General features: G+C 34.1%; 50 protein-coding genes, 2 tRNA genes and 6 pseudogenes (2 of these 58 running past the window's edge). 31 read left to right on the top strand and 27 right to left on the bottom strand.

The features are described from left to right. Positions 1 to 811 carry the 3' portion of a CCA tRNA nucleotidyltransferase gene (locus tag ABLO99_RS03420; RefSeq protein ID WP_349968282.1) on the top strand. The gene continues 350 nt to the left of window position 1, outside the view, so only the last 811 of its 1,161 coding nucleotides appear in the window; the start codon falls outside the window, past its left edge; its stop codon occupies positions 809 to 811. Here the strand turns inward: ABLO99_RS03420 and ABLO99_RS03415 are convergent. The 6 genes from ABLO99_RS03415 to ABLO99_RS03390 form a co-directional block, all read right to left on the bottom strand. Then, positions 804 to 1,400: a hypothetical protein gene (locus tag ABLO99_RS03415; RefSeq protein WP_349968280.1), complete on the bottom strand. Its 597-nt coding sequence runs from the start codon at positions 1,398 to 1,400 to the stop codon at positions 804 to 806. The genes ABLO99_RS03420 and ABLO99_RS03415 overlap by 8 nt on opposite strands. Continuing rightward, positions 1,397 to 2,229, bottom strand: a protein-coding gene (locus tag ABLO99_RS03410) for an IS5 family transposase (RefSeq protein ID WP_349968279.1) whose coding sequence is annotated in 2 segments (ribosomal slippage) — positions 1,397 to 1,863 and positions 1,863 to 2,229 — 834 coding nt in all. Because the reading frame shifts where the segments join, the coding sequence is not laid out codon by codon here. Before ABLO99_RS03410 ends, ABLO99_RS03415 begins: the two co-directional genes overlap by 4 nt. Before the next feature lie 33 nt (positions 2,230 to 2,262). After that, positions 2,263 to 3,834: a hypothetical protein gene (locus tag ABLO99_RS03405; RefSeq protein WP_349968277.1), complete on the bottom strand. Its 1,572-nt coding sequence runs from the start codon at positions 3,832 to 3,834 to the stop codon at positions 2,263 to 2,265. Positions 3,835 to 3,951: 117 nt separating this feature from the next. Continuing rightward, complete coding sequence (locus ABLO99_RS03400; RefSeq protein WP_047758710.1) at positions 3,952 to 4,485, bottom strand: HK97 family phage prohead protease; 534 nt, start codon at positions 4,483 to 4,485, stop codon at positions 3,952 to 3,954. 446 nt (positions 4,486 to 4,931) lie between these two features. Continuing rightward, positions 4,932 to 5,780 (bottom strand): hypothetical protein, encoded by an 849-nt coding sequence (locus ABLO99_RS03395; RefSeq protein ID WP_349968275.1) that lies wholly within the window; start codon positions 5,778 to 5,780, stop codon positions 4,932 to 4,934. Positions 5,781 to 6,029: 249 nt separating this feature from the next. Then, a complete protein-coding gene (locus ABLO99_RS03390) occupies positions 6,030 to 6,389 on the bottom strand; it encodes a hypothetical protein (RefSeq protein ID WP_047758708.1) in 360 nt (119 codons plus the stop codon). 159 nt (positions 6,390 to 6,548) lie between these two features. On the opposite strand from ABLO99_RS03390, the gene gap reads away from it, so the two are divergent. Together gap and tatC are read left to right on the top strand one after the other, a co-directional pair. Then, on the top strand, positions 6,549 to 7,520 hold the full coding sequence (gap, locus tag ABLO99_RS03385; protein WP_047758707.1) for a type I glyceraldehyde-3-phosphate dehydrogenase: 972 nt from the start codon (positions 6,549 to 6,551) through the stop codon (positions 7,518 to 7,520). A gap of 3 nt (positions 7,521 to 7,523) precedes the next feature. Beyond that, positions 7,524 to 8,273: a twin-arginine translocase subunit TatC gene (tatC, locus tag ABLO99_RS03380; RefSeq protein WP_349968273.1), complete on the top strand. Its 750-nt coding sequence runs from the start codon at positions 7,524 to 7,526 to the stop codon at positions 8,271 to 8,273. Between the two features lie 408 nt (positions 8,274 to 8,681). Here the strand turns inward: tatC and ABLO99_RS03375 are convergent, their stop codons facing one another. Next, complete coding sequence (locus ABLO99_RS03375; protein WP_349968270.1) at positions 8,682 to 8,903, bottom strand: hypothetical protein; 222 nt, start codon at positions 8,901 to 8,903, stop codon at positions 8,682 to 8,684. A gap of 125 nt (positions 8,904 to 9,028) precedes the next feature. On the opposite strand from ABLO99_RS03375, the gene ABLO99_RS03370 reads away from it, so the two are divergent. Then, on the top strand, positions 9,029 to 9,280 hold the full coding sequence (locus ABLO99_RS03370; RefSeq protein WP_047758704.1) for a hypothetical protein: 252 nt from the start codon (positions 9,029 to 9,031) through the stop codon (positions 9,278 to 9,280). After that, positions 9,277 to 9,549, top strand: coding sequence for a type II toxin-antitoxin system RelE/ParE family toxin (locus tag ABLO99_RS03365; protein ID WP_349968446.1), 273 nt, complete (start codon positions 9,277 to 9,279; stop codon positions 9,547 to 9,549). Before ABLO99_RS03370 ends, ABLO99_RS03365 begins: the two co-directional genes overlap by 4 nt. Positions 9,550 to 9,654: 105 nt before the next feature. On the opposite strand, the gene ABLO99_RS03360 is transcribed toward ABLO99_RS03365, so the two are convergent. After that, positions 9,655 to 10,452 carry a YgfZ/GcvT domain-containing protein gene (locus tag ABLO99_RS03360; RefSeq protein ID WP_047758702.1) on the bottom strand — a complete coding sequence of 266 codons (798 nt, stop codon included), beginning with the start codon at positions 10,450 to 10,452 and terminating at the stop codon, positions 9,655 to 9,657. A 120-nt stretch (positions 10,453 to 10,572) separates the two neighbouring features. On the opposite strand from ABLO99_RS03360, the gene ABLO99_RS03355 reads away from it, so the two are divergent. The 4 genes and pseudogenes from ABLO99_RS03355 to ABLO99_RS03340 all read left to right on the top strand — a co-directional run bounded on the left by ABLO99_RS03355 (position 10,573) and on the right by ABLO99_RS03340 (position 14,143). Further along, entirely contained in the window at positions 10,573 to 10,863 is a 291-nt protein-coding gene (locus ABLO99_RS03355) for a co-chaperone GroES (protein ID WP_349968267.1), read from the top strand. Between the two features lie 90 nt (positions 10,864 to 10,953). Beyond that, a complete protein-coding gene (gene groL / locus ABLO99_RS03350) occupies positions 10,954 to 12,612 on the top strand; it encodes a chaperonin GroEL (RefSeq protein ID WP_349968265.1) in 1,659 nt (552 codons plus the stop codon). Between the two features lie 262 nt (positions 12,613 to 12,874). After that, the gene (locus ABLO99_RS03345) at positions 12,875 to 13,276 is read left to right on the top strand and encodes a protein-disulfide reductase DsbD domain-containing protein (protein WP_349968263.1); all 402 of its coding nucleotides are present in this window, start codon (positions 12,875 to 12,877) and stop codon (positions 13,274 to 13,276) included. Positions 13,277 to 13,305: 29 nt separating this feature from the next. Next, positions 13,306 to 14,143 (top strand): annotated as a pseudogene (locus ABLO99_RS03340) (IS630 family transposase). 448 nt (positions 14,144 to 14,591) lie between these two features. Here the strand turns inward: ABLO99_RS03340 and ABLO99_RS03335 are convergent. Together ABLO99_RS03335 and mtaB are read right to left on the bottom strand one after the other, a co-directional pair. Then, positions 14,592 to 15,506, bottom strand: a complete 915-nt coding sequence (locus tag ABLO99_RS03335) for a P44/Msp2 family outer membrane protein (protein WP_349968445.1) — start codon at positions 15,504 to 15,506, stop codon at positions 14,592 to 14,594. A 60-nt stretch (positions 15,507 to 15,566) separates the two neighbouring features. Further along, positions 15,567 to 16,793, bottom strand: a complete 1,227-nt coding sequence (mtaB, locus tag ABLO99_RS03330; RefSeq protein WP_047758698.1) for a tRNA (N(6)-L-threonylcarbamoyladenosine(37)-C(2))-methylthiotransferase MtaB — start codon at positions 16,791 to 16,793, stop codon at positions 15,567 to 15,569. A gap of 236 nt (positions 16,794 to 17,029) precedes the next feature. On the opposite strand from mtaB, the gene ABLO99_RS03325 reads away from it, so the two are divergent. Further along, positions 17,030 to 17,281: a hypothetical protein gene (locus tag ABLO99_RS03325; protein ID WP_349968262.1), complete on the top strand. Its 252-nt coding sequence runs from the start codon at positions 17,030 to 17,032 to the stop codon at positions 17,279 to 17,281. A gap of 94 nt (positions 17,282 to 17,375) precedes the next feature. On the opposite strand, the pseudogene ABLO99_RS08665 reads toward ABLO99_RS03325, so the two are convergent. The 3 genes and pseudogenes from ABLO99_RS08665 to ABLO99_RS03315 form a co-directional block, all read right to left on the bottom strand. Continuing rightward, positions 17,376 to 17,562: pseudogene (locus ABLO99_RS08665) on the bottom strand (hypothetical protein); the annotation flags it as partial. A 542-nt stretch (positions 17,563 to 18,104) separates the two neighbouring features. Next, entirely contained in the window at positions 18,105 to 19,490 is a 1,386-nt protein-coding gene (gene fumC, locus ABLO99_RS03320) for a class II fumarate hydratase (protein ID WP_349968261.1), read from the bottom strand. 145 nt (positions 19,491 to 19,635) lie between these two features. Beyond that, on the bottom strand, positions 19,636 to 22,095 hold the full coding sequence (locus ABLO99_RS03315; RefSeq protein ID WP_349968259.1) for a hypothetical protein: 2,460 nt from the start codon (positions 22,093 to 22,095) through the stop codon (positions 19,636 to 19,638). Between the two features lie 402 nt (positions 22,096 to 22,497). On the opposite strand from ABLO99_RS03315, the gene ABLO99_RS08660 reads away from it, so the two are divergent. Further along, positions 22,498 to 22,668: a ribose-phosphate pyrophosphokinase-like domain-containing protein gene (locus ABLO99_RS08660; RefSeq protein ID WP_238580331.1), complete on the top strand. Its 171-nt coding sequence runs from the start codon at positions 22,498 to 22,500 to the stop codon at positions 22,666 to 22,668. Beyond that, entirely contained in the window at positions 22,669 to 22,857 is a 189-nt protein-coding gene (locus ABLO99_RS08655; protein WP_410543403.1) for a ribose-phosphate pyrophosphokinase-like domain-containing protein, read from the top strand. On the opposite strand, the gene ABLO99_RS03305 is transcribed toward ABLO99_RS08655, so the two are convergent. Further along, positions 22,814 to 25,405: a PD-(D/E)XK nuclease family protein gene (locus tag ABLO99_RS03305; protein WP_349968257.1), complete on the bottom strand. Its 2,592-nt coding sequence runs from the start codon at positions 25,403 to 25,405 to the stop codon at positions 22,814 to 22,816. The two genes, ABLO99_RS08655 and ABLO99_RS03305, sit on opposite strands and share 44 nt — an antisense overlap. A gap of 107 nt (positions 25,406 to 25,512) precedes the next feature. Between ABLO99_RS03305 and ABLO99_RS03300 the strand changes: the two genes are divergently transcribed. From ABLO99_RS03300 to ABLO99_RS03275, 6 genes are all read left to right on the top strand, one after another. Continuing rightward, entirely contained in the window at positions 25,513 to 28,494 is a 2,982-nt protein-coding gene (locus tag ABLO99_RS03300; RefSeq protein ID WP_349968256.1) for an AIR synthase-related protein, read from the top strand. 87 nt (positions 28,495 to 28,581) lie between these two features. Next, positions 28,582 to 29,094, top strand: coding sequence for a membrane protein (locus tag ABLO99_RS03295; protein ID WP_047758692.1), 513 nt, complete (start codon positions 28,582 to 28,584; stop codon positions 29,092 to 29,094). 166 nt (positions 29,095 to 29,260) lie between these two features. Continuing rightward, a tRNA-Arg gene (locus tag ABLO99_RS03290) sits at positions 29,261 to 29,338 on the top strand. 82 nt (positions 29,339 to 29,420) lie between these two features. Beyond that, positions 29,421 to 30,533, top strand: a complete 1,113-nt coding sequence (dnaJ, locus tag ABLO99_RS03285; RefSeq protein WP_047758691.1) for a molecular chaperone DnaJ — start codon at positions 29,421 to 29,423, stop codon at positions 30,531 to 30,533. Between the two features lie 169 nt (positions 30,534 to 30,702). Continuing rightward, entirely contained in the window at positions 30,703 to 32,337 is a 1,635-nt protein-coding gene (locus ABLO99_RS03280; RefSeq protein WP_047758690.1) for a ribonuclease J, read from the top strand. 467 nt (positions 32,338 to 32,804) lie between these two features. Then, positions 32,805 to 34,055: a protein TolB gene (locus ABLO99_RS03275; RefSeq protein ID WP_349968443.1), complete on the top strand. Its 1,251-nt coding sequence runs from the start codon at positions 32,805 to 32,807 to the stop codon at positions 34,053 to 34,055. 41 nt (positions 34,056 to 34,096) lie between these two features. On the opposite strand, the gene gatC is transcribed toward ABLO99_RS03275, so the two are convergent. Both gatC and ABLO99_RS03265 read right to left on the bottom strand, forming a co-directional pair. Further along, complete coding sequence (gatC, locus tag ABLO99_RS03270; protein WP_047758689.1) at positions 34,097 to 34,450, bottom strand: Asp-tRNA(Asn)/Glu-tRNA(Gln) amidotransferase subunit GatC; 354 nt, start codon at positions 34,448 to 34,450, stop codon at positions 34,097 to 34,099. Then, positions 34,440 to 35,360, bottom strand: a complete 921-nt coding sequence (locus ABLO99_RS03265) for a ribose-phosphate diphosphokinase (RefSeq protein WP_047758688.1) — start codon at positions 35,358 to 35,360, stop codon at positions 34,440 to 34,442. Before ABLO99_RS03265 ends, gatC begins: the two co-directional genes overlap by 11 nt. A 285-nt stretch (positions 35,361 to 35,645) precedes the next feature. On the opposite strand from ABLO99_RS03265, the pseudogene ABLO99_RS08650 reads away from it, so the two are divergent. Then, a pseudogene (locus ABLO99_RS08650) lies at positions 35,646 to 37,640 on the top strand (AAA family ATPase). Between the two features lie 395 nt (positions 37,641 to 38,035). Here the strand turns inward: ABLO99_RS08650 and tkt are convergent. Further along, positions 38,036 to 39,964, bottom strand: coding sequence for a transketolase (tkt, locus tag ABLO99_RS03250; RefSeq protein WP_349968253.1), 1,929 nt, complete (start codon positions 39,962 to 39,964; stop codon positions 38,036 to 38,038). 105 nt (positions 39,965 to 40,069) lie between these two features. Between tkt and rpsD the strand changes: the two genes are divergently transcribed. The 8 genes and pseudogenes from rpsD to dnaQ form a co-directional block, all read left to right on the top strand. After that, entirely contained in the window at positions 40,070 to 40,684 is a 615-nt protein-coding gene (rpsD, locus tag ABLO99_RS03245; RefSeq protein ID WP_349968439.1) for a 30S ribosomal protein S4, read from the top strand. 9 nt (positions 40,685 to 40,693) lie between these two features. Beyond that, positions 40,694 to 40,780, top strand: a tRNA-Leu gene (locus tag ABLO99_RS03240). Between the two features lie 20 nt (positions 40,781 to 40,800). After that, a complete protein-coding gene (gene iscX / locus ABLO99_RS03235) occupies positions 40,801 to 40,995 on the top strand; it encodes a Fe-S cluster assembly protein IscX (protein WP_349968250.1) in 195 nt (64 codons plus the stop codon). Between the two features lie 223 nt (positions 40,996 to 41,218). Then, complete coding sequence (locus tag ABLO99_RS03230; RefSeq protein WP_006012687.1) at positions 41,219 to 41,542, top strand: DUF721 domain-containing protein; 324 nt, start codon at positions 41,219 to 41,221, stop codon at positions 41,540 to 41,542. A gap of 54 nt (positions 41,543 to 41,596) precedes the next feature. Next, positions 41,597 to 41,911: a 50S ribosomal protein L28 gene (gene rpmB, locus ABLO99_RS03225; protein ID WP_047758683.1), complete on the top strand. Its 315-nt coding sequence runs from the start codon at positions 41,597 to 41,599 to the stop codon at positions 41,909 to 41,911. Beyond that, positions 41,904 to 42,767 carry a lipoyl synthase gene (gene lipA / locus ABLO99_RS03220; protein ID WP_047758682.1) on the top strand — a complete coding sequence of 288 codons (864 nt, stop codon included), beginning with the start codon at positions 41,904 to 41,906 and terminating at the stop codon, positions 42,765 to 42,767. The genes rpmB and lipA overlap by 8 nt, the downstream gene beginning before the upstream one ends. A 98-nt stretch (positions 42,768 to 42,865) precedes the next feature. Further along, positions 42,866 to 43,309 (top strand): hypothetical protein, encoded by a 444-nt coding sequence (locus ABLO99_RS03215; RefSeq protein WP_349968246.1) that lies wholly within the window; start codon positions 42,866 to 42,868, stop codon positions 43,307 to 43,309. An 809-nt stretch (positions 43,310 to 44,118) separates the two neighbouring features. Further along, positions 44,119 to 44,708 (top strand): annotated as a pseudogene (dnaQ, locus tag ABLO99_RS03210) (DNA polymerase III subunit epsilon); the annotation flags it as partial. A gap of 376 nt (positions 44,709 to 45,084) precedes the next feature. Here dnaQ and ABLO99_RS03205 read toward each other — a convergent pair. Together ABLO99_RS03205 and ABLO99_RS03200 are read right to left on the bottom strand one after the other, a co-directional pair. After that, the gene (locus tag ABLO99_RS03205) at positions 45,085 to 45,912 is read right to left on the bottom strand and encodes a hypothetical protein (protein WP_349968245.1); all 828 of its coding nucleotides are present in this window, start codon (positions 45,910 to 45,912) and stop codon (positions 45,085 to 45,087) included. A 50-nt stretch (positions 45,913 to 45,962) separates the two neighbouring features. Beyond that, positions 45,963 to 47,198, bottom strand: coding sequence for an ankyrin repeat domain-containing protein (locus tag ABLO99_RS03200; RefSeq protein WP_349968242.1), 1,236 nt, complete (start codon positions 47,196 to 47,198; stop codon positions 45,963 to 45,965). Between the two features lie 257 nt (positions 47,199 to 47,455). Between ABLO99_RS03200 and ABLO99_RS03195 the strand changes: the two genes are divergently transcribed. After that, positions 47,456 to 48,403 (top strand): transposase, encoded by a 948-nt coding sequence (locus tag ABLO99_RS03195; RefSeq protein WP_349968240.1) that lies wholly within the window; start codon positions 47,456 to 47,458, stop codon positions 48,401 to 48,403. 162 nt (positions 48,404 to 48,565) lie between these two features. On the opposite strand, the gene ABLO99_RS03190 is transcribed toward ABLO99_RS03195, so the two are convergent. The 3 genes and pseudogenes from ABLO99_RS03190 to ABLO99_RS03180 form a co-directional block, all read right to left on the bottom strand. Beyond that, a complete protein-coding gene (locus tag ABLO99_RS03190; RefSeq protein WP_349968239.1) occupies positions 48,566 to 48,793 on the bottom strand; it encodes a hypothetical protein in 228 nt (75 codons plus the stop codon). A gap of 413 nt (positions 48,794 to 49,206) precedes the next feature. Then, positions 49,207 to 49,404, bottom strand: coding sequence for a hypothetical protein (locus tag ABLO99_RS03185; protein ID WP_349968237.1), 198 nt, complete (start codon positions 49,402 to 49,404; stop codon positions 49,207 to 49,209). 79 nt (positions 49,405 to 49,483) lie between these two features. Beyond that, positions 49,484 to 49,738: pseudogene (locus ABLO99_RS03180) on the bottom strand (transposase); the annotation flags it as partial. A gap of 234 nt (positions 49,739 to 49,972) precedes the next feature. On the opposite strand from ABLO99_RS03180, the pseudogene ABLO99_RS03175 reads away from it, so the two are divergent. Continuing rightward, positions 49,973 to 50,403 (top strand): annotated as a pseudogene (locus ABLO99_RS03175) (integrase core domain-containing protein); the annotation flags it as partial. Positions 50,404 to 50,427: 24 nt separating this feature from the next. On the opposite strand, the gene ABLO99_RS03170 reads toward ABLO99_RS03175, so the two are convergent. Next, a complete protein-coding gene (locus ABLO99_RS03170; protein WP_047758677.1) occupies positions 50,428 to 51,138 on the bottom strand; it encodes a class II aldolase/adducin family protein in 711 nt (236 codons plus the stop codon). A gap of 243 nt (positions 51,139 to 51,381) precedes the next feature. Between ABLO99_RS03170 and ABLO99_RS03165 the strand changes: the two genes are divergently transcribed. After that, complete coding sequence (locus tag ABLO99_RS03165) at positions 51,382 to 52,011, top strand: AAA family ATPase (RefSeq protein WP_349968235.1); 630 nt, start codon at positions 51,382 to 51,384, stop codon at positions 52,009 to 52,011. Here ABLO99_RS03165 and tsaB read toward each other — a convergent pair. From tsaB to ubiG, 3 genes are all read right to left on the bottom strand, one after another. Continuing rightward, positions 51,981 to 52,586, bottom strand: a complete 606-nt coding sequence (tsaB, locus tag ABLO99_RS03160; RefSeq protein ID WP_349968233.1) for a tRNA (adenosine(37)-N6)-threonylcarbamoyltransferase complex dimerization subunit type 1 TsaB — start codon at positions 52,584 to 52,586, stop codon at positions 51,981 to 51,983. The two genes, ABLO99_RS03165 and tsaB, sit on opposite strands and share 31 nt — an antisense overlap. Further along, on the bottom strand, positions 52,586 to 53,716 hold the full coding sequence (locus ABLO99_RS03155; protein WP_349968231.1) for a cation:dicarboxylate symporter family transporter: 1,131 nt from the start codon (positions 53,714 to 53,716) through the stop codon (positions 52,586 to 52,588). Before ABLO99_RS03155 ends, tsaB begins: the two co-directional genes overlap by 1 nt. A 125-nt stretch (positions 53,717 to 53,841) precedes the next feature. Then, positions 53,842 to 55,008 (bottom strand): bifunctional 2-polyprenyl-6-hydroxyphenol methylase/3-demethylubiquinol 3-O-methyltransferase UbiG, encoded by a 1,167-nt coding sequence (gene ubiG, locus ABLO99_RS03150; RefSeq protein WP_349968229.1) that lies wholly within the window; start codon positions 55,006 to 55,008, stop codon positions 53,842 to 53,844. 170 nt (positions 55,009 to 55,178) lie between these two features. Between ubiG and dnaG the strand changes: the two genes are divergently transcribed. Continuing rightward, on the top strand, positions 55,179 to 56,930 hold the full coding sequence (gene dnaG, locus ABLO99_RS03145; protein WP_349968227.1) for a DNA primase: 1,752 nt from the start codon (positions 55,179 to 55,181) through the stop codon (positions 56,928 to 56,930). A gap of 319 nt (positions 56,931 to 57,249) precedes the next feature. Here the strand turns inward: dnaG and ABLO99_RS03140 are convergent, their stop codons facing one another. Further along, positions 57,250 to 57,671, bottom strand: partial view of a hypothetical protein gene (locus tag ABLO99_RS03140; RefSeq protein ID WP_349968226.1) — the final stretch only. 448 nt of this gene lie beyond the right edge of the window; only the last 422 of its 870 coding nucleotides appear in the window; the start codon falls outside the window, past its right edge; its stop codon occupies positions 57,250 to 57,252.

Raw genomic sequence — 57,671 nt, 5'->3', positions numbered from 1 at the left:
TGCTCTTTATGCAGACAAGCATGGCCATATATACGATTACTTTGGTGGCACTCAGGACTTGAAGGCGCGAAGGTTAAACTTTATAGGCAACGCTGAAGATAGAATTAAAGAAGACTATCTACGTATTTTAAGAGCATTTCGTTTTCACGCTAAAATATGCATAGGAGATTTAAGTGATGAAATATTAGATGTATGCAAAAAATATTCACACATGATCCAAAATCTTTCTGGAGAGAGAATAAGAGAAGAAGTATTTAAATTGCTGGAGTGCAATGATCCTGTTCCAACACTTAAGAGCATGCAAAAATCTGATGTTCTACAAAAAATTATTCCAAAAGAAGTAAAATGTGAAATTTTATTCTCAAAACTTCTTCTCGGCGCTGATGCATTAGTAAAATTAGCGTTGCTTCTTAGGACTGCCGGAAGTCTTGGAGAAGACGTGAGCAAGTTTTTACGTCTTTCAAATAAGCAAAAGAAAAAGCTATTATTTTTACTATCGAGCAATATCAAAACAGAGCTTTCAGAGAAAGAGCAAAAAAAATACATATCTTTATTTGGTATAGAATTATATTGTGATTTAATGAAGATTTGTGGTATTGAGTCTGAAACAAATGTTGATGAATATATTTCATTTGCTAATACATTCAATATTCCAAAATTTCCTTTATCTGGCAATGATTTAATAAGTATAGGTCACCAGCCAGGAAAAAGTTTGGGTAGGAGTTTAGAATTGCTAAGACAACACTGGGAAAACAGCTCCTACACTTTAACAAAAGAGGAGCTGATACTTTATGCTAAAAGTTTTATTTAGACGTTGCTGCTTGCTTCATACTTAACAGAGTACTATTAGTGTGACTCATGGAAGAACTAGGCTTTTTAGCTTTTTCTGTTAATTGGTATTCATTTTTTTCTCCTGGAATTTTACTGCACATTTTCTGGTCTGGAGATAAAAATTTATCTCTAATACTTAATGCCAGTTGTAATCCTTGAATCTTATTTGAAAAACAATTCATTCTACCTTGCGTTAGCTCCTTCACAGTAACTTCTCTGACTAAATCATTACTGCTATTATTTCTGCCGCGAAAATCTTGCAAGACAGAATCTGTGATTGCAGCAGCACCTTTTTCATCCCACCTTAATTTTTTCATGCATTCATTAATAGAAGGTAATAACTTATCTTTTAACATTCCATCTAGTAGTTCTTTACCTATATTTTTTCCAATTTTACAATGTTCGTTGACAACTTTTTTAACCTGAGTTTCTATGATCTCCCTTGCGGATTGTTTCAAATTGCTTTCTAATAATTCAAGCAGCTTACTGCTTTCAAATTTACCATCATCTTGATTTGATAGAGACTTGATAATTTCATTAAGAGGTTGTCCACAAACCATTAAATTCAAGCATATTCCCTACTTAACATAACTTTACTCATAGCCAGATATATGAAACTTTCAGTAGATGTTGTAAGTAAATCGTACTCCTTTGATAGCCTTCTATTTCTATTGATCCAAGCAAAAGTCCTCTCTACCACCCACCTTCTCGGTTGTACTGCAAATCCAGGATCCCGTTGTGGCAATAGTTCTGGTGGTGTATCTTTATGCACCCAAAACCTACATGGAGGTCTTTTCACAATTTCAATATCTATCCCATGTTCTTCCTCTATATGGGTTTTTAAATCTTTTCCTTGGTACCCCATATCAGCCCACATTTTCTTAATATTGCTGTATTTTTCTTTCATATTGTCCAATACCATCTTCACCCCATCTCTGTCATTTTCGCTTGCAGCTCCTACATAGCAACCAAGCACAAATCCTTGAGTATCTGTGATTATATGTCTTTTTCTCCCATTTACTTTTTTTGCACCATCATAACCTTTGACCCCCCTTTTTCCGTGATTTTTACCGATTGACTATCCACTATGCATGCGCTTGGCTCCTCACTTCTTCCCATTTTTGACCTACTATATTTAGTGATATCATAGTTCACTTTCTCAAAAATCCTCTGCTTTTTCCATCTTCTAAACTGTTCATGCACAGCCTTCCACAACGGAAAATCGTGTGGTAAATTGCGCCATTGACATCTTGTGCGCAGTACATAAAGAATTGCATTCAGTATCTCACACTTACTGTATTTTGGCGGCCTTCCTCCTTTCTTATACGATACCCTGAAGTGTTTTTCTATTCGGGACCATTCCCTTTTACTTAAATCTGTTGGATATTTTTTCCTCATCTCTTACCTCAATATTCTGCCTTTATATACTACTTATTTCTTGATTTGTGGACAACCTCTAAGCACGTTATGGCAAAAGTGTTTCTTTTCAAATTCAGGAAAACTTTTTTTCAACTCTTTATTTTGATCAGATAAAAAGGCATCGAGGTTCTCATTCTTCAAAAGCTTGTTAGACAATTTTGAAAGAGTTGATTTGGTAGTTGACTTTGCAATAGATACTCTACTCATTGTATCTAGCTCTTTAGCTTTTGTTTGCTCTTGTGTATCTTCTGTTAACTTTCCATTTTGTTGTTCACCTCCAGCTGTTGAATTTTCAATTTTCTGTATTTTTAACTCGTAATTTTCTCCAAGTGTTTCTGAATGTGCTTGAATCGATGATAGTGCAACACTGTGCGAAGATTCTAATTTTTTCCTCAATTTATCTATTTTAACCAATAGACCTTCTTTTTCTTCCTGTAGTTTTTTAATATCAATTTTCGATTGATCTTCTGCTTGCTTCCGTTCCTTTTGTAACTGCTCAATTTGCTTCTCTTGCTTTGCAAGTTCTTCTTTTAACATTTCTGTTAGATCAAAAGAAGTTTCCTTTAAGCTATCATCTATTCCAGCTGATTCCCACTCTTTACTTTCTTCTAATGTCCGTACTTGTTCTTGTAACTTGGTAACTTCATTTTCTAACCTCTTGTTCTCTTTTTCAGCAGCACTTAACTTACTACTTGAATCTTTTAATTTATCTTCTAAATCAATTTTCTCTCTCTCCAATTGTTGTTGAGCGCTTTGTAATTGAACAGTCAATATATTTACATTTGATTGTAGAGTTTCTTTTTCTCGACTTAAGTTACTAATTTTGCTTTTTAACTTACTCTTAAGTTCTATTACTTCTGTTTGTAGGGTTTTATTTTTATCATTCATTGCTTTTTTATCTTGTTCTAAAGCTTTATTTAATTGCGTTAAGCTGCTTATTTTTTCGTCTTTTTTTTCCATCTCTACTAAATTTTCCTTTATTTGTTCTTCATGTAATTTTTCTATTTGATTTGTAACGCTTTTTAGTTCTACATAATCACTTTCAAGTTGTGATCTTAATTGCTCAGTTTCTTCTGACACTGAATCATTTATGGATATTGTTTGTGGTCCATTATCCCAAAGGAGTTCGTTTTGATTATCTACCTCTTCTTCATCCACCTCAATATCAGAGCAGTCTTCATCAGTGGATTCACCACTTACTTTGAAATAAACTCCTTCATCTTCACTCTCTTCTTTTGTAACTTCAGGAACTTGAACACTTTCATCTACTGTTATAAGACCGTCTGTTTGCGTTGCCATATATTGAAATGTAGTTTCATCTTCACTCATTATCTCACTCTGAATCTCTTGTGCTACAACTTCAGGAACTTGAATACTTTGATCTACTGCTTTAAGAGCATCAGTCTGATCTGCAATAACTTTATTGTAATATAGGATATTCTCTGCCCATTTACTCCATCTCTTTGGCAGTATTCGTCCAATTGTTTTTAGATATAGCCAAGCAAGCACAGTAGATAAGCTGTATTTTTTTTCCTTTTGTTTAATATTAATTTTGTAGTTAACTATATTGTTAGTATTCAGCATAAAATTACCTCATTTTCTTACTTTGAAATTTTTAATGGTAATAAAATTATATATATTTGTATTAATATTAAATAAATATTAATACAAATGTAAAACTATGGTAAAGTTTTACACACTTCAAGCAGAAATACACGTGTTCGTAAGCACAGAATTTGCTTTTTCTATTGCTCTTGCTAACATTTCTTGTTCATTGTGCTGATTTTTCACATTAATTACCTGAGCTGCCAAGTTTGCAGGAAAAGTGACCAAACTAACTTCCCATAATTCCACTTGCTTTAACACTCGAGCTCCGCTTTCACGATCAACATCATACTCTATAGGTATATAACCAATCGAAAGCCCGTTAATAGTCTCAGTTTTGAGCATTAAATATATTTCCTCTGCTTTTTGGATACCCAAAAGCAAATGTGCAGTTATATATAGGCCAACATCATTTTCGCAAATATCTATAATATTACCTATAGGTTCGCTTGGATTGTGCTGCCAAAGAAGTTTTATCTTGTTTTTATTTAAATTTTCCTTAAATGCTCCAGGCAATATCAGATCATTTTGCTTATCAACTATGTTAAAAACGCTCGCATAGCCAGAAAATACACCATTTTCTCCTATGCTTTTTATTGACAATGGTGAATAGAAAAATTTCTTATTCATAAAGCCTCCTGTAGTATTGGGAATTTTGTTTTGCAATACACTGCGATATAATTCTATTATATGCAGCGCTCTGAAAATGGGGAAGTACTTTTTTTAGTTATAAAATTTGTCGTTTTATATACAGAAGGGTAGGGGAGCTAGTCAACAAACTTTCCTGTGAATTTTCTAATTCTTGTGTGTCCATCACTACCCCACTATTAAAGCTTAAGTGTAAATGATAAGGTAAATACTAGTATATTAAGGAAATATTTATTATATTAATATAATTACTTAAACTAACAATTAATCACTAAAAGAAAATAAATTGAGCTTTTCTAGACTGCAAAATCCAGCTGTATGATTTGCAATTAGTAGGTTAAGTTACAACTATATGAACATTATAGATAATTTGCGTAGTAGATCCCAGTGTCACCTGGGATCATAATAAAGGAGAAAGTAGGAAAGAGCTATATGTTCTGTCCTTGCATATTTTGTTGTTCAGTGGTAGCGTTTTCCAAATTTGTAGAGATAGTAGCAAACATCCTTCTCGCTAAAGCCGTTGACAATGCAGCACCAATTCCAGCTCCAGTTGCAGCTATAAAACCAGGGCCTAATAATTCCATATTTGTTTCAGCGCTGCTGCTAGTTATATTGTTAATTAACATCATCGCGCCTGCTCCTAAAGCTGCTACTAACCCAATCCTCGATGGTTTACTTGTTGCATCAAGAGAATATTGTACTACTTCTCTAAGCCCTGAATTCCTGTTTTTTAACGCTACTGCTATTGATGCTGGTAACATGACCATTATTGGCATGGATAATAGTCCTCCAAGTGTTGTACCAATAATTTCACTCACTTTTGATTTTCCAAGATTCACTCCTAAGGCTGTTATACCTAATGCTCCAATTGAGGTGATAATCCTTACATTTCTCTCTTCCATTTCTCTCACATGCGCCTCATATTGTATTGCAGCTTCTGCTAACGCTAACCCAATACTATTTGGTTGCTGTGGAATCTGATTTACTCGCCCTAACTCTTGTGAAGTTTTCCCTCCAATACTTTTGACGGCATCTTCTAAGTCTAACAATGATCTGTTATTTAACCTTACGTTATCTTGACTATCACAAAGGATAATGTAGCCTAAAATTGGCATTCTCAGATCACTCATTTCTATATCATCATTAATATGATCTTTTAATTCATCAATAATCTTTAATGCTCGCTCTTTCATATCTTTTTCCTCTTCTGCATTAATTGGTGCAAGTATGAAAAAAATTATTCCAAGCAACTCTTGTTGTAAGTTTTTTAAATCCATGATAATTACCATTAATATTTAGTTAAATAATATAGTGCTATAGTTACTTAATCAAGTTAATTATTAAGATATTAAAGAATAAAATACCAAAGAGTAATATCCTTAGCCGTAAAATACAAAAATAACTGACGGGTTCTTTATAATTAGAAATATTAAGGAATTTACTAAATAAAAAAGGTAAAAGAAGCCCTAATTGTTATCTACTTTTCAGAGTCAGCTATTTAGCTAACTCTGAAGAGTAGGAAAGAGCTATATGTTCTGTCCTTGCATATTTTGTTGTTCAGTGGTAGCATTTTCCAAATTTTGTGAAGATTCAAATTCTTCTTGCATATCCAGTATGTCTTCTATTACTTGCTGATCTTCATCTCTTTCTTCTAATTGAAATGCTGCTGCTTCTTGAGGTGCTTCTAGCAGTTTTTTTAATATTTCTGTGCGCAGTTTCTCTGTTATTGATTTCCACTGTAGCATTACTAGCATTTCATTGTGCAGCACTGACATTTTCTGTAGTGTTTTCACTTTTTCTGACAGTCCTTTATTTTCTTTTTGCAATGCTTCTATTTTTCTTTGCTGATACTGATTATCTGAATTTGTCATTGGTAATCCATGCATAACCTACTCCAAGTTAAAATTTAGATATTATTAATTAAGTGATACAGTTTCTTTAGTCAAGATAAGCATCAATATATTATAACATTAGGATTAACAACTAAAAGAATAGAATGAAATATCAGGCAATATTCCCTATAATTAAACTTTTAAGATGGAAAAATGACAATTCGTGTAGGAATTAATGGTCTTGGTAGAATAGGCAGAAGTGTATTGCGTGCTATTTTTGAAATAGAAAAATATGGTGAGCAAATAGAAGTCGTAGCTGTAAATGGGTCACTCAGTGCTGAGCAGCATGCACATTTGATTAAATATGACTCTGTTCATGGTAAATTCAGTGGTGATATTGATTTTAACGAGTCTGGAAATTGGCTATCTATAAATGGTAAAAAGTTTTCTTTATATAGAGAACGGAATCCTGAGAATATTCCTTGGAATGTTGATGTGGTACTTGAATGCACTGGTGCATTCAACAAGCGTGCGAAAGCAGCAAAGCATAATGCAGAAAAAGTAATTGTCTCTGCTCCAGTTTCAGATGCTGACGTAACTATAGTTTACGGCGTAAATAACGATATGTTCAAAAAGGAGCATAAAGTGATCTCAGCAGGTTCTTGTACTACAAACTGTCTGGCTCCAATTGTACACGTTTTACATTTTAATTTAGGTATAAAAAGCGGTTTTATGACCACTATACATGCCTATACAAATGATCAAAATATTCTTGATGGCAATCATAAAGACTTGCGCAGGGCAAGGGCTTGTGGCCTGTCTATGGTGCCAACTACAACTGGGGCAGCAAAAACTATTGGTTCTGTTATTCCTGAGTTAAAAGGAAAGCTAGATGGCACTGCCATTAGAGTTCCAGTTAGCAATGTTTCTATGGTTGATTTTAAATTTACGACTGATACGAAGGTAACAGTTGGAAAAATAAATGAAATGTTTAAGAATTCAGCAAATCATGTACTTTCCATATGTAAAGAACCTTTAGTTTCAATAGACTTTGTTCATAACCCTTATAGTGCAATTGTGGATTTAGCTGGTACATATGTCACAGGTGATATCTGTAGAGTTGCAGCGTGGTACGATAATGAATGGGCTTTTTCACTAAGGATGTTAGACATAGCATTATTGTAAAGTATGAATACAAAATATGCTTCATTTTATGAGCACTTTGCGGAACTCAGAAAAAGGGTTATTTTTTGCTTTCTATTTTTTTGTGTTACTTTCGGTTTTTGTTACTACTTTAAAGAAAATATATACCGTTTTTTACTTGCACCTTTAATAGAAGTTACAAAAGATAGCGATGATTTTTCTCTAATCTATACAGACTTAACAGAAGCGTTTTTCGTATATCTCAGGGTTGCAATAATGAGTACACTTTTGTTTTCTTTTCCTGTGTTTGCATGGCAATTCTATATGTTTCTAGCACCTGGGTTATATAAACGCGAAAAGGCAGTGTTATTGCCATACTTAATTGCAACACCAGTTTTGTTTATAACGGGAGCTGCTGTAGTTTATTACTACATATTTCCCTTGGCCTGGAAATTTTTTATTGCTTTTGAACATAGTGGAAAGTCTTTCGGTATACCGATAGAGTTTATGCCATCAGTTAGTGAATATTTAGACCTTGTTCTCCAATTCATGTTTGCGTTTGGTACCGCATTTCAAATTCCAGTCATACTCACCTTAATGGTGAGGGTAGGGCTACTCACTGCACAAAGTTTGTCAAATAAACGCAGAATTGCAATAGTGGTAATTTTCATTATTGCCGCAATCTTAACTCCACCTGATGTACTAAGCCAAGTAGGGCTTGCAATTCCAATGCTGGTATTATACGAGCTCTCTATCCTAATATGTAGATATATTGAGAAGAAAGCAAAGGATTGAATCAAGAATATTAGCTATAAAAAAAGGATGAACACCAGAGCGCTTTTTCTTGCTTGAGTATATTAACATTGATAGTGGAATTATGTAAATTGCCCTTTACTAGCTACCTTATGGGCATCCCGGCGAGACAAAGTCTACCGAAAATTAACAGTAGTCACAAGGCGTTAGACCAAATTAACATTAGTGTAGTAATCAAAAATGACCTAACAGTCATTAGTATCGAAAATTACATAATGTATATTATGGAAAATATAAGCAACACAAGCTTTCAGCAAGAGAAAATGCAATTTTTGCTCTTCTCAAACAGCATAAAAAAGTGCCTGTTGCACCTCCAGATTAGCATCGAAAAATGCTCAAGTACTAATAACGCGTAAACTACGTATTCCACTGGATTATCAACTGAGTTATTCACAATGTTGTGAATAGCCCCAACACCAAGCGATTAACACTGCTAAAGAGCAGCCACAGATAGTTTTTGCTACCATCTTCTCTCTTTACTGATATTAAATACTCGCAGCATGCCTTGAAAGGATGTATAGTTTCACAATTTCTGTGGCAATCATAATGTGGATCGTATGCCCTAAGTATCGATGGAATCAAATCTTGTTTAGGTTTTAAATCATTTACCATAATATTTTCCTTAAAGTATTAATACTATATCGATAATAGTATAATTACTTTTCAGATACGTTTTTTTTATTGAAAATTTCAGAAAAATGTTGTATAGTTATTACTATACTTTTTTGGTAAAACTTATGGCAGATTCAAGATTTAGTATAACTTTCAGCAAAGAAACTTCGAAGTGCCTTACTGGACTTGCTGAAGTAAGAAACAAATCTGTAAAAGAATTAACAGAGAAGTTAATGCAACAAGCAATTGAACTTGAGGAAGATAGAATACTAATCGAGCGTGCTGCTGAGCTTGATGTTCCAGGCACGAAAAAGATTAGAAGCGAGGATATAAACTGGGATACAGTATTAGCTAAAAGAGTTGAGGGTACAAACTGAAATATAAGATTACTTATTTAGAAAACGTTGTTAAGAAAGATTTCCCTACTTTATCGTCACCAATCAAGAAAAGTATTATAAGAGCTATAGACGAGCGAATTGCAGATGAACCAATGAAAGTTGGTGCACCATTGCTCTACGAACTTAAAGGGCACAGAAGGCTACAAGTTAGCGATTATCGTATTATCTATACAGTAGACATTGCAGAGTGCGAAGTAACTATCACTTCAATAAAACACAGAAAAGAATCTTATAGGAAGAAAAATTAAAGTCAGTTATACTACAAATTTACCTGCAATACTGCCACTCCTCCTAACATTTGATTTATAGCTAGCCAGCAATCTAAATTGGTAAACACGAAAAATTGATTCCCATTATAACGTCTTAATGCTAACTCCACCTGCATATAAATTTGCATGGCTTTTTTCAGTATTAAGCAATGCAAGTCCAATATTGTCCACACTAGAGCGCAGTTCCCCTACTTCTTCATTATTTTCACTAATTACTTTAGTGCCAATATTTGGAAGTGCATTTTCTCCCTCAACGAGGTAAAGTTTCCTTCTGAATGCTTCTTGTCTGCTCATTCGATTTACAACTTCCTGACCTATATAGCACCCTTTATTAAAGCTTATGCCATTTATCTTATCAATTAAGTATTGCAGCGGGAATGACGAATTTTGCACCATATCTTTCGCTCCATCTGCAATAAGATTTTGAATTCTAACTTTTTCATATTGAGTAAAATCTCCAGCTAATTCCTTTATTTTACCCTTATGTATAATCCTCATTCCTAAAGATCTATGTCTTGGATCTTGGAAAATAACTTGCGATTCATTACTATCCTCCACTAATTTAGTATTAAACAAGACTCCAACCTCATGCAACGAACTAACATCTTTAATCCTCACTCTCAAGTAAGTTTTGAGCAAATCTAGTTTTTCAATTATTTGCTGCAGATGAGTGTTTTCACACTCAAGAAAAATATATTTGTCATACTCAATAAGAAAAAAATCGTATAGGTATTTTCCCTGAGGGCTAAGTAATAAAGAGTAAATAGCCTTTTGACTATCCAACTTATTGATATCATTTGTTATAATATCCTGCAAAAAACCTCTTGTATCTGGTCCATATAAAGATATTACACCACGATTTGGTAGCGGTATGTAACCCATAAAACTTCTATTCAAACCTTAAATTATACACTTTTTCTTGTATCTTACTAACCCCAACCCTTGAAATGTAACCTTTAGATGACTACATAGAATTGTAGGTTAGTTAATGAGGAAAGACAAATGTCAAACGTAAACTTAAGTGTATTAGATGATAGTGTATTAGTAAAGCCTATCAACGAAGAAAAACAAGGTGGAATTGTACTTCCGTCAAGCGCTGAAAAGAAGCCTACTAAAGGTGAAATTATAGCAATTGGCAGTGGTTCACGCAACTCAAGCGGAGAGCGCGTAGCTTTAACTGTAAAAGCTGGTGATAAAATATTCTATCGCCAATGGGCTGGAACAGAAGTAGAGCATGATAATGAAAAGTATATCGTAATGAAGGAGTTAGATATACTCGCTGTTATCAAATAGTTATCTCTATTTTACTAAATTAATGCGCTATATAAGTGCATTATGTATTTTAATATTTTAAATTTTTTATTAATTTAAGGGGTGATAAAAATGGCTAATATAGTAGTATCAGGCGAACAGTTACAAGAAGCCTTTCGTGAAGTTGCAGCAATGGTTGACTCAACGGTAGCAGTAACTGCAGGACCTAGGGGAAAAACAGTAGGAATTAGCAAGCCATATGGTGGACCAGAAGTCACAAAAGATGGCTATAAAGTAATGAAAGGCATAAAGCCTGAAAAACCATTACACGCTGCAATAGCAAGCGTTTTCGCTCAAAGTTGTTCTCAATGTAATGACAAAGTTGGTGATGGTACAACAACGTGCTCAATACTAACTAGCAATATGATAATGGAAGCTTCAAAGTCAATTGCAGCTGGAAATGATCGTGTTGGTATTAAGAATGGAATACAAAAGGCAAAAGATGTGGTATTAAAAGAAATTACGTCGATGTCTTGCACAATTTCTTTAGAAAAAATGGATGAAGTTGCACAAGTTGCAGTAATTTCTGCAAATGGTGATAAAGATATTGGTAGTAGCATTGCTGATGCTGTTAAAAAGGTTGGAAAAGAAGGTGTTATCACTGTTGAAGAGAGTAAGGGTTCAAAAGAATTAGAAGTCGAACTTACAACTGGTATGCAGTTTGACCGCGGTTATCTCTCTCCATACTTTATCACAAACAATGAAAAGATGAGCGTGGAGCTTGATGATCCATATTTATTGATTACGGAAAAAAAACTTAATATTATTCCACCTTTACTTCCTATTCTTGAAGCTATTTTCAAGTCTGGTAAACCTTTGTTTATCATTGCAGAAGATATTGAAGGTGAAGCATTAAGCACTTTAGTGATCAACAAATTACGTGGTCTAAAAGTTGCTGCAGTAAAAGCTCCAGGCTTTGGTGATAGGAGAAAGGAAACGCTCGAAGACATAACAACTTTAACAGGTGCTAAGCATGTCATAAAAGATGAGCTTGGAATCAAGATGGAAGATTTAACTCTTGAAGATCTTGGTACTGCTAAAAATGTTAAAATCACTAAAGACAATACTACAATTGTTAGTGAAGACAGTGACTGTGATAAACGAAACAGAGTAAATGCTAGAATTAACCAGATTAAGTCTCAAATTGAAACTTCAACCTCTGATTATGATAAAGAAAAGCTAAGAGAACGTTTAGCAAAATTATCAGGTGGTGTTGCTGTTCTTAAAGTTGGTGGAGCGACCGAAGTAGAGGTAAAAGAACGTAGAGATAGAGTCGAAGATGCACTGCATGCAACAAGAGCTGCAATTGAAGAAGGTATAGTTCCCGGTGGTGGAGTTGCACTTCTTTACGCTGCATCTGCTCTTGATAAGCTAAAAGGTGCAAGTGATGAAGAGCAAATAGGTATCAACATTGTCAAAAAAGTTCTCAGTGCTCCAATCAAAAGATTGGTTAAAAATGCTGGTCTTGAATCTGCTGTTATCATTGATTATCTAATTAAGCAGAATGATAAAGAGCTTATATACAACGTTGAAACTATGAACTATGCTAATGCATCAACAGCTGGTGTAATTGATCCGGCAAAAGTAGTTCGTATTGCTTTTGAAACAGCAGTGTCTGTAGCAAGTGCACTCATTACTACGGAATCTATGATAGTTGATCTACCAAACAAAGAAGACAATGCTTCATCACCTATGGGTGCAGGAGCAATGGGTGGAATGAATGGATTCTAAATAAATAAAACAAGCCTTGGAGCAACTTGCTCCAAGGTATCTTTCCAGTTCTCGGAAATCTTACATTTATTAAAGATAGTAAGTTTGGTGCAGAAATGCACTACTATTTATATTCGTTATATTGTGACTGCTTAACAATAAAAAAATAACATGTGAAAATTATACTTGTATTAGTATAATACTATATTAATAAATAATTTATATAATATTATTTATTATAACAGCTAAAATTCAAATTATTTTCTTCGTAAATAGAGTATTTATGAAAATACGTATACATTCAATGCTACTTTTGCTTTTTTTTTGCACTCAATTGCATGCTGAAGAAGAAGTTGCAAAATTTGATCTGCTCATTGGTAAAGTAAATGAAGCAAATCTCGCCATTGAAGGCGCAATAAAGGTTACAATAAAACCGGGTTGGCATATATATTACAAAGATAATGGAGATTTCGGCCTTCCCACTTCCTTTGATTGTAAGGGTAACACATCAAATATAGATATCCATTGGCCTACTCCCAAGGAACATGAAGATAAAGTAGGACAAATTACATTTGTTAGTAACGTATATGAAGATATGGTGTTATTTCCCTTTAAAACTAATATAGTTCCAAATCAGGAATACGTTGATATTATAGCTCTTTTCATAATAGTACAAACGAGGTAAAATAAGATTTTATAGTAGTGAAGGTAAGTATGCCAGCAGCATATAGTTATGATTTAAGAAAAAAAGCAATGGAATCACTAGAAGAAGGATAAAGCAGAGAAGCAGTGGCAGCAAGATTTAAAATTGGAAGAACTACGTTATGGGAGTGGCAGCAAAGAAAAAAAGAAACAGGAGATTTTCAGTCAAAAAAACTTGGAAATGGAGGTTATAATCACAAAATTACTGACTGGAATAAATTTACTGAATTTGCTAAAAAATATGGTGGAAAAACTCTATCGGAAATGGCTAAGCTTTGGAGCAATGTTAGTATCCCAACGATTCATCGAGCTCTTAAAAAAATTGGACTCACACGCAAAAAAAGACATATGGATACAAAGAAAGGGACGAAGAAAAACGCGCTGAATTTTTGAAAATTATAGCAACAAAAGAACCTCAAAACTTAGTTTATATAGATGAGTCTGGCATTGATAACACCGAGGACTACCCTTATGGATATTGCCAGAAGGGACAGAGGTTTTATGCTCTAAAATCTGGTAAAAAAATTCAACGAATCAGTATGATTGCAGCCTTAAACGGCAGAAAAATAGTTGTTCCGTTAACATTTGAAGGCCACTGTAATATGTTAATAAATGGTTTGAGCAGTTTTTGACACCGATCTGGACAAACTTTGATAATGCTACTTTTCATAAGTCTAATAAGATTACTGAATTTGCTAAAGGAGTTGGCGCAGAAATTTTATATCTACCGCCTTATTCTCCCGATTTTAACAAAATTGAGCATCATTGGTTTGCTATAAAAAACAGAGCTAGGAAAAACATCCCTCTATTCACATCTTTTCGTCATGCTGTTGATTCCGCTTTTCTATAAGCTTTTCGGACTATTATGAAAAGAGCTATAACTTTCATATAAAGTATGCAATATGTAAAGATAGGTGTATCCCTAAAAATGCTGAGGTAAAAACCAGGCAACCGCTAAAGGATTTTATAGACTCTGATATCAATAAACTCATAAATGAGTGGTATGAAAAATAGAGTTCTCAGTGGGCAAGTAAGGCAATAGTTTAAAAATATTATTCCTGCTAATTTTTGAACAGATTGTTTAGTGGCTTTAGCTAATTCAATAAGCTGTTGTGAAGTTTCTGGGTTGACTAACCTTTGATAAGTTCTACCAAAGTTTATGGGTAATTATACAGCATTTTTCTGAATTTTTTTAATAAAGAATTTGCAGATCAAATAATAAAAGGCATGAATTTTTTCATAAGGTATCATAATTTAGGAGAGTTTGCTAATTTAAGTTGACGCCATTGCCTGTATTACTAAAAATTAAATATCAAACCAGCTTCAATATTATGAGTGGATATGTCGTCTGCAACAGGTGTTGGAATATTAAAGTAACGATAGCCGAGAAAGGTTTTAACTTCTGGAATTATTGAATAATCAACACCAAGCTTTATTTGATAAGCAAACCAAGGAACATTAAGTGGCATTACATTTTGGGGTGATCCATTAATCTTTTTTAATCTAAAAACTGTTGGTCCTATACCAAGACCAATGTACGGGGCAAATTGCGTATTTTGAATGTTAGGGTTATAATAGAAGTTTAATAAAAATGCAGACACACTTGCTGATTTATCAAATACCGGAGGAGAATTACTATTTTCAATATTAACTTTAGAATATATGGTCTCAAAATCAACTCGGCCATTTTCTCCAGCATAGTAACCTAAAGATATGCTGTTAAGCCACTGGAAATCAACCGTACCATTATCCAGAATTTTCTCAATTTCCCTTGTTGCTATATTTTTCACGATAATGTTAATGTAATGATCCTCTTCGATCAAGTTTAGGATTCTTTTTCCTATTGCTTGTATACCCTTTACAAATGTTTCTGAATTATCATGGTATACCTTACCACCGTTAGCGCTAACATAAAAATCAAGTTTTTTTGATTTCTTTTTTGTAGGCTCAGCTTGATCTGCAATACGTGGCCACATATTTTTCTGATCAGCTGCTTGGAAAATAGAAGGTGAATTACTTTCAAGTTCTTGACATTTTATTGGTATTTCTTTTTCAGCAACCTCTTCAGAATGTATCACACTTTCATTATTGTCTGTTTCTAATTTTAAGGGTTGCGCTTGCTCAATGTGTGTATTGTTACTGACATAAGCAATAAAAAAATAGACACATGTAATGAAAATGAAAAATAAAGTAATAGATATTTTATTCATCACCAATGAATTGTTATTTATAGCATAACTACTTATATCATATATTTCTTTTATGTACAAAAATTAAGAAAGAATATTTCCAATTAAATAATTATTTTCTGTTCCTGTAACATGAGCTTTTACAATATTTTTAGCTTGAGCTTTTGATGTAAGTTTTATTAATGCAAAATTTTCTGCTCTACCAACATGATTTTGCTCAGCCAGAACGTTTTGTTTAGTACCGATCAAAGATTGATAAAAATTGCTCATTATTTCCTTATTTATCTCTCTTAGATGCTTTACTCGTTCTTTACGCACATTCTCCGGTACTTGCGGCATTCGTGCAGCAGGCGTGTTTTTCCGCTCTGAATATGGAAAAGCATGCAGGTAAACTACATTTATTTTTTTTAGTAGATCAACTGTATCCTGAAACATTTCGTTAGTTTCTGTTGGAAATCCAGCAATAATATCAGCACCAAATGCTATATTAGGCCTCAAGTTCTTCATTTTATGACAAAATTCTATCACTTGTTCTCTGTTGTGACGACGCTTCATTCTCTTTAGTATTAAATTATTACCAGATTGTAGACTCAAATGTAAATGAGGCATAAGTCTTGACTCATTAGCTATTAAATCCATTAATTCGTTGTCAACTTCAGCAACATCAATAGAGGAAAGTCTTAGTCTCTTTAACTGTGGTATATCCTTTAAAACTCTTCTAATCATTGAACCAAGTGATGGCTTATCAAACAAATCTGTACCAAAGTCAGTAATATCAACACCTGTAAACACCACTTCTTGATACCCATTGTCTATAAAAATCTTAATTTGCTCTATAATACTGTTTATTGGCACAGATCGATTATTCCCTCTTGCCTCAGTAATTGAACAAAATGTGCAGCTATGATTGCAACCATTTTGAATCTCAATAAATGCCCTCGATTTATCTTTAAATCCATTAATCAGAACAGGTTCTACTTGGTTATCACTGACTAAGATTTCATCATTATCTAGTAGATAATTTTTAGCTCTTAGCTTATCTTGATTACCCAGCACTTTACTTACACCAGGAATATCACTATAAGACTTAGGATCTAATTGAACAGCACAGCCAACTACAATAATTTCTTTACTTGGGTCATTTTTATAAATCTTACGTATTTTTTGCTTTACTTGACGCTCTGCTTCGTTTGTCACTGCACAGCTATGCACTACAACAACATTTTCTCTCTTTGCTTTTTTTAACGCTTCTTTGATTAACTCGCTCTCGTAAAAATTTAGACGACAACCAAATGTTATCACTTCATTCATATTCTTTGCTTCAATAGACCTAAATTATATCAAATATCCAAACAAAATGACTATTTTTTGGTAAATAAGTGCTTGCTGAATTATGTGCTGCGTTTAGAGAAATATAGCCAGAGTACTAAATCCTTATCTGAAATGTACCATATAACTATACTGAGTTGTAAATATGACACAAGAATTTAGATTATCTTAGTTATTTCATTGTATAAAGTACTTTTTTATCAATTAAAGAGGACTATATGAGTGAAGCAACTTTTTCTGAAAAAAATCAGCTTTCTAGAGAGGACATAGCAGAGTTAAAAGAACTTATGTGTCTTGAACGAAGTGAAATAAGTCAAAGTGGAGGAATAGGACTACTAGAACTTATAGCTGAACAGGAGCAAATGCTTGAGGATTTAGGGATAGAATCAAAAGAGCTTTTATGTTCTCAGCATACAGGAATGTACGAGAACCTTAGCCAGCCCTATTCTACGGATCTCGAAGTGTTATAATATAGGTTATCATCGTTATTGGATGTCATGTGTATTCTGTTTAAATAACTTGCAAGTGAATTAATAACTGCAAAAGTTGGGGGACATAAGACTTTGAACTGATCTTTGCCCCCAGAGCTTTATTTTGCCTCTCCTCTACTCATAGCACGTAGCTTACCAGTAAACACTATAATTTTGTTGTTTAAAACAGAATCGCTAGAATTGGAGCTCACGGAAAGAATTTGCAGATATGCAGTCAGATTATTTAACATTTTAATGTTGCGTTCCTGAGAAAAAAGGCTTAAGGCCAATGATAAAAAATATTAACCTTAAGCGATATAAATAAAAAGCAGTCCAACAATTTTGCTAAACCCTGAAGCTTACTATACTACCATGCAAATTCATCTATATCCTTTATTACATAAATGTCAGAATAAGCTTCATCCCAAGTTTCTTGGGAATGTTTAAAAAAGCATACGCGTCAAGTTAAGAGAATACGCCCAATATAGCAACCATTTGAGATAGGTATCTTATTTGTTATATTTATTTTTTTGAGAAGTTTTGATCTAAAATAAGATAATTTTTTTAAAAGAGTCTGTAAATTACTAATTTTATCGTTTAATATCTAAAATAATTTTTACCGCTTTTCTTCTTTCTTATGCCACTTTTCCTTAACTTGACGCGTATGGTTCAAAAAAGTGTGTCAAACTGAAAAAAAAGTAATAAATTGATATAAAAAATGGAGGCTTGACACACTTTTTTGAACATTCCCGGCTTTTTCTTTAGCAGTATCTACGATACTTATACTCTAGATCTAGCAGACGAAAGAATAGAGGAGCAGGCACTAATGATTTATCATCTTTTCTGGTTTCACTATCCTTTCAAATTCTTCCTCAGTGAGTAGCTGAAGTTTTACCACTGCTTCTTTTAGAGTGATGTCCTCTTTATAAGCAAGTTTAGCTATTTTTGTTGCATTATCGTATCCTATATGTGTATTTAATATAGTGACCAACATTAACGACTGATTCAGTAAATCCTTTATTCTTTCTTTGTTTGCTTTAATACCAACTACGCATCTTTCTGCGAAATTTAAACTTGCATCAGCTAAAAGTCTTATAGACTGTAAAACATTGTAAATTATCACTGGCTTAAACACATTCAATTCAAAGTGACCATTTGAGCCGCCAATTGTCACAGCAACATGATTTCCCATAACTTGAGCACATACCATAGTTACTGCTTCACATTGAGTTGGATTCACTTTACCTGGCATGATTGAAGAGCCAGGCTCATTTTCTGGTAGCATTATTTCTCCAACTCCGCATCTTGGACCAGAACCAAGTAACCTTATATCATTTGCAATTTTCATCAAACTGACTGCTACTGTATTGAGTGCTCCACTGAGCTCAACCAAAGCATCATTTGCTGCTAGCGCTTCAAACTTATTTTTTGCTGAAATAAACGGAAGATTGGTGATTCCTGCCACTTCTTTAGCAAAATCCTCGGCAAAGCCTTTTTTAGTATTGAGTCCCGTGCCAACCGCAGTGCCACCTTGTGCAAGTTCATATACGTTAGTTGACTTTACTCTCTCTATTCCCTTTTTAATCTGAACCGTATAGCCAGAAAATTCCTGTCCAAGTGTTAGAGGAGTTGCATCTTGCAGATGAGTACGTCCTACTTTTATTATATCTTTAAATTCCTGAACCTTATTATTTAGCGCTTTATATAATTCCTCAAGATTGGGAATAAGCAAGCGGTTTATTTGCTCTGCTACTGCTATATGCATTGCTGTCGGAAAAGTATCATTTGATGATTGACCATAATTCACATGGTCGTTTGGATGCACTGGAGATTTACTACCCAAATCACCGCCTAAAATCTCTATTGCACGATTGCTGATCACTTCATTTATATTCATATTGGTCTGCGTTCCAGACCCTGTTTGCCAAACAACAAGCGGGAATTCGTTATTGAATTTACCGTCTATTATTTCCTTTGCAGCTGTGCAGATTGCGTCCCCTACCCTACTATCTATGCTACCCTGCTTCATGTTAACATGTGCTGCTGCAAGTTTTACTATTGCTAACGCTTTAATCAGAGGCTCCGGCATTTTCTCTGTGCCAATTTTGAAATTTTCCAAAGAACGTTGAGTCTGCGCTCCCCAGTAATGTTCACTTAGTACTTTTACTTCTCCTAAGCTATCTGATTCTATTCTAACTTTTTTATCCATATTTCCTCCTTCTAGTACTTGACACTACATATGTAAATCATATTGGGTTTCAGTGTCAACTGCCTATTATCTTCCAAACTCCATCCATTTCAATACTAGATCTTGTATGTAACTGCCACTGCTATCACTATGGGCATTAACTCAACTACAATTGTCTCAGCTTATTAATACACACATTTGAGGTACTGCTGATGGGACCTAGAGGTGAACTACAGTGATCATCATCATCGCTATTAAATACGCTATTAAAGCTTGAAGATCTAGATTTTTTTTCTGAATCATCAATTTTTTCTGTAAGGTGATAAAACGTTTTTGAATGACTACACAAAGCCTCCTGTTTATTAATAAATAGTTGATTACTCACTGAACTTAACATTTCTACTTGGCTATTTAAGTATTGCACTTTACCGTTTAGCTCTTTTCTTTCTTTATTTATTCTTTCAATTTCCTGAACTTTATTTGCAACTATTTGCATCAATTCCTCAATCTTATTGTCATATTCTTTAAACTTTAATTCCAGTAATGGATGATATTCATTTGTTATTTCTTCTTCTATCTCCTGCCGTAACTGCTCTCTTATTCTCTTAATCTGCTCATCTTTAAGCTCTAGCTCATTCTTTAACCCTTCAAATTCCCACGTTAGCTGATCTGTCTCTTGTTCATCAAATTCCAAATGTGCGTTATGCTCATTTTCTAAGTTTTGTATTTTAGATTTATAACTCGCTATACATTTATCCCTTGCACTTATCATGTGTTCTGCTTCCTCTATCTCTTCCTCTTTTTCAAACTGGTTCAATTTACTTTTCAGCTTCTCTTGTTCTGAATTAGCAATTTTTAGCTTTTTCTTCAGTTCCTCTACCTTTTTTTCCAGTTCATTATTTTTTCCATAAATTTCTTGGATTTTTTGCTCTTGTTCCATAAGCTGAGTTATTCGTTCGTGTGTTTTACTCATTTCTTTCTCAAGTTTTCGTTCTTTTTCTTCATACTCAACTTGTAAATCATTGCACTGCTTTTCTAATTCTTTAATTTTTTGCTTAGCCTTTATGAGTTTCTGTTCTGATTTCATTTGCTTTGCTGCACAATTGCTTAACATTTGATTTTCTTCTTTTAGTGATAATAACTCTCCTTCCAAATCTGATATTTGCTGTTTACTGCTTTCTTTTGTACTATTAATACGGAGTTCTAATTGATCAAATTTGTCTTCGAAACTATACTTTTCTTCTCTCAGTTGATTTAATTCCTCGTGCAATTTTCTTGACTTACTTATCAACTCTTTTTTTTCTGCATTAGCAACTTCCTGCTTTATCTTTAGATCTTTCTTTTCTTCATGAACACTTTCAAGTTCTTGCGCTTTTTCTTGCAGCTCTGTTGATATATTTTCTAGCTTCTCATCTTTTTGTGTTAGTCCAATTTGCAATTTTACGTTTTTTTGCTTCTCTTCTCCAAGTTCATTCTGTAAATCACTATTATGCTTCTCTAACTCCACATTTTTTTGCTTAGCCTCATCGAGCCTATATTGTAAATGGTTCCTCTGCTCGTTTAATTCTCTAGTTTCTTGCTCAGCCTTTGTAAGCTTTTGATCTAATTGTTGTGAGTTAACTTCTGTTTGCACTGCAGCTTCTCGCAGATTAACTTCTGCTTGAATTGCAACTTCTTGCAAATTCTGAATTTCAGCTTGTTGAGAGCCAATTCCCGTTTGAGTTTCAACGTGCTGCACAGCAACTTCTGTCTGAGTTTCAGTGTGCTGTAAATTAACTTCTGTTTGAATTGCAATTGGATGAATCACCTGAGTTGCAATCTGCTGTGGATTAATCTCTGTTTGAGTTGATACGTTGTTGCCGATGAGAGAAAGAATAGAGCTGTTTTTAATATCATTTTCAAGGTCTTTCAGCTTTTCGTCTTGGCTATGTTCGTTATTTTGCAGATTACTAACAGCTGAAGCATTTTTATTCTTTGCCAATAATGCTTTTACAGCATCATGTAGAGAGAGGCCTTGAATATATAATTCCTCATTTTGTCTTATTAATTTCCAAAACTCCTTAGGTGGCGATTCAAAATCTTTACCATTAAACTGCAATACTTCAGTTATACCAGAACTACTTACATTCATAACCATAGTACAGGTAAAAGTTTTCCCATGCTTGTCCTGCACAGGCCAAGTGCTTGTCATTTCATAATATGCGTCCTCTTTAAATTCATAATGTCTTTCCTTACCTTTTCGATAAGCGTATATGTTATGCTTTTTATCGCAATAGATATTCAACTCGCTAATATCCCTTTCTTGCTGCAAGATATCGCTAATTCTTATTGGCTCACTTCTATTGTAATTAGTAAGGTTAATGTTTAACACTCTATTAGCATCTTCAGTCCCTACATAAAAAGCTTGAAGCTCTATGTCTTTCCTTCTAAAATACTTACTTACAGCTTTTTTTGCCTGATTTGCTAATTCTATAAGGTCTTTATACGCTTTTTCATCATTTGCCAAATCCATTAACGAGTCATAAAACTCCCATTTGCCCTGATAGTATTCTTCTAAAACAGTAATGCTATTTTTTCTTTTCAGCTCTGCTAATATGTTTTTTAATATCAGGAATTTTGTTGACATAGTACACCCCCTTTACTACATTGCCCTGGTAATACATCTACTTTAGGAGTGACTAAGCTATCAGAACTCCTTTTATGTTAACCTTTGTAGTTAAATTTAGTTGCATTAGGAGTAACTGCGAGTATCAAACCCGGCCTTAGTTATTTGCTTATTATTCCTCACTACCTATTTGTATTACTATACTAATATTAGCACTACATTTTAGGCTATGCAAGAATTTTTATTGGACGCGAAAACTATAAAGGTGCTACCTTAAAAAGCTTTGGTTTGACCTTGTCTAAAAAAGCGTTAGCAAGATCAATAACATCAGCTCACAACCATCCAGGAGGAAGATTATTTAGTAGAATAAAGCTTCAATCATTCCATGATTTCTGTATAGTTTTAAAAACTCAATGAGTATATATGAAAGCAATAATAGGCGGTGCTAGTAAAGGACTAGAAAATTCAATAGCGAGTGGGCTAAATGTTCAACTATTCCCTACTCGGGTGTTAAGATTTGCCGATGGTAAGGTAAATGTAGAAGTAGCAAATGGTCTACATAATCAAGAAGTATGCGTATTTCTCCACCTGTAAATGATAATCTTATTGAGCTTTTGCTTACAATTGATGCAGCAAAGAGGTCAAGAGAGTACAGCAATTGTTCCTTATTATGAATATAGTAGGCAGGATAGGGTTATTAAAAACAATAATATGCAATCTGCCTTAAGTGCTAAATTAGTTACAACCATTCTTCTATCCTTTCTAGTTGCTTGTAGCTGTTAAATCTTAGGAATTTATTGAAATACGGAGAGGCAATGAAGGGAGTAGTATCTCTTAAATAATTAGATAAGAAATTTGGTAGAATATTCTGAAATTCGTGCATTTTTTGTCTATAATCTTTCAAAGCAATAACCTTTATTTTATCATAATCAAGTTTCCAATAAGCAAGCTCCGAGACTTCTTTTTTTGTTGTGTACTCCACTGCTAAAGCTTGTAAAATTAACTGCGGAAAAAATCCTGACATAACTTCTTCATTGGAAGGGGGTGAACCAAGTTTATAGTCTATAATTGCTACTTGTCCACTTGGTAGATACTCAAGTCGATCGCATCTTGCTGTCAGTGAAATTTCTTCTGTCACTCGAGTAGCTTGACACTGATCATGAAATATTGGATAAGAAAACTCCTTCTCTAACTCGACATGATTGTTTCTCACTTCATCAAATTCGACAAAAGATTGAATTACCCTTTGCAGTCTTACCCACCATATATTTGAAAAGTGGAACTGACTAGACGAGAATACTTCTCGTGCAACACTCATTGGGAATTTTTTGTCACGTAAATATCTTGCAAGAATGTTGTGTACCATAGTGCCAAATTCCAATATCGATGGCTTGAAATTTAAGTCTCTTAATTGTTTAAGGCCCAGTATATATTCAACGTAAAATGAATAAGGATTACGAATTAGCTTTTCTATTGCGCTGCAAGACATTACCTGCATTTTTGCTTGCCTAACTTCAGTTTGAGGTTTTGGCATAGGCTGAGTACATGGAACAATGCACTCAGGTGTATTTAATATTCTTAGCCAATCGCGGTAAGGATATTTTGGTTCTTGTAACAGAACCTCCAAACGGCGCAATAGAATTGATTTTCTATCACTCATTAGCCTCGTAATATAAACCTTACCAGCACCAAATAAATTGCGCAAAGTATACAAAAAATACCCTTGCTCTTCTTGCACAGAAGGAAGGTTGAATTTTTCTCTAGTCAGTGCATTCAAAAACGGATTCTGGAAATTTGGTATATCATTAAATCCAGCAAGTATTACAACTTTATTGTGATATAAGCTAAATTTATAGCAGTTATTTTCTGGAGAAAAAAACTTTCTTTTTAAAAATAATATCAGAATTTTACTATACAACTCCAAGGAACAATCAATTGCTATACCTTCGCATGCGTTCAAGAAATCACGAGTAAAATTACCTATTTCACCATTTAGCTCTGAAAAATTCACATTAGAAAGCACATTAATACACTGCAAATGAGCTGCTACTATATCAGAAATAGGGTGATTTATAAGATTAAGTAGAGAATTAAGTATAGCTTTTAAGCTATTGATAATAATTAATATATCTTCTTTATATTTTAGCTTTCTATGAGCATTGATAGCATTTATAATATCGCTCAGACCGTTTGTACTGAAGCTACGCAATACTTCTATCTCAAACTCAGACAAAATACAAGTGTATTCTTCTTGAGTGTAACCAAAAGTCACTAGACTATGTTTTAGTAGCGAAAGCAGCGCCACACTGTTCCAATTTGAGGTCAAAACTTCAATGCTGTAAAATAGGAGCGTTATACAAGAATAGTTTTTCGATATGGTGCACGCCATACGAGCTGCAAGTAATTTATCAAAGACAAACAAAGAAACATTTTCGTAACCTTCATTCTCTATAATCAGTGACGTCACTTGCGCTTCTTCCTCTCTGGAATCGCAAGTGATGACTTCAATATTGCCAATATGTCCATTACTAACTTTGCTTAGATCGGCAGTTGTATCAAAGACATAGTCAGTTATTTCATTCTCTATAGTGTTCAAGCAGCTAACATCCCTTCTATCCACATTTAAATAATCGAGCAGATCTCTCAGACAATATTGATAGTGTTTTTTATCAAGCAATTTCCAGTCTTTCTCTTTAATTTTCAAATTCAGATTAGGCAAAATTATTTTTCCAAACGGCAGGTCATATATAGCCTTAATTAACGACTTATCCTTTCCAATTCCAACAAAGATTATATGTTGGTCTTCTTGTAAAGAGATTATCATATTGTTTATGTAATCACTCTTATGTTCTAATATATCTACTACTCCTAAATCTTTTAAAATTTTACTCCATGTTTCAATAAGTAAATTTATGAAATTCTCCATTTTCTTTGAGTGCTCATCGAGCTGATAATAATCCGCTATTTGGGTATATTGAAGCAATGATGGCAAACTGCAAGCTAGATCGATTGGAAAATTATCATTGTTTTTTTTATTCCACTTCAATATGAATTGAATCAATAGCAGCATTCTCTTTGTTGGGTTGATAACTTTAACTCTATCAAGATTTAATATTAAATCTTCTTCATCAATATTCTCTAGTGAAACTATCTCTGGCAAAATTATAGCGCTGCAACTCTTGAATGCACTCAGTAATGCTATCACATCCCTCTTGCAGGGAAGTATGATCTTTATTTCAGGAATTTCTTTTCTTTCATATCCAGAAAATATATGCTGGACTAGCACATCGAAAAAGGATGCATCTACGTTAATGGTAAAAACTTTTCCCATGAAAAATGACTATTAGCACGATGCTTTATTGTACAGAAATTATCTAAAATATAAATGTGCTTGCAGTTTCTTATGCTATTATATATTAAAATCTTTCATGACATTACATGACTATCAGAATAGAAGTTTTAAATAAATGTGAGCAAGTTGGCCACAAAAGAGTAGTTAATGTTTACTCGATTTACATAAGCAAAAAATTACCATCAAAATTACATGAAGAAATTTGTGGGCTATTTTATAATAAAGTCATACAAGACTGCCGTTATTATTTCTACAATGAAGATCTTGAAGAAGTTCAATATGACTTCATAGAACCACAAGCAAAGTGGGGCTTGGAGATAAGCTTCTTACCTGGCATTACCGACAATGTAGGCAACACAGCGAAACAAATTGTTAGAGAGTATTTAATAAGCAAAGGCTATGTCGATGAAGATGTTCATATAAAAGCAAGAAGTTCAAAATTGATTCTAAGTCAAGCAACTGAAGACGATATAAAACAAGAGTTCAACCCTATTACTGAGTATTGTACACTTATCTGCAAGAACTACAGCCGGAAATATTATGGTAAATCGAATACAACATCTGGTGTCATCCCAGTGCCCCGACACTGGGATCCAGAAAATTTCAAGCAATTGTATAATGCAAACTGGATTCCAGTGTCAAGCACTGGAATGACAGAAGGTAGGGTTGGGATGACAGAGGATAGTACTAAGTCTGTTGACCTCAACGTGAGTGACCAAGAGCTTGAAAAAATCAGCAGAGATGGAATCGATGGTAATGGCACTTTAGGGCTCTCTCTGATAGCAATGAAAGCTATAAAGGATTACTTTAAAAAGCTCGGTAGGAATCCATATGATATTGAACTTGAGTCTCTTGCACAGACTTGGTCTGAACATTGTAAGCACAACATCTTTTGCTCTTCTATTGATGAAATAAAAGATGGCTTATATGCACATTATATTAAGCGTGCAACGCGTGAGATAAATTCTGACATATGTGTATCAGTTTTCTCCGACAACGCAGGAGGAATAATCTTCGATGACAATTACTTGATTGTAGACAAAGTTGAAACCCACAATAGTCCTTCAGCTCTTGATCCATTTGGTGGAGCAATGACTGGAGTGCTTGGAGTTAATCGCGATATAGTAGGTTTCGGCAAAGGTGCAGAACCTATAATGAACACTTATTATTTTTGCTTTACCAAAGAAGCAAAAGGCAAACTTTATAGAGACAAAGAGCGCACTGATGAAATCTTACCGCCAAAATATATAATGAAAAAAGTGATCCATGGCGTTAATGTTGCTGGTAATTGCTCTGGTATTCCAACGCAACTTGGATCGATATATTTTGATGATAGGTTCTGTGGAAAGCCGTTAGTTTTTGTTGGAAGCGTCGGGATCATTCCACGCAATATAAATAATGCACCTTCACACATAAAAGAACCCAAAAATGGCGATAAAATTGTAATTATTGGCGGAAGAGTTGGAAAGGATGGCATTCACGGCGCAACATTTTCCTCAGAGGCGCTGTCAGGAAGCAGCCCTTCAACAGTTGTGCAAATTGGTGATCCTATAACGCAAAAAAAATTGTCCAATGCAGTTATAGAAGCAAGAGACCTCAGTCTTTACAATGCAATAACAGATAACGGAGCAGGAGGGCTGTCATCTTCTATAGGTGAAATGGGAAAAGATGGATTTGAAGTTGATCTAAGCAAGGTTCTACTTAAAAACGATGATATGGCTCCATGGGAAATATGGATATCAGAATCACAAGAGAGAATGACCTTAGCAGTGCCGAAAGAAAATCTCCTTATGTTCAAGCAGATTATGAAAAAACATGATGTGGAAGTCAGCGTAATTGGAGAGTTCAGCAATAGTGGTAAAGCTATTGTTAAATGTCCAAAAGGGAAAGTAATAATGGATATGGAAACTGAGTTTTTGCATGATGGCAACCCTAAAATGCATTTACAGACAAAGCCGTATTCTAAGGAGCCTGCTGTCATTCCAACACGCAATACAATAAATCAAGAGACTGAGCTAAAAGAAATGCTGAGCAGATCAAACATATACAGCAAAGAGTTCATAGTGGCACAATACGATCATGAAGTTCAGGGCTCGTCAGTGCTGAAACCATTGCAGGGCAAGGGAAGAGTGTGCAGCGAAGCAATTGTTTCAAGGCCGGTTCTTTCTTCAAACAAAGGTGTTGTGAAATCACAGGGGTTTGGCTCAAGTTATGGAGAAATTGACACTTACCATATGGCAGCATGCGCGATTGACATCGCAATACGCAACTATGTAGCTGCAGGAGGAAATATAAATCACTTGGCGTTGCTCGACAATTTTTGCTGGTGTGATGCTTACAATCCAGAAAGGCTTTGGCAACTAAAGAGAGCTGCGGAGGCTTGTTATGATTATGCAACTGCATTTAAAACGCCATTCATATCAGGAAAAGACAGTATGTTCAATGACTTCAAGGGATATGATGAAAATGGCGAGAAAGTGATGATATCTGCACCACCTTCGTTACTCATTTCAGCAATTGGAATTATAGAAAATATTGAAAATGCAGTATCGCTTGATGTGAAAATACCAGGAGACTTAATATACGTGCTTGGAGAAACACTCGATGAACTTGGTAGGTCTGAATATCAGTTATATAGTGGAATAGGTAATAACAACGTACCAAAAGTAGATGCAAAAAAAGCCAAGAAGTTGTATGAGCTCTACAACTTGGCAATAAAAGATGGCATAATTGCCTCTGCAATTGCACCAAATTTGGGAGGATTGGCTGTTGCTTTGGCAAAATCGCTAATTGCAGGTAATCTTGGTGCTGAAGTTGATCTTTCAATAGTGAAAGTAGGAAAAACACAGAATATAGATCTAATAAACAAGATAATAATGTTTTCTGAATCGCAAAGTAGAATATTAGTAACCATTGCTCCGCAAAATCAGCGGAAGTTTGAAAAATTGTTTAAAGGTATAGTTTTTTCATGTATTGGCAAAGTGACAGAAGAGAAATTTCTAAACATAAAGGATATCTTAAAAGTAGATCTGAAAGATTTAGGAAGCAGTTATCGTAGCATAATATAAAATATTTTTTGTATTATGCTTAATAACTCTTTTACTATACGTAATGTTTACTTAGAATAAACGTATATTATTTCTGGGTAGGTAACCATGTCTATTTTATCGATACTCTTGTTTATCAGTCTTTCTTTACTCAACGCTTCAAATAAATTAATGATATGTGCTGCTTTATTTGTGGGAGCTGCTTTAGTTGTCAACTCAATGGTTGAATTTTATGGTAGAAGCAAAGCTACGTACAGCTTAATAGCATGTACAGTGATATGTTGTCTTTTTAAATTACAAAATTTTAGTTTGATGATATTGGTTTTATATACTGCAATTTTAGTCTCTCTTCTCTCAAGCATAATTATTTTTGAAGAACTAAAGTCCAAGTTGAATTTTCATATGGCAAATTTTGTTACTTTAATTATAGCATCAATTATTGATAGTACCGTTGTGTGTGTTGGGCTACTATACAGATTTTCTTCAGGTAAATGTTTATCAATATATATTCGAGATTTAACTTTTAAATTTTCTTATGCATCGATATTGAGTATCTGCTTATTTACAGGAATGTATTTATTCTGCTTAATAAATAAGAAATATTTTAAGATTTCTACATAACTTGTTATATCTAAGTTAATCATAAAATTAAAGTGGCTGGAATTTCAAAATTCTTCTCAAGAGAGCTAATGCAGTTTTTTATAAGTTTCATGTATGGTAAAGGTTTTATTTTTAGCCAAATCAATTGAACTAAACTACAAAACCTGTTAAAGTCAATTTTGTGCAAGCACCCTTAGCTCAGTTGGATTAGAGCATTTGACTACGGATCAAAAGGTCGGGCGTTCAAGTCGCTCAGGGTGCACCATATTTTATAGGAAATAGGAGTCATACTTGAAATTGATATATGCAATACCTATCTTTAAAGGCTAAATACTGAACTATTACATATGAGCAAAAAAGACTACTATGATCTGCTAGAGGTGAGCAGAAATGCTAGTGTTGATGAGATAAAAAAAGCATATAAAAAATTAGCATTAAAATATCACCCTGATAGAAATCCTGGTAATAAGGAAGCAGAGGAAAAATTTAAAGAAGTAACAGCTGCATATGAAGTTCTATCCGATTCTGAAAAAAGAGCAGGTTATGATCGTTATGGTCATGAAGGTGCTTCTAGTGGATTTGATTTCAGCCAAGCTGGAGGGGATTTTAGCGATATATTTAATGATTTTTTTGGTGGGGGATTCGGTGGTGGTACAAGTAGGTCAAGAGCAAAAAGAAGTACGACAGGAATATCTGGAGCAGATCTGCGCTACGACCTTGAAATTACCTTAGAAGAGGCGTTTAAAGGAATACAAGCACCTATACTTTATGTAACAAATGTAAAATGTAATACATGTCAAGGCACAGGTAGCGAAGGAGCAATAAAACCAGCTCAGTGCCACACATGCCAGGGAAGCGGTAGGATTAGGGCTCAACAAGGCTTTTTTACCATTGAAAGGACGTGCACTACATGCTATGGAGAAGGAGAATTAATACAAAATAAGTGTAAGAAATGCGGTGGGAATGGACGTAAAAGAGATGAAATAAATATATCCGTTTCAATTCCAAAGGGCATAGAAGAGGGAGCTAAAGTAAGGGTAAGCGGTAAAGGAGAAGCTGGAACAAGAGGTGGAAAAAGCGGAAATTTATATGTATGTGTGAAAATAGCTCCTCATCAAATCTTTACTCGCAATAGAGCAGATTTACACTGTAAAGTGCCTATAAGAATGACACTAGCAGTACTTGGCGGTGAAATTGATGTCCAATCAATTGATGGAACTAAAATAAAAGTAAAGGTCCCTGAAGGCACTCAAACCGGTACTAAACTACGTTATAGGGAAAAAGGTATGCCATATATGAACTCACATATTCGTGGCGATTTATACGTACAAGTAATAGTTGAGACTTTAAATCCAAAGAATTTAACTCAAAAGCAAATTGAGCTATTAAAAGCGCTTGAAGAAGAAAATGCAAGTGTGCAACAATCCGAAGGATTTTTTGGAAAAGTAAAAAAAAAATGAGAAATCTGTTAGATGACATAAAGAAATAGCTATTTACACTTAATTCTTTTTAGCAATTTGAAAGCCTTCTCTTTTAGTAAAAAGATTTCTTAAAGTTATGCAAAAGTGATAAATTTCTTTATTTAAGGTCGAAGTTTTGCTATCCTCACATTTTAATAATTTAAAATTAATGAACATAAACAAAAATGAGTTTTTATTTCTTCCACTTGGAGGAGTAGGAAGAATCGGGATGAATGTTAGCCTATATCATTACCAAGGCAAGTGGATTATGATCGACCTTGGTGTTGGTTTTGCAGATGAAACTATGCCAGGTGTTGAGCTGCTCATTGCTGATATAGATTTTATTGCTCAAAGAAAAAAAGATTTGCTTGGAATAATAATTACACATGCACATGAGGATCACTGTGGTGCAGTACCTCATCTGTGGGAAGAGTTGCAATGTCCCATATATACAACAAAGTTTACGGTTAATTTTCTCAAGGAGAAACTAAAGGAATTTCGATTGGAAGGTATAGTGCCTATGAAAGAGGTGGACATAAATGGCAGTATAAATTTTGGTCCTTTCACTGTTGAATTTATAAACATAACTCATTCAATTCCTGAGGCAAATTCAATATTAATTAGCACTGAAGTAGGTAGTGCGCTTCATACTGGAGACTGGAAATTTGATCCAAAACCTGTTGTTGGATTAACTTCTAATATAGAGCGTCTAAAAGAAATTGGCGATAAAGGTGACCTGCTTGCAGCAATTTGCGATTCAACCAATATATTAAGCAAGCATCACCCTGAGTCAGAAGGTGAAATTTATAATAATATTTATAACATAATAAAGCGGTCTAAAAAATTGGTTGCTGTGTCGCTATTTGCTTCAAATGTGGCGCGAATTGAGACTATCGCTAAAGCTGCACAAGCACTAAATAGGAAGGTGGTTTTACTTGGTAGATCCTTGTGGAGAATAGTGAAAGTTGCTCAAGATAGTGGTTATTTAACTGATTCTCCTGAGTTTCTAGAAGCAAAGGAAGCAGTAAATTTTCCAAGGGAAGAACTGGTGCTACTTTGCACAGGTTGTCAAGGTGAGCCACTGGCAGCAACCTCAAGGCTTGCTAATAAGAGTCATCAAGCATTTAAAATGCAGCAAGGTGATACAATGATTTTTTCGTCAAAAATCATTCCTGGCAATGAAACTCGTGCACATAACATGCTCAATGCCTTTATTGAGATGGGAGTAGAAGTTGTTATTGAAAAAACAGAGAATGTTCACGCTTCCGGACATCCAGTAAAAGCAGAGCTAAGGGAAATGTACTCTTTGATAAAACCTAAGATGTCTATTCCGGTTCATGGTGAGTATATTCATACGGATGCACATGTAAAGTTCGCTAAAGAGTGCGGTGTGAAAAAAGCAATAATGATTGCACCAGGTGATATTGTTAATTTGAAGAACGGAGAAAAAGTTGATTCAATCGATGTTGACTACTTTGGTATTGATGGTATGTTGCTGCGTCATCCGGAGTGCAGTGTTATAAAAATGCGTAAGAAAATGAGAGATGCTGGAGTTATCGTAGTGACAGCAGTCGTAAACAAGAAAAATAAATTGCTTGCTAAGCCAAAAGTATTTGCACCAGGTGTTTTCGAAGCGCAAGAAGATGCAGCCATTATGCAAAAGATCATAGAGAAGGTTGAGTCAGCATTTAGCCCACAACCGATAAAAAAAATAAGAAATAAGATTGAAAGTTCAATATTTAGTATCTTAAAGGAATATTTACTAAAAAGACCTATAATTGAAGTCCAGATAGAACAGGTATAGAAATATACCTCTTTTTTTAACCATTATTTGAGTAAGAAGTTAACAATGTATTCTTTGATGTTATTTCAGCACGCAATACTGGAATCCGTAAAAACAAATCAGTGTCAAATCACACAACTATACGAACATTGTGATTTGAGTCTACCAGAAGGGTGTCATCCCAATGCCCAGGCATACAACTGCACGAACATTGTAGTTTTAGAGCAATCTCCACCAGGAGAATGTTATCCCAGTGCCCAGACACTGGGATCCAGTTTTTCATGCAACCTTGTCAAAGACGTTTGTTTTAGCATAAAACAGCTACTTTTATGTTTGCCATCTCAGTGCGCTTACTTGCAAAATTTCTGATGTCATTCCAGTGTCAAGCACTGGAATGACATCAGAAATTGATTTACTCTATTGTCGTGCAGTTTAACTTCAAAAATAAACTATTTGCTGAGATGACAGAAAGTAATGCAAGAAATCTAATGAAGCTATTCGTTCAGTTGGTGTTATTTATTTCGTTATTTATTCCTTATACCACAAAAGCTGTTTTATATGTTGATATAAAAAAAAGCAATATTGGTAATATTGATCTTGTTGTATCTAAATGTGCATGCAAGACAGAAGTGGAAAACAAACTAAGTGAAAGCATCACAAAGGTAATTGAAACAAATCTATCTAATAGTGGCTTATTTAATGTAAAATATGGCATAGAGACTTGGAAAAGCGATACCATAGTCACAGTAAGTTTAAGTGAAGTATCAAACAGAAATTTAGAGCTATCGTTTCGTTTATTTGACAGTTTTACAAAAAGAGAATTGCTTACTCAGTCGGTTGTTTTTCCAGCAAAAGACTGGAAGAAAATTAGTCATCTTGTTTCAAATGTGATACATGATAGATTAATTGGCGAGAAAGGTCACTTCAACACAAAAATCACGTATATTGCTGAAGAAAAAGATAGCAATTACAAATCTGTGCGTAAAGTTGCTGTGATGAATCAAGATGGAAGTAATATAAGATACTTAACAAATGGTGATAAATTTGTGTCAACACCGAGATTCTCACCAAATGGAAAGGGTATTGTTTATATCTCATACACAAATGGTAAAAGTTATATAATATTAAAAAATTTAAAAGATAACACTGAATCAATAATCAGCGCATTTGAAGGAGTTATTTCTGCACCAAGATTTTCTCCTGATGGTAAATCTCTTTTAATTTCCCACTCATTGGGTGGTGAAACGAATATATTATCTCTAGACTTAAGTAGTAAACGAACAAAAAAAATTACTAAAGGTTCAGCTATAAGCACTTCTCCCTCTTTTTCTCCAGATCAAAAGTATATGGCTTTTAGCTCTGATATAAGTGGGAGTCAGCAACTGTACGTTATCGATTTTACTAACAAAAGTAAAAAACCTAAAAGAATTAGTTTTGGAAGTGGAAGATATGCTACGCCTGTTTGGTCGCCAAAAGGAGATCTGATAGCTTTTACAAAGATTCAGTCAGGAAAATTTTACATAGGAGTTATGAAGCCAGATGGCAAAGAAGAACGTCTGCTTTCAGAGGGGCATAAAATTGAATCTCCGGCATGGCTACCAAATGGTAGAGAAATCATTTTTACAAGAACAGAATCACCAAGCAACTCTAAACTATATTTAGTAGGCTTAGTAAAGAAAAATCAAAAAATGGTTTCCACTCCCACAAATGCTTCTTTACCGGATTGGTCTTATTTTTGAAGGTAGATCTATTATAGATTTGATATGAGCCTTATTTTACCTTAATCGTTTATAACCTTTGGCACTACGAAATACCCATGCTCAGGTTTTGTATTGGACAATATCTCTTCTTTAATGTTTTGAGAATTTATAACATCATCGCGTACATGAATGTCCTTGTCTATACTGCCATAACGCATAGGAGAAACACCTTCAGTATTAACTTTCAACAAAGTATCATGTATCCAATCCAGCATTGTCAGTTCTTTAGAATAGTACTTAATCTCATCATCGGATAACTTAATCCTCACAAGCTGTGCAGTTTTAAGCATTTCTTCCCTAGTAATTGTTATTTTTCTCTTGTTTGCAAATTCTATTAGCGAAGTGATAACATCTTCTGTTGACCTAGCTGACACTTTTACCTCCTTGCATGAAGCAAATTAAAATATTTGCAATTGAAACAACTTTTATCTTATCAGTTTTTTCGAATTTGTGAAGTACAGTATCCGTAATTACTAATTTATCCAGAGAAGAGGAAGAGATTTTTTCAACTGCATTACCTGAAAGTATGCCGTGTGTAATGCACGAAACTACAGACTTTGCTCCTCGGTCTTTTAAAGCAAGGGCTGCATTACATAATGTTCCGCCAGAGTCAACTATATCATCAACAATGACGCAATTTTTATTTGCAACCTCTCCGATTACATTCATTACCTGAGATGTACCTGCTTTTTCTCTATATTTATCTACTACAATAATATTATTATCCAACTTGTATTTTTCCTCTAAAATCTTTGCAAAAGCACGAGCTCTGCCAATTGCTCCAACATCAGGCGCAACTATTGCCAAATTTTCCTTGTATATAGAGTTAACAAATACTTCAAAACAGATTAGATTAGTAACTGGTATATCAAAAAAACCTTCAATTTGACTTGAATGCAAATCAATAGCAGCAACACTATTTGCACCCGCAGTTTGAACAAGATTTGCAGTTAATTTAGCACTTAAAGCAGATTGCATATTATTGTTTTTAATAACCCTATCCTGCCTACTGTATCCGTAATAAGGAATAATAGCCGTTATTCTCTTAGCTCCAGATCTCTTTGCTGCATCAATTGTAAGCAGAAGCTCCATAAGGTTATCATTTACAGGGGAAGAAAGAGATTGTACTACGTATACTTCTTGATTACGTAGATCATTTGCTACTTCTACATTTACCTCACCATCGGCAAATCTTGACACCTGAGTAGGGAATAGCTGAGCATGTAGACCACTTGCTATTGAATCTCCTAATCGTTTACTAGCGCTACCTATTATTACCTTCATATATACCAATTAAGTTTTGAAAATTATACAGAAACCATGGAATGATTAAAACTTTATTCTTGCCGCCAAGTGGATCATAGAAACGAAAAAGTTGCTACAAAACATTTCACCATTCCTTATCATGCAACTCATTCTCACAAAGATACGTACTGTTTTTCTGCTTAAAAATAAAGTAAATTTTTTGTGATGCTGAGCATTTTCTATAATTTCTCATTAAATTTATAAAAAATTTGATAATTGTTAAAATATAGACTAAAATGTTTATATATTTAATGAAGAAACAAAATGAATTTTAGTAAATTTGCTCAAGGCGACTCTCTTGAGTTGCTACTTGAAAAAATAGCCGTAAGTGAATTAGTAAGCTTTTTACAGAGCAGTCCTAATATTACAAAGCTTAGTTTAAAAATCTGTGATATTGGTGATGAAGAAATAAAAGCTTTAGCTAATGGTAATCTTATAAACATTACTTCACTTAATTTGCAATCGAATAAAATTGGTGATGAAGGAGCTAAAGCTTTAGCTAATGGTAATCTTATAAACCTTACTGAACTTGATTTGCTTGGTAACAAAATTGGTGATGAAGGAGCTAAAGCTTTAACTAATATTAAAAAACTTACTTTGTGTCGTTTAGATAATAACAATACTAGCATTAAAGGTAAAGGAGATTTTGATACAATGAGCTTGATAAATGAACAAGGTGGCTCTCCAATAGAAATCTTTGATCCAACTCAATCGGAAAGTAAAACAACACTTGATGAGATTATAATTCCAGAAAGCTTGAGAAAGGAGCTAAACAAGATCCTTGATTTTATTCCAGAAGAAAATAAAGCATTACTTCAAAAGACAGGTTACAAACCAGAAAAAGGCTATCTTTTTTATGGTCCACCTGGAAATGGTAAAACCAAAATTGCTCGTGCAATTGCATGTCAAGCTAACGCAAAGTTTATTAGTGTTTCTGCCCCTGAATTTCTGAAATCGTATATTGGTGCAGGTGAAGCGCACGTAAGAAAACTTTTTAAAGAGGCAAGAGCAAATGCTCCTTGCATAGTTTTTATAGATGAAATTGATTGTATTGCTACAGAACGTGGTAGCGGTGGTAGTTCTAGTCATGCTCAATTATGCGACAGCCTTGTGAATCAGTTTTTAATCTAGCTCGATGGTTTCAACCCACTAGAAGGTGTAACAGTAATTGCTGCAACTAATCGTAAAGATGTTTTAGACAAAGCGTTTATTAGGCCAGGCCGTCTCTCTAATCATATTGAAATTCCTTTGCCAGATAAGACCCAGCGTGAGAATATATTGAACTTGTATATAAGAAAATTCAAAGATAATGAAAAGTTGAAAGTTACAGTAGATACTAAAAAACTTGCAGATAAAACTGATGGTTTCTCGGGAGCTGAGTTAGAAAATTTAATAAATAGAACAGCATGGGATATTATATATCATTCTAACATTAAAGAAGGAAAAGTCACTATTAGTATGAGTAACTTCATTAAGGCAATTAATGATCTTAAGAGGAAGAAATCTCAAGAGCCTGAAGGTAAGCAAGTTAATGGTGATCTAGAATTACTTAATAGTCCTAAACTTGTCTTACCCAATTGTAGCAGTGATGTTCATATTGATAATGCAGATAATGTAGAAAGTCATAGCTCTGCAAATAGTAGTTCAGATGTTGTAGGTACTCTACAGCAATGGAGTAAAATAGCAGCTGCGAAATTTGGGGATATACAAACTCAAATTAACGTTCTAGAGGAAAAATACGATGAAAAATTTGAAGAACTTGACTCTAGGAACAGTGACTTAGAACAAGGCCTAGATTGTGTAAGAAAAGAATTAACTAAAACTCAATGTACTAAAGAACACACTCAATTAAAGGATAATCTAAAGACTATCACTGAAAAATATACTCAACTACAGAGTGAATTAGAGAGTATGGTAACAACCGAACTCAAGAAACATGAAAGCACACTAGAGAATCGTGTTGAAAATCTACAAGAACAATTTGAAGGTAAAAATAAAGAGCTAAATAGTAAATATGAAAAATTCTTAGGAGCAAGCAACAATAGTAAAAGGCAAGGTAGTTACGCCTCTATTTCTTTTGTATTATCTGGAGCATCTGCTGTTGGTGCAAGTTTGACAATGTTTCATTTAGCAATGTGTCTTTCATTCGCTGTAGCTGCATTAATTTTTCTTGCAGCAGGATGTTACTGTTTGTATAAGGCAAATACAACACTTAGTAATGTTGAAATTGATCAAACTCAAACTATACTGAGTTTTTAACTGCTTAAATGGTTTTTAGGGTTTTAAATCTGTACCTGTTTGGCAAGTTAAAAAGTTCTTGCTGGTGCTGTAGCTTAAATTAGAGAAAATGGCAGAAGTGTAGAGTAAGGTAGCTTTTGATTAATAATTTAAGATATTTTTTTAAAAAAAATTACCTTTCTTGACGCGTGTGAACACTCCCAAATTTTTTATAGGTTTGACTTCACCTGATTTACAAATAGAAATTGGTTGAGTGTTTGCCATTTATTCTTATAAACAGCATTTTGCCTTTTTTAGCACGTAGCAATTCTTGAATTCTATGATATTATTTTTTGTAACATTGTTATACACATCATAATAACGGCACTGGCCGAGTTCATTAAGTAATTTTATGCGCAGTGGAATGACAAAAAGAGTTATTCGCACACACATTTTACTATATGATCTACACTGATATTAAAGTGCTTGTAAAGCGCTTCATAAGGTGCTGATTCTCCAAAATTTTTCATGCCAATAAATATACCATTTGAGCCTATATATTTATGCCAACCCATTTCACTTCCAGCCTCAATTGCAACTTTAATACTGCCATTATTTAATATCGTTGCTTTATACTCATCAGTTTGCTCGTCAAAAAGCCTCCAGCATGGCATAGAAATGACCCTTGTACCTACACCTTTTTCCTGTAATTTTTCTCTTGCCTCAACTGCAATCTCAACTTCAGATCCGGTAGCAAATATCGTCACTTCTAGCTTCCCTGAATATTCGCATAGGATATATGCACCAAACTTCGATAGATTGGTAGATTGGTAAGCATCAAAGTGCATGTAATTGACATTCTGCCTTGAAAGCGCAAACAGTGCAGGTGACTCTTTCTTTTTAAGTGCAATGTTAACGCACTCCAAAGTTTCAACTGCATCAGCTGGCCTAAAAACATATAGATTTGGTATAGCTCGCAAAGAGGCTAAATGCTCTATTGGCTGATGAGTTGGACCATCTTCTCCTACTCCAATTGAGTCGTGAGTCATTACATATATAACCTGCTGTTTCATCAAGGCTGAAAGACGTATAGCAGGGCGGCAGTAGTCGGAAAATACTAAGAAAGTGCCACCATAAGGAAGAATCCCACCATGAAGAGCCATACCATTCATACAAGCTGCCATAGCGTACTCTCTCACTCCATAGTGGACATAAGAGCCACCATAATTATTACTATCTATTGCCTGCATGTGCTTATATTTAGTACAATTTGAACCGGTAAGATCAGCAGATCCACCAATTAATTCTGGCATAGACTCGGTTAATAGTTCCATTACTCTGCCAAAAGAAGATCGAGTAGCTTCGTTTGGCATTAGCTCACATATTTGTTTCTTCAGGTTAGCCGAATCACTCTCGATGTTATCTGGCAAACGTTTCTCAAGTCTTCTTTGCAGTTCTTCACTGGTCAAGGATACATAGTTTTGTTTTGCTCTCTCAACTGTTTCCATCCAGGCGGTTTTTACATCTTCTGGCACATGAAATGGCTCGTAATTCCAATTTAATTTTTCTCTCATCTGGTTTATATCTTCCTCTGTAAAAGCACCACTATGAGCAGAAGATGTGCCAGCACGGCTTGAAAATTTTCCGATAATGGTTTTGCAACAGATTAGTGTAGGTTTATCAGACTTTTGCGCCTGCTCTATTGCAAGGGATATGGCATCAAAATCATGCCCATCGGTTTTATCAACATTCCATCCATATGCCAAAAAGCGTTTCTCAACATCATCAGAGCAAGAGAGGCTAGTAGTACCGTCTATAGAGATGTCATTGTCGTCGAAGAGTGCTATCAACTTATTTAATTTAAGATGTCCAGCAAGTGATGCCGCTTCATGGCTTATGCCTTCCATAAGACAGCCATCTCCTAGCATTACATAAGTGTAGTGATCAATTCCAAACTGCTTTTCAAGAATCGATTCAGCAAGTGCCATGCCAATAGCAGTGGCAAACCCCTGACCAAGCGGGCCTGTTGTTGCTTCTATTCCGGAAGTTAAGCCAAATTCTGGGTGACCTGGAGTTTTGGATGTAAGTTGCCTAAAGTTTTTTAGCTCATCTATACTAATATAGCCTGTCATATATAATATAGAGTATTGCAACATTGAACCGTGACCATTTGATAGGACGAAGCGATCTCTACTAAACCATTTAGAATCATCAGGGTTATGATTTAGATACTTAGCAAATAAAACAGTTGCAACATCTGCCATGCCAAGTGGCATGCCTGGGTGTCCAGAATTTGCTTTTTGTACTGCATCAATTGATAAAAAGCGGACAGCATTCGCCATGGATTCTAGTGGTAAATGATTCATAGAAAAACTTAAAAGTGAAGTATACTATATCATAGTGGCAAAAACAAGTTGACACTTAATGCTAAAATCATTAATAATTTAGAGTTAGATTGTGAGAATTTTTGTATGACAACTACTATTGAGAGAAAGTCCAGAATTTGCCGCAGGTATGGTGTAAATTTATGGGGTAGAGCAAAAGATCCGGTAAATAAGAGAAAGTACCCTCCAGGTCAACATGGTATTCTTGGATACAAGAAGTTATCTGACTTTGGTAAGCAATTTGCCGCACATAAAAAATTTAAATTCTACTATGCAATTTCAAGCAAGCAGCTTAGGCGTACGTTTTTAGATGCTTACAAGAGAAAGGGTTATACGGCTGATAATTTTATCGGTGCCCTAGAATCAAGGTTAAGTTCTGTTTTATATCACTCTGGTTTTGTGCCAACAATTTACTCAGCAAAACAGCTTATATCTCATAAACATGTCACAGTTAATGATAAGGTAGTTAACATATCAAGTTATCGAGTGAAGCCCGGTGATATAGTAAAAATAAGGGAAAGAGCAGCAAAAATTCCTATAGTAGTAGAGGCTGAACAAAAACCAGAGCACAAAGCTCCAGATTATTTAGAGGCAGATAGTAAAGCACTTTTAGTGAAATATTTGAGAGTGCCTCAATATTCTGAAGTTCCCTATTCAGCAGACATGGAAGTCAATTTAGTAGTAGAATTCTATTCTAGATAGATAAAAAAGGCCCGTGTGGCGGAATCGGTAGACGCAGCGGACTTAAAATCCGTGGGTTTTGCGACCTTGGGAGTTCAAGTCTCCCCGTGGGCACCAGTTTAATTGATTGAAAAAGTATGAAATGGCTTGATATAGAAGATATTGCAGAAGCTCTAGAAGAGAAATTTCCAAGCGAGGATATAATTAGCATTAGATTCACTGAACTCAAAAGAAAGGTCTTGGGTTTAAAGGAGTTTGATGATGATGAAAAGCATTGTAACGAAAAAATACTAGAGGCCATTCAAGCAGCTTGGATTACAGAAAGATCTTAGAAAAACATAGTTCAGACATAACTGCATGAACATTATGGTATACGGTAAAAAATAATCTTATTTCTATTAGAAATACTATACTGTACAAAATTTCTGGCAAATGCTAAGTTGAAATATAAAAATACTGCTTTTTATGGCATGAAGCCAGAGGTTCGTTAAAATAATAAGTTAGTTTTTTGTATAAGAAAGTTGTAATATAATTACAATGTTAAGCGCTGGAAAGATGTTTAAATATAGCGGGCCAAAGAAATTAAAATCTATAATAGAAAACTATGCATTAAAATGCATGAAAAATAAGATTAGTAAAAATGAAATACGTCTTATTTTAAACTGGAAGAGTATAGTTGGAGAGGAATTAGCAGAATGTACAAAACCACAAAAGATCTCATACGCACAAAACGTAAATTCTGGTGTTCTGCATCTGTTAGTAACAAATGGCAGTAAAGCATTAGAAATGCAGCATATGGTTTCTCTTGTAATAGAAAAAATTACAGTGTTTTTTGGCTATAAAGCAGTATACGGTATAAAAATCAAGCAAGGGAGTTGACTATTTAACTATATAAGGTTAACCTAGTTACATAGGATAAATTGGTATATTAAAGTGAGTAGAATTTGTGAATTAACAAATAGAAAAAAGTCCTTTGGTAATAAGGTATCGCATTCAAATCGTAAAACAAAGCGTGCCTTTTTCTTAAATTTGCATCCAGTTACATTGATGAGTGATATATTAAACAAAAAGTTTAAATTTCGTATAGCAACAAGAACTTTAAGAACTATAGATTACAAAGGTGATCTTGATGCTTTCTTGCTCAATACAAAAACAATTAAACTAAGTAAAGAAGCGCAAAAGATAAAAAGAAGATTAAAGAAAGTTTTAGCAAAACAAGAGGTAGAGTTAGCTGTTTCAGATGCATAGTAAGCCTACATGGCTCAGAGCAAAAGCTCCAGCTGGTAAAGTATTCAATGAGACCTTAAACACTGTTAAGCTACATAACTTACATACGGTATGTGAAGAAGCTGCATGTCCAAATATTGGTGAATGTTGGAATAAACGTCATGCTACTGTGATGATCCTTGGTTCTGTTTGTACTCGTGCTTGTGCGTTTTGCAACGTTGCAACTGGCATTCCTGATAAGCTCGATCCTCACGAGCCAGAAAATTTAGCAAAGGCAATAAAAAAGCTAAATTTAAAGCACGTTGTCATTACCTCTGTTGACCGCGATGATTTATCAGATGGCGGTGCAAATCAGTTTATAAGGTGTATAGAGGAAATTAGAAAAATAACTTCAGAAACAACAATAGAAATTTTAACTCCAGACTTTTTAAATAAGAAAGGAGCATTTGAAGCAATTGCTGTTGCATCACCTGATGTTTATAACCACAATATCGAAACAGTACCAAGGCTGTATGCAAAAATAAGGCCAAGAGCTCGTTATTTTCATTCACTGTATTTGCTAAAGATGGTGAAACAGATCAATTCTAAGCTTTTCACGAAGTCAGGGCTTATGGTTGGTCTTGGAGAAACAAAAGAAGAAATATTTCAGGTTATGGATGATTTACGTAGCGCCGAAGTTGATTTCATTACAATTGGTCAATATTTGCAACCAACTCCAAAGCATGCAAAGATTGATAGATATGTTACCCCAGAAGAGTTTGAGCATTATAAATATATTGCTTACTCCAAAGGTTTCTTGGTAGTTGCATCGAGCCCATTAACCCGGTCATCATACCACGCTGAAGAAGATTTTAACAGGCTCAAGGCTCGTCATTAATATCTTAATTTTTTCAGAGTAAAGTTTAATATAGTAATTAATATCTTGACTTTATTTAGAATATAATTTAATATAGGTATTGATGAAGCGAAAAAGTTATGGGTGATTCTAACGAAAAAGTTGACTACACTGAGTTATCAAAATCTTCTATTTCTGACAAAATAAAGCCAAAAAAAAAGGTCACATTTTGTCAGCAAGTCCAAGTTAAAGAAATTACACTCGAAGGAAAAAAAGGAGCATGTAAACGATACAAAGAAAAGAAAGAGAAACAAAAACATGAGCTCAATAAAAAACCACAATTATGGAAGAGAGGTGCAGCAATTTTTGCTCCACCAGTAATTGGGTTACTAGTAAGTTTAGCATTAATCACAGGAAATTATTCATTCTTAACTACGGCTTTAGTTGCTGTAGCTGTTACATTAGCAATATATGGACTTGAGTATTTATTTAAACCTGAATTGCTAGAAAAGCCTGGTGAAACTTTAAAGGATTTAGTAACAGATTCTTTTGTAAAGGAAGAAAACAACTCAAGAACTGTATAACAATAAATCAGAAAAGCTTAGTGAGTTGCCCTAGGCTTAACTTTTTACTTAGCTGATCACAAAAAGTATGAATTTTACAGCACCTAAACCAGCTGTTGTGGGTGTTGAGATCTTATATAAGCAATTGACAATTACTGAGATATCAGCTAAAATATTTACGTAGTATATTAGCAGAGGGTAAGGTGAACTTTGGCGAATATGTACATGATAAAGCTTTAACAATATCAAATGTAAGTGCTAAAATTGATGTAAGGAAGCTGGTAAACTTTCTACAGAATAAAAAAGACATTAAAGAGCTTAATTTAATAAATGTAGAGGTTGATTCTAAAGATGTAAAAGAACTAGGTAAACTTACACATCTTACTTCGCTCACTCTAAGGAACAATAAACTCAGTTTCGAAGGTGCAGGATATATAGGTCAAGGCAATCTACCAAACCTTACTTTACTTGAAATAAGCAATAATCATATTGGCGATATAGGTTTTGCATTTTTAATTGGCAGCAAACGTCTTCCAAATCTTACTTTATTAAATGTAGAAAACAACAACATTGTTGGAGTGTGGCGCCACCACTATGGAGGAGATATAGCACTCAAAAATCTCACCTCACTTTATGTAGAAGGTAACGGTAAAAAATTCTTGAATGATAAAGAAGTTATCCTTGATAGTATAAAAAAAAGCGCAATAACCGAAGCGCCTGGACACTCTAGAGTAAAAGATGGTGAAGGTGCTACAAAAAAATTAGTAGCTAAAAGAAAAAAAACGATACAAGCTACCAACAGTCAGTCAAATCCTAGTAGTAGGTTAAGTATAGAACTTTCCAAACAAGATGGGCTGCGTGAAATAGTACTTGACACTGAAACTACAGGTCTTGACGTCAATAGCCATCGAATTATTGAGATAGGATGTGCGGAGTTAATTAATCGTATTCCAACAGGCAAAGTATTCCATCGATACATCAACCCAGAAAGGAGCATAGACAAAGGTGCATTTAAAGTTCATGGTATCAGCGAAGAATTTCTAAAGGATAAGCCATTATTTTCAGAGATTGCATCTAAATTTCTTAATTTTATATCTAGCGATACTTTGGTAATTCACAATGCTGTATTTGACATTAAATTTTTGAACATGGAACTTGGTAAACTGAATGCCAAATTAATCTCTTCAGACAGAGTGTTAGATACATTACCGCTTTTGCAAGAAATAAATTTGGACCACCTGCTTCTTTAAGTGCATTGTGTGAGCGTTTTGGTATATCACTAGAGAGTAGGGAGTTACATGGAGCGCTAATTGACGCTGAGTTGCTAGCAAAAGTATATGTTGAGCGATTACAAACTCCTTTGGATCGATGTCAGCATGCAGTACGTAACTTATCTCTTAGAGAACACTTGCCAAGTAATTAAGAAGTTAGTAAGCAGTTAGATGAGATTAACGTATCTGTTCATGAGGGAGTAGTAGATAGAAGATTGTAAAAAGGCCTTTTGCTTTCAGTAGCAAAATTACTCTCTCAAGGGATGTATTTTCTAGCTTTAAAAACGCGAATCTCAATATCTGTATCCGTTCAGCAGAATGGCAAAATAAGATAGTATAAAATAGAGTAAAAGTGCATTTACAACAATGACCAGCCCTTCTGTAGTCCCATTGAAAACGTTGCTTTTAGTATCTATGATGAGGTTGCTTGTGAGCAATTTGAATCTCAGTGTCAAGCGCTGGAATGACACCATTTTTGCTTCGATATTTACACATTAGCCATACATCTGAACAGATACCAATATCTTATCTTGAATTACTTAACTGTTGGTTCAAGCTTAAATTCTTATCATGGGATGTATTTGCATCTTTTAATACTGTAAGTGGTTTATCTAGGCTATGTTCCACTTTTGTCTCAAAATTAAATCCTAAATTCCCACAAAATTCTTGGAAATGCTCAATAGTAATGTCAAAAAAATTTCTACCACTTGCTTTATAATTTTTCAGCTCTTTCGGAATAGTAAGAGATACTTTACCATCTTCATATGTTACATTTCGACCTTTACATTTCAGTTTAAATTCTATTGAACTGTGAAAACCTGGTGTTTTGATATCATTAACAAGGTCACTGCTGCGTACCTTTATACATTCCATGCTAAAACTGAGTTTTAGACAATTGGAGTTATGACAATCCATACTATAAGTTATCATCACGTCAGAATCTAACATAAGCAAGCCAAGTGAAGAAAGAGCCTTTAATATATGAAGAAACAGAAAATGATTATACCCTTCTTGATGATAGCTAGTTATCAATTCTTCCATAATAGAGTCACTCGGAACTGTTGCACCAGCATGTATAAATATTTCCATAAAAACTAATTTAAGAAATAAACGATAATCCCTTTTTCTTTTTTCATTCCCTAAAATGAGATCTTTATGTTTTGAATACAGCTCCTCGATAAGCTCATTGGCTATTTTATATTTGTTAATAGTAAGGTTGTGCGATCTACCAAGGTCAATATATGTGTTGTAACCAGAGTTCCAACAATCTGATTTTATTGGCACAGATTTTAAATCAGCATACTTGAGCTTTTCTACTTCAGATTTTAATGTATTAACTATTTTTTTTGCCATATCACAATTTTATATTATATACATATTCTTAGTTCAACCATAAGTAAAGGTTATGCTTCAAAGGTTTGCAATTTGTTACTTATTTTTTGTTCAGTATTAGGCTTCAAAACCATATATGTAGCTCCACCAATTGCTAACGCAGATATTGTAATTGCAGCAACTGCTCCCACTATAGGCAGAAATCCAACTGTAAATACTGTTGCAAAGAGCGTTGCCGCTACAGTTGCACCAAGTGCTGCTGTTGATCCACCACTAACAATACCCCACTTGGTCGCATCATATTCTTGTTGTTTTATTTCTGCAACCCTAAAAATCTGTACCAAATTTTCGTCTGCAGCTAACTCTCTTGGAGTTTTACCATCAATATCCTTCGATAAAGGACTTTTCCCTTTTTTCAGTAAAGATTCTACTATTTCTGTACAGTCGTAAATAGCAGCTAGGTGTAAGGAAGTACTACCTTTTAGTAACTTGTGCGTCTTGCTTTCTACTACACATCTCACTAAATGCTCTACGACTTCTTTCATTCTTGGCTCTTCTTCCATTAGGCACTTAACTATTTTTGTGTGATTGTTATAGAAAGCAATATTTAAAGGAGTATCTCCGTTCTTATTTACTGCACTCAGATCTGATCCTTTTTCCACCAGAAGTTTTACTATGTCTGTATGACCATTGGAAGCAGCCAAATGTAGGAGAGTATCTCCGTTCTTATTTACCGCACTCAGATCTGATCCTTTTTCCATTAGAAGTTTTACTGTGTCTGTATGACCATTGGAAGCAGCTAGGTGCAGGGAAGTATTTCCTTCTTCATTCACTACACTCAGGTCTGGTTCTTTTTCCACTAGAAGTTTTACTGTGTCTGTATGACCATTGGAAGCAGCTAGGTGCAGGAGAGTATTTTTGTTTTGATCTCTTATATCAATACTTGCTCCTTCTTCTAACAGCAATTTTGTAATATTTGTATCTCCAAAACTCGCAGCAAAATGTAGTAATGTAAATTCTTTTGAACTATCTTTAAAAACATAATTTATATCGAACCCGCATTTTTTCCACTGATCATATTCATGCATCATGTGTTTTATACTATGACGTTCCTGCTCTAATTTTTTGAGCTCTTCCTCGTATTTCTTGAATTCTACATCAAATTTTACTTTACTATATTCCAGATCATTATTATGTTTTCTATATTCCCAGTCGTAATCAGGTGTGTCACACTTCAATTCATTATTAGGCCTATTATTGTTATATAATTCCTTTAATAATTCATCATCAGACTTATGTTTTAACAAATTTATCTTTCTATTATAATCATTACTTAATGACTGTTGTAAGTTGGAAATATGATATAAAAGAAGCAAGAAGGAAGGTAGCTCTATAAAAAAATATAGTTATCAAAGGCTTGAGCGACCGTAAGACGGTAGTATTACACATACGTAGATATCAAGGTACTCAAGCCTATCCTTCGAGACGTTTGAATAGTTGTTTGGGACATACATATGCACCCGTTTACAATCTTAAATTTTAACTTAAACTCTCGAGGTTCTTTATGGTTATATCTTATCAAAATTTTATTGGCATTGATATCGGAAAACTTGAATTTGTCATTGTAGTGAATGAACAAAAAAGTGTTATCAAGTTTGACAATAGTTGTTCTGGCTGGAAACAATTTTACCAAAAATTTTCAAATATCTTACCCAATTCCATGATAATTTTAGAAGCTACAGGAGGCTATGAGCTTGGCTTATTGTATTTTCTTATTGACAGAAACATTGCTGTGCATCGTGCTAATACTCGTCAAGTTAAAAACTTCATTCTATCTCATGGAACTTTGGCAAAGACTGACAATCTGGATGCAAAAGCGCTTGCCCAATATGGTGTTGAGCGTTGTGGACGTCTGCAGCTATTTACACCTATCTCAAAAGAACAAACCACCTTATTTACACTTTGTCAGCGTCGTGATGATATTACGAAAATGCTTGTTCAAGAAAAAAATAGGCTTAAAACTCCTGGAAATGATTACATTAAGGAAAGTTGTCAACAAACTATTGAATTCCTCAATAATCAGGTAGAAAAGCTTGATCAAGCTATACAAAAAATAGTCAATGAAAACCCTGAACTGAACCGATACCAGAAGATTCTTGAAACAGTTCCTGGAATAGGTAGAAAAACCTCTCAATGTTTATTGTGCCTTATACCGGAACTTGGTTCCTTAAACAAAAGGCAAGTTGCAAGCCTTGCAGGTGTTGCACCTCATCCTAAGGAAAGTGGTAAAGCTATTGGTTACCGAAGGATTATAGGTGGAAGAAGTAACGTTCGTTCAAAGCTTTTCACAGCTGCTATGGCTGCTAGAAACTCCAAGTCAGAACTTGCTGCTTTTTATTGTAAGCTTATTGATAGTGGTAAAAGAAAGATGGTAGCACTCACTGCACTTATGCGTAAAATTATAGTCATCGCCAATGCCAGACTTAAAGAAGCAATTAATTTGCATGTTTAGAAATTTACATGGCAATAATTAAAATTAGTTAATGAATATGTGCGTCCACACACACACTAAACGCACATATTCATTGGCTTAAGCAAGGTAGTAGCTGTTTGATATAAAATTCTATTCTTATACGACAAAACGGGGTTTTATTGCCCATATGAAGTTGCAAAATTACACAAATAAAAAATTTTTAAACATAGTTGATATCTCTCTATTGTAGTCGTAATTCAGTAGCTGCATTTTATGTTGAATAGATTCACGGCATTCACTAATTTCATTTGACCTTCTTGAACTATATTCTTGTAATTCATCTGCTATTACTGTAGCTATATCGTTGCTGTATATATTTGAGTTACGCTCTAACTCCTGTAATATCACTTCAAATTCACTTTCTATCACACCATACCTCACAGTTAAAACTCATACTTAAATCCTACATATATTTAACGAAAATGCAATGATTTTAATATTGAACAATCAAGCTAGTGGGCTTCTATAAAAATTTTTAATTTACTTTCTTAAAGAATGAATGTGTATATGTTTTTAGTAAAGCTATAGAAGGGCAAATTTCAATATCTTATCTTGAATTGTTTATTTTAAACTTTAAGATCAAGACCTTCATTTTCGTGTTATCCAATCGTAAGTCACTGCTTTAATGCAAAATCTTTTTCTTAGCTGCATTTCGAAGAACACATCCCCTACTCCGCACTGTTTGATGATAGAAAGTTCCAAAAATCTACTATAAACCTTTTATTTCAATGATAGCTTTTTCATTGCTGTCTGATCTACTTCTGCTTCTTCCAATCTACTTTCTATGTGGTATAAGTCTTTTCCTTTTGTCCAAGATAAATAGCCCATCTTTGGGGGAGCATAATTACCATTATTATAGCCAAAAGAGAATAATCGGCATTTGCCTTTGCTTTCTCACCAATTAACTGCTTCTTAATAGTCATTACTACGCTCTCTTGAGCTAAATTAAATTTACCAACAATGTAGTGAAAATTTTTCATATTATATAGCTCTTGTATTCCATTATTTTAAAAGCTTGTAAGACAATCTTTCAAATTTCTCTTCTTATACCAATTCTCATTATTGGCCAGTCAAATAGGAGAGTTGTTTAATTGTGGAGCTGGCAAGAGAAGTAATAAATTTGCACAAAGCACCCTCAAGCAGAGCAATTGTATCGTATATTTTATTGCGCAAAATGTTCTGTTTTATATATAGTCAAAGCCTCTCAACAGCAGGTGAGTATGGAGGTAGGTATATAATGTTGATATTTTTAGGTATCTTTAAATTTTTTGACTTATGCCAACTAGCACAATCCATGATAAGAAATGCCTCCCTTCTCAACAGTATAGGCTGAAACGCGTCAAGTTAAGAGAATACACCCAATATAGCAACCGTTTAAGGTTTATTTGTTATATTTATTTTTTAAGAAATCTTGATCTAAAAAGATAATTTTTTTTTAAAGAGTCTATAAATTACTAATTTTATCGTTTAATGTCTAAAATAATTTTTACCGCTTCTCTTCTTTCTTATGCCACTTTTCCTTAACTTGACGCCTATGGTTTATTTAACACTCCCATAACAGCTGCAGATCTTCTTAATGACAGGGTCGTACCATTTTTTGATGAACAGATTGCTACGCGTTTTGACTGACCGTGGTACAGAGTATTGTGGCAGACCTATACTATATTTGGGAGTTGAAAATATTAACCATTCTAGAACTAACTCCACAGATCAATGGCATATGTGAAAGGTTTCATAGAAGATGAATGCTACAATATTATCTTCAGGAAGAAAATTTATACCCCTTTGGCAGAACTTCAGCTAGATGTGGATCAATTGGATGCATTCTTACAATAGATCTCGACCACATTCGGGTAAATATTGCTATGCAAACGTTTTTTGATAGCATGCATGTTGCTTTTCAGAAAAATATTAGTAGCATTAAACAAAATGCTGATATTAATTTTCAATTTTTCTGTCAGTTAATTCTTGTCTGTTAGACTAAGTCTAAACTATTACACCTCTTATAACTTACCTTTAATCAGCCTAACCCATGCGTGCCAATCCCTCTCACCAAGATTGCTTTCGAAAGACAAAAGATCCTTTACAGCTTTTGAGCAAATTTCTTCACTTGGAATTGACAACTCCCTATTCATTGCTAGCGTCAAGCATTGAGTTTTGCAAGCCTGTTCTAAGTGATATGTGTAAAACATTGCTTCTTGTATAGTCCGACCACATGTTATAGATCCGTGATTGCGCATTAACATCACAAAATTTTCTTTAAAGTCAGCTATTAATCTCTTTCCTTCCGCATCATCAAGTGCAAGGGAATTATAATCATGGTAAGATACCTTATTATAAAAGTGTAGTGCCCACTGACTTGTTGGAAGTAGTCCATCCTTGAGAGAAGAAACTGCTACAATAGAAGGTGTATGCAGGTGAAAAACTGCTTGAATATCTTGCCTTGCTTGATAAATAAAGCCATGGATTACATAGCCAGTTTTATTATATTGATATTCTTTACCTTCGATTATATTTCCATCAAAAGATACTTTCATTAGTGAACTTTCATCCACTTCGTCAAAACGTATACCAAACGGATAAACATAAAATGACTTTTTATCTTCAGAACGTACGGAGAGATGAGTATATGTATGATCATCTAGTTTAAGGTAAGACAAGATCTGATAGGCATCGACTAGGCCTCTTTTCAACTCACTATTTGTTAACAACATAACCACTGACTAAGATTTTCTAAAGATTTATACATGAAAAAAAGTTTGTTATAAAATAAAAAGTAAGCCTACGTCTAAATACTAAGCACTCTTGCACTATCACTTGTCTTAAGTGATTAGAGTTTATGTTTTTAGATTACATAATATTTTAACTATAAAAACGACTTTTTATGTAATATTTCATATGTTTTAAAGCTTTATTTTTATGTTATTATAAATGTAGGTTTTAACATTAAAAATAATATGGTAAATATTCACATAAAAAAGCAGCTAATAAAGTTCTTCATATATATCACTGGTCTTTCAGGAAGTGGTAAACTTTCCACAGCAGTAACATTATCCAGTACGATAAATGCAGTAATTGTAAATAGTCACTTTTATAACAACACTCAAATTTACCCAATATACAATGACGCCTTTGAGCATAATCAAACTCCCAAAGAAGTTCAAGATAAAATATATAACACTGTACACGTTATGCTTCGGGCAATAGAAGCCTATCCAATTGACTCAAAAAATTATATATTTATTGATGAGTTAATGAAAAATAATGATTACAACGTAAAAATTTATAACTCAGTAGTAGAGCTTAGTAAAAAAATGGGCACAAAAATCCTTCCTATAGTACTTAGATGTAATCCATTGACATTACAAGAGCGTAATGCATTAAAAAAGCAAAGAAAAAATAGAAAGGTTATTAATATAAATAGTATTAAATTTAGGGTAGAAGATTTATTTGTACCACCGAATGCTATAGAGATAGAAAATTCAAATATGAGCATAAAAGAAGTAGCCGAAGAAGTAATAAGTCATATGTACAGACTTGGCCAAATTTACAGCTTTTACACAAAAGACGACAATTTCATATACTGAGGCTCATTTAAATATAGAGCTTCGACTCCATTTAATTTTTGTTTATTTTCTAGTCTATAACAGACTAATAATCCTGCATGGCTAGCATCTAACTTTGGTAAACTGCAATCCATATATGTAATGCAGTCCGTTTCAGACTGGAGTTCACTTACTACAGCTGGATTTGATAGCGGTGACAAATTGAAATCAAATAACTGCGTATAAAACCTTTGATCATCTTCAATTATAGCTTTAATATTTTTTTTGCTATTTGCACAAAGCAACGATATTGCATATGCTTGAATCTCCAGCGCACTAACTCCGTATAATGGCTTATTTGCAGCAAGGTTTATACCTTGTGCTGCTGATATACCAACTCTAATTCCAGTGAAACTTCCTGGTCCAACTACTACCGCTAAATGATCTATTTTATCATAATTATAATTGTGCTTATCAAACAAAGTATTCAGAATTTGAAAAAATGATTCTGCATGGTTGTTGCTGGCGGAATTGCGCTCTATAAAACAATTACCATCATAATCAACTATTGCTATTGAACTACCAGTAACCACAGTGTCAATCGCTAAAATGGACATTACTTAAGTTTATCATAGAGTTTTGTAAACATCATAGTAAATGCACCATTACCCATAACATTTGCTGAAGTTATTATTGGATCAAACACTATATACAATGCTGTGATTAATGAAAGCATCTCCGGAGAGAATTTAAGATACTTCTCAAGAATAGGTAGCATTACCATAATCCCTCCCGCTGGAATTGCAACGATAGCAAATTTAAATAACAAAAAGTAGAAAAGGAAAGTTACATAGTCTGTTGTGCACAATGAATAACCGGAGGCAGTTATCATTGATAGTATTATGATAAAAAAACAATCACCTACTAAATGAAAGCTAGCAGTTATTGGCACAACAGACGATGCTATGTCAGGTTGCTTTACATTTTTTTTGCTTCCTTCAAGAGTAAGCAGCATAGTTGCATTACTAGACATTGTGCTCATTGCAGTAATAAATGCCGGTATCATATTGCCCATGCTAGCTATCCAGCTTGTGATCTTGAATGAATTTGCTGCTCCATATAAGAGAAAAACATAAAGGTAGGTTACAGATGCTATAATAATGAAAATTATTGAGTAATCCTTAAATATTATAGATAAAACCTGATCATGTTGCATTTTTAAAGCAAGCCCAAGTACAAATATTGGAATAATCGGCGTCAAAAATGTCTTCAAAATGAAAAGAGTTAAGTCTGATATTTTGCTCGAGAGCTCTTTGCTTTTCTTGGGTAAAAGTGTGGACACTACTATGCTGGACATAAATCCACAAGCAAGGGCATAAAAATTAGAAAGCAATGCAGGCAGCCTAAACGACCATAAAGGAACAATTGTTTCTTCATACGTTATATCTTGTGTTGAATAAGTGTTTTGTATGATAAAATGCCCAACAGAATAAGCTATTAAACTTGAAGCCAGATTCGACAAGAAAATCGTTATAATAAGTAACAATATAAACTTTATAGCCGACTGCTTAAAATTGTTAACACTGCTAAAGATTAATGCAAAAACAATAAAAGGCATTATAAATAGCAAAACCTCTTTTATACTAAGGCTCATTGAATACAAGAAGGCTTTCACTTCCATTGGAACCAAACAACCAAAGAGTGCAACTGAAGTAATAACAGCAAGTAAGATGAATAGTTGTAACATATTCTAATATAGCAATATCCTATGGACATACATATGGTAAATTAGCTGCTAAGTAAAGTAAAACTGCCTAAAATATTTGCATTACTTTCTTCCATCCTTAGTGCTTGAATGAAATCAAAATTATTTTAAATTATAACGTTTCCACAAAGTATATAATTGACATCCACACCTTTGGCTAAGTTCCATTCACGCTTTATTACGTTATACTCCATACCAGCCATGTTTTGCAGCGTAACATTGTTTTCTCTTAGGTAATTTGCAATTTCTGACGGCTTGAGAAATTTGTTCCAGTTATGAGTACCCTTAGGCAGCCAGTTTAATATGTACTCTGCGCCGACTATTGCAAGACAGAAGGATTTAATAGTTCTATTTATTGTCGATATAAAAATTAGCCCTTCTGGCTTCAACAGTGCTATTGCTCTTTTCATGAAAAACTCTAAATTATCGACATGTTCAACCACTTCCATCAACAAAACCACGTCGTACTTCTTGTCATTGCTTAGCTCTTCAATGCTAGTGTGTGTATATTCTATATTTAATCCTACTTTCTTTGCGTGTGACTGTGCTACTTTTATGTTTTCCTCACATACATCTATTCCTGCAACGTCAATGCCAATACGCGCCATTGACTCTGACAAAATGCCACCACCACACCCAACATCAAGTAATGATAGTTCTTTTAAATCGCATTTTTTTAACTCTTTTATTTTCTCAATAATGTATGATACTCTCACAGGATTCATCATGTGCAAAGGCCTGAATTTGCCATTTTCATTCCACCATTCACCTGCTATTTTAGCGAATTTTGATATTTCATCTTCGTTATAAGTTTGTGTTTTTTTTTTCTTACTGATATTGCTAAGCTTATCAAGGCGTTTTTTATGCCTACCTTCTTTTGAAAATTCTGTTTCGAGGAATTTTTTTACTATATCTTTTGCTAATTCACTTGCAGTAAATCCTGCACCAAGACACAGTACATTTGCGTTGCCATGCTCGCGAGCTAATTTTGCGATCTCAACACTACTACATAAAGCGGCGTAGATTCCTTCAAAACGATTTGCTACGGTACTCATACCAAGGCCCGTACCGCAAATTAATATCCCGTAATTTGCTTTTTTATTTGTTATATCTTCTACAATTTTGACAGCATAGTCTGGATAATCTACACTCTTTTGCTCAGCAGTGCAGCCACAATCTACCACTGCATAACCCAGGGTTTCTAGGTAAGACTTTATCTCTGATTTTAATTCATAACCGACATGGTCCGAGGCAATCGATATTACATCTGACATATAAGAAACTATGACTTCAAGGCATCTAACATGGATAATTTATTTTGGGTTTTTTGTCAAGCAGTCTAGTACTCCTGATCTTTTTAAAGCTTCGAAACTTGAAATAAATTTCGAGTCAGGACAGCATAAATTCTATATAATTTTTATCCTACCACTACTAATTCGGTAAAATGGATCATATAGATATTATAAAGTCAAAATTATTGTTGTCCGACATAGTAGGCAAAAAAGTCAGGCTAATAAAAAGAGGAGATAGTTTTGTTGGGCTCTGTCCATTTCATAACGAAAAAACCCCATCTTTTTCGGTGAGCAATACTAAAGGGTTATATTACTGTTTCGGTTGCTCAGCTCATGGTGATGCGTTTGAATTTATTTCACAAACTGAGGGCTTAAGTTTTAAGGAAGCGTTGGAAAAGTTGGCGTCTATTGCAGGTGTTGAGTTACCCCAAAACCTCAGCGTTGCTAAAGAAAGCGACAAATTATTTTCAACGCTGAATTTAGCTGCAAATTGGTTTGCACAAAAAAATCAGGGCGTTGTAGATTATTTAAAGCAGCGCAAGATTTTACCTAAAATCATAGATAAATTTAAGATAGGTTATGCACCAAGCTCTGGTTTGAGAGAATATTTGAACTCTTTCGGTATTGAAGACAAAATTTTAGCTAATATTGGGTTGATAAATAAAAATTTTCGTGATTATTTCTATGATCGACTCATGTTTCCTATACAGAGCATTGCAGGAAAAGTTGTTGGTTTTGGTGGACGTGCGCTGAGTCCTGAGCAACAACCAAAATATTTAAACAGTCCAGAGAGTCAGCTCTTCAAAAAGAGAGAGAATTTATACGGGCTAAACCTTGCCTTAAGCGAAATACGCAAAAAACAACACATATTTGTTGTTGAAGGGTATATGGATGTGATAGCACTACATCAAGCGGGAATTAGCAATACAGTTGCTCCGCTTGGCACTGCAATTTCTGCAGAGCAGATAAAAAATCTTTGGAAATTTGCTAAAGAAATTTCCATCTGTATGGATGGCGATAGTGCCGGACGTCATGCTGCTATCCGAGTTGCAGAACTTGCTCTGCCGATACTGGAGCCTGGATACACATTAAAGTTTGTGACTTTGCCGAGTAATAAAGATCCATACGATATATGTAACGAACTGGCATACAAAAAAGAAGACGTGTTGACTGCTCTTGACCATTCAACAAAACTGCATTCTGAATATTTATGGCATCACATAATCGATAGCAACTTGCAAAATTATGAAAAACTTGCTCCGGAAAAATATTCAATTCTTGAGCACAAGTTCATGGAATATGTAAATACTATTAGCAACAGCAGTATTAGAAGGTATTATAGAGATTATTTTTACAATAAGGCTAGTGAACTAAGAAGTAGCTTCAAAAAACAGATTTTTAATAGTAAAACTAGAGTAACAAAAGGTGAGTATCTTCATAACAAATCTCCAGAGTTGATTGAAGCAGAGCAAAATCAGACTATAATCCTGCGTATAGTAATAGACTTCCCTGAACTTTTAAATCGTCCTATACTTTTTGAGCAATTCTCCCATTTTGAATTTACTAATATAGAAATGAAAAGATTACAACAGCGTATAATTGATGTAACAAATAACGGAAGCGAACTCAGTAAAAAAATTTTATCACAAAAATTAGAACAACTTAACGTCACAAAGTTTATACTTGAAAAAACTAATGTACTGAGCAGCCAATTAAACGAGAGAAAATCTGCAGAAATTGTATGGAATAACATAGTATTACTCAAAGAATTAAATGTATTACAAAAGGAAAAAATCAAAGCAAGGTTGAGCGGTAATTTAGATTTAGAGGAAAAATTGATAGAGCAAATAAAACAAATAGAAAGTAGTATACAAGAAATGCAAATGGAGTTTATTCACAAGTAAGTTGCTATATTATACGATATGTTTCCCTCTTGTCATTCCAATCTCCTATGATTATTGTCAATAAGAAATTTCATGTTTTGTAAAATTAAAGGGAACGTTCAAAAAAGCATACGAGTCAAGTTAAGAGAATACGCCCAATATAGCAACCATTTAAGGTTTATTTGTTATATTTATTTTTTAAGAAATCTTGATCTAAAGTAAGATAATTTTTTACATCGCCAACCATCTCAATACATTAATGCTCACACTATAATAAAACCTTAGTAAAAAGATTCAACCAAGATCTTTTCGCTTCTGTATTACCTAAAAGAAGATAATTTTACTGTGCTTTGGGCTTTAATCCATTAACGGCATATACATCTGGCTCATCTATCGCCTTCAGTGGCTTGCCAAGTTTGTGCTCTATCTTTATATTACACTCAGAATTATACTCTACTTTTGTATCAAACTTAAAGCCCAATTTCTCGCAGAGCTTTTTCCAATACTCAACAATCTTATTAATAACATCAGCAAGCTTATCGAGCAGACTGTCATCACCAGCTTTGTAATCTTCTAACTCTTTAGGGATTGTAAGTAGCACTTTACCATCTTCATATGTCACATTTCCATCCTTAAATTGCAGTTGAAACTCTGCTGAACAGGATAAATTGCATTTTATCCTTAGATGATCATGATCATCATAGACATATTTAGTTCTGTAGCTAAAACTGCATTCTAAACAATCAGGTTTATTACAATCAA

It is taken from the genome of Wolbachia endosymbiont of Armadillidium arcangelii (assembly GCF_040207875.1).
GTDB lineage: Bacteria > Pseudomonadota > Alphaproteobacteria > Rickettsiales > Anaplasmataceae > Wolbachia.
This window is presented reverse-complemented; position numbering and strand designations above follow the sequence as displayed.

Coding starts and splice junctions, on each gene's coding strand:
- ABLO99_RS03405 (WP_349968277.1), bottom strand. CDS start 3,834: ATGCTGAATACTAACAATATAGTTAACTACAAAATTAATATTAAACAA.
- ABLO99_RS03400 (WP_047758710.1), bottom strand. CDS start 4,485: ATGAATAAGAAATTTTTCTATTCACCATTGTCAATAAAAAGCATAGGA.
- ABLO99_RS03395 (WP_349968275.1), bottom strand. CDS start 5,780: ATGGATTTAAAAAACTTACAACAAGAGTTGCTTGGAATAATTTTTTTC.
- ABLO99_RS03390 (WP_047758708.1), bottom strand. CDS start 6,389: ATGCATGGATTACCAATGACAAATTCAGATAATCAGTATCAGCAAAGA.
- gap (WP_047758707.1), top strand. CDS start 6,549: ATGACAATTCGTGTAGGAATTAATGGTCTTGGTAGAATAGGCAGAAGT.
- tatC (WP_349968273.1), top strand. CDS start 7,524: ATGAATACAAAATATGCTTCATTTTATGAGCACTTTGCGGAACTCAGA.
- ABLO99_RS03375 (WP_349968270.1), bottom strand. CDS start 8,903: ATGGTAAATGATTTAAAACCTAAACAAGATTTGATTCCATCGATACTT.
- ABLO99_RS03370 (WP_047758704.1), top strand. CDS start 9,029: ATGGCAGATTCAAGATTTAGTATAACTTTCAGCAAAGAAACTTCGAAG.
- ABLO99_RS03360 (WP_047758702.1), bottom strand. CDS start 10,452: ATGGGTTACATACCGCTACCAAATCGTGGTGTAATATCTTTATATGGA.
- ABLO99_RS03355 (WP_349968267.1), top strand. CDS start 10,573: ATGTCAAACGTAAACTTAAGTGTATTAGATGATAGTGTATTAGTAAAG.
- groL (WP_349968265.1), top strand. CDS start 10,954: ATGGCTAATATAGTAGTATCAGGCGAACAGTTACAAGAAGCCTTTCGT.
- ABLO99_RS03345 (WP_349968263.1), top strand. CDS start 12,875: ATGAAAATACGTATACATTCAATGCTACTTTTGCTTTTTTTTTGCACT.
- mtaB (WP_047758698.1), bottom strand. CDS start 16,793: ATGAATGAAGTGATAACATTTGGTTGTCGTCTAAATTTTTACGAGAGC.
- ABLO99_RS03325 (WP_349968262.1), top strand. CDS start 17,030: ATGAGTGAAGCAACTTTTTCTGAAAAAAATCAGCTTTCTAGAGAGGAC.
- fumC (WP_349968261.1), bottom strand. CDS start 19,490: ATGGATAAAAAAGTTAGAATAGAATCAGATAGCTTAGGAGAAGTAAAA.
- ABLO99_RS03315 (WP_349968259.1), bottom strand. CDS start 22,095: ATGTCAACAAAATTCCTGATATTAAAAAACATATTAGCAGAGCTGAAA.
- ABLO99_RS08660 (WP_238580331.1), top strand. CDS start 22,498: ATGAAAGCAATAATAGGCGGTGCTAGTAAAGGACTAGAAAATTCAATA.
- ABLO99_RS08655 (WP_410543403.1), top strand. CDS start 22,669: ATGATAATCTTATTGAGCTTTTGCTTACAATTGATGCAGCAAAGAGGT.
- ABLO99_RS03305 (WP_349968257.1), bottom strand. CDS start 25,405: ATGGGAAAAGTTTTTACCATTAACGTAGATGCATCCTTTTTCGATGTG.
- ABLO99_RS03300 (WP_349968256.1), top strand. CDS start 25,513: ATGACTATCAGAATAGAAGTTTTAAATAAATGTGAGCAAGTTGGCCAC.
- ABLO99_RS03295 (WP_047758692.1), top strand. CDS start 28,582: ATGTCTATTTTATCGATACTCTTGTTTATCAGTCTTTCTTTACTCAAC.
- dnaJ (WP_047758691.1), top strand. CDS start 29,421: ATGAGCAAAAAAGACTACTATGATCTGCTAGAGGTGAGCAGAAATGCT.
- ABLO99_RS03280 (WP_047758690.1), top strand. CDS start 30,703: ATGAACATAAACAAAAATGAGTTTTTATTTCTTCCACTTGGAGGAGTA.
- ABLO99_RS03275 (WP_349968443.1), top strand. CDS start 32,805: ATGAAGCTATTCGTTCAGTTGGTGTTATTTATTTCGTTATTTATTCCT.
- ABLO99_RS03265 (WP_047758688.1), bottom strand. CDS start 35,360: ATGAAGGTAATAATAGGTAGCGCTAGTAAACGATTAGGAGATTCAATA.
- tkt (WP_349968253.1), bottom strand. CDS start 39,964: ATGAATCATTTACCACTAGAATCCATGGCGAATGCTGTCCGCTTTTTA.
- rpsD (WP_349968439.1), top strand. CDS start 40,070: ATGACAACTACTATTGAGAGAAAGTCCAGAATTTGCCGCAGGTATGGT.
- iscX (WP_349968250.1), top strand. CDS start 40,801: ATGAAATGGCTTGATATAGAAGATATTGCAGAAGCTCTAGAAGAGAAA.
- ABLO99_RS03230 (WP_006012687.1), top strand. CDS start 41,219: ATGTTTAAATATAGCGGGCCAAAGAAATTAAAATCTATAATAGAAAAC.
- lipA (WP_047758682.1), top strand. CDS start 41,904: ATGCATAGTAAGCCTACATGGCTCAGAGCAAAAGCTCCAGCTGGTAAA.
- ABLO99_RS03215 (WP_349968246.1), top strand. CDS start 42,866: ATGGGTGATTCTAACGAAAAAGTTGACTACACTGAGTTATCAAAATCT.
- ABLO99_RS03205 (WP_349968245.1), bottom strand. CDS start 45,912: ATGGCAAAAAAAATAGTTAATACATTAAAATCTGAAGTAGAAAAGCTC.
- ABLO99_RS03195 (WP_349968240.1), top strand. CDS start 47,456: ATGGTTATATCTTATCAAAATTTTATTGGCATTGATATCGGAAAACTT.
- ABLO99_RS03185 (WP_349968237.1), bottom strand. CDS start 49,404: ATGAAAAATTTTCACTACATTGTTGGTAAATTTAATTTAGCTCAAGAG.
- ABLO99_RS03170 (WP_047758677.1), bottom strand. CDS start 51,138: ATGTTGTTAACAAATAGTGAGTTGAAAAGAGGCCTAGTCGATGCCTAT.
- ABLO99_RS03165 (WP_349968235.1), top strand. CDS start 51,382: ATGGTAAATATTCACATAAAAAAGCAGCTAATAAAGTTCTTCATATAT.
- tsaB (WP_349968233.1), bottom strand. CDS start 52,586: ATGTCCATTTTAGCGATTGACACTGTGGTTACTGGTAGTTCAATAGCA.
- ABLO99_RS03155 (WP_349968231.1), bottom strand. CDS start 53,716: ATGTTACAACTATTCATCTTACTTGCTGTTATTACTTCAGTTGCACTC.
- ubiG (WP_349968229.1), bottom strand. CDS start 55,008: ATGTCAGATGTAATATCGATTGCCTCGGACCATGTCGGTTATGAATTA.
- dnaG (WP_349968227.1), top strand. CDS start 55,179: ATGGATCATATAGATATTATAAAGTCAAAATTATTGTTGTCCGACATA.